The organism is Leptothoe spongobia TAU-MAC 1115 (genome assembly GCF_018739885.1).
Classification (GTDB): domain Bacteria; phylum Cyanobacteriota; class Cyanobacteriia; order Phormidesmidales; family Phormidesmidaceae; genus Leptothoe; species Leptothoe spongobia.
Map to the genome: position 1 here is coordinate 57,672 of NZ_JADOES010000002.1, position 57,671 is coordinate 115,342.

36 protein-coding genes (1 of these 36 only partly in view) are annotated in these 57,671 nt (G+C 47.4%); 22 read left to right on the forward strand and 14 right to left on the reverse strand.

Annotated features, from left to right (window positions below; all coding sequences use genetic code 11):
- The first annotated feature begins 304 nt into the window (after nt 1–304).
- Nucleotides 305–1,528: a sugar ABC transporter substrate-binding protein gene (locus IXB50_RS01110; protein ID WP_215607096.1), complete on the forward strand. Its 1,224-nt coding sequence runs from the start codon at nt 305–307 to the stop codon at nt 1,526–1,528.
- Nucleotides 1,529–1,538: 10 nt separating this feature from the next.
- The gene (locus IXB50_RS01115; RefSeq protein ID WP_215607097.1) at nt 1,539–2,885 is read left to right on the forward strand and encodes a mechanosensitive ion channel family protein; all 1,347 of its coding nucleotides are present in this window, start codon (nt 1,539–1,541) and stop codon (nt 2,883–2,885) included.
- A 134-nt stretch (nt 2,886–3,019) separates the two neighbouring features.
- Here IXB50_RS01115 and urtA read toward each other — a convergent pair whose 3' ends face one another.
- On the reverse strand, nt 3,020–5,746 hold the full coding sequence (gene urtA / locus IXB50_RS21945; RefSeq protein ID WP_246564027.1) for an urea ABC transporter substrate-binding protein: 2,727 nt from the start codon (nt 5,744–5,746) through the stop codon (nt 3,020–3,022).
- Nucleotides 5,747–6,105: 359 nt separating this feature from the next.
- A complete protein-coding gene (locus IXB50_RS01130) occupies nt 6,106–6,657 on the reverse strand; it encodes a DKNYY domain-containing protein (RefSeq protein WP_215607098.1) in 552 nt (183 codons plus the stop codon).
- A 285-nt stretch (nt 6,658–6,942) separates the two neighbouring features.
- Here IXB50_RS01130 and IXB50_RS01135 point away from each other — a divergent pair, with 285 nt between their 5' ends.
- The 4 genes from IXB50_RS01135 to IXB50_RS01150 all read left to right on the forward strand — a co-directional run bounded on the left by IXB50_RS01135 (nt 6,943) and on the right by IXB50_RS01150 (nt 11,478).
- On the forward strand, nt 6,943–8,472 hold the full coding sequence (locus tag IXB50_RS01135; protein WP_246564028.1) for a hypothetical protein: 1,530 nt from the start codon (nt 6,943–6,945) through the stop codon (nt 8,470–8,472).
- Nucleotides 8,473–9,552: 1,080 nt separating this feature from the next.
- Nucleotides 9,553–10,146, forward strand: a complete 594-nt coding sequence (locus IXB50_RS01140; protein WP_215607099.1) for an aspartyl/asparaginyl beta-hydroxylase domain-containing protein — start codon at nt 9,553–9,555, stop codon at nt 10,144–10,146.
- Nucleotides 10,147–10,341: 195 nt separating this feature from the next.
- On the forward strand, nt 10,342–10,758 hold the full coding sequence (locus IXB50_RS01145; RefSeq protein ID WP_215607100.1) for an L-dopachrome tautomerase-related protein: 417 nt from the start codon (nt 10,342–10,344) through the stop codon (nt 10,756–10,758).
- A gap of 75 nt (nt 10,759–10,833) precedes the next feature.
- Entirely contained in the window at nt 10,834–11,478 is a 645-nt protein-coding gene (locus IXB50_RS01150; RefSeq protein WP_215607101.1) for a Uma2 family endonuclease, read from the forward strand.
- A gap of 123 nt (nt 11,479–11,601) precedes the next feature.
- On the opposite strand, the gene IXB50_RS01155 is transcribed toward IXB50_RS01150, so the two are convergent.
- The gene (locus tag IXB50_RS01155; RefSeq protein WP_246564029.1) at nt 11,602–12,210 is read right to left on the reverse strand and encodes a pentapeptide repeat-containing protein; all 609 of its coding nucleotides are present in this window, start codon (nt 12,208–12,210) and stop codon (nt 11,602–11,604) included.
- Between the two features lie 144 nt (nt 12,211–12,354).
- Nucleotides 12,355–13,002, reverse strand: coding sequence for a YHS domain-containing (seleno)protein (locus IXB50_RS01160; RefSeq protein ID WP_326520696.1), 648 nt, complete (start codon nt 13,000–13,002; stop codon nt 12,355–12,357).
- A gap of 210 nt (nt 13,003–13,212) precedes the next feature.
- On the opposite strand from IXB50_RS01160, the gene IXB50_RS01165 reads away from it, so the two are divergent.
- The 4 genes from IXB50_RS01165 to IXB50_RS01180 all read left to right on the forward strand — a co-directional run bounded on the left by IXB50_RS01165 (nt 13,213) and on the right by IXB50_RS01180 (nt 19,417).
- A complete protein-coding gene (locus IXB50_RS01165) occupies nt 13,213–15,942 on the forward strand; it encodes a WD40 repeat domain-containing protein (RefSeq protein ID WP_215607103.1) in 2,730 nt (909 codons plus the stop codon).
- A 444-nt stretch (nt 15,943–16,386) separates the two neighbouring features.
- Complete coding sequence (locus IXB50_RS01170) at nt 16,387–17,427, forward strand: CPBP family intramembrane glutamic endopeptidase (RefSeq protein WP_215607104.1); 1,041 nt, start codon at nt 16,387–16,389, stop codon at nt 17,425–17,427.
- A gap of 36 nt (nt 17,428–17,463) precedes the next feature.
- Nucleotides 17,464–17,694: a hypothetical protein gene (locus tag IXB50_RS01175; protein ID WP_215607105.1), complete on the forward strand. Its 231-nt coding sequence runs from the start codon at nt 17,464–17,466 to the stop codon at nt 17,692–17,694.
- Nucleotides 17,695–18,484: 790 nt separating this feature from the next.
- Nucleotides 18,485–19,417, forward strand: a complete 933-nt coding sequence (locus tag IXB50_RS01180) for a lipase family protein (protein WP_215607106.1) — start codon at nt 18,485–18,487, stop codon at nt 19,415–19,417.
- A gap of 40 nt (nt 19,418–19,457) precedes the next feature.
- Here IXB50_RS01180 and IXB50_RS01185 read toward each other — a convergent pair whose 3' ends face one another.
- The gene (locus IXB50_RS01185) at nt 19,458–19,982 is read right to left on the reverse strand and encodes a TerD family protein (RefSeq protein ID WP_246564030.1); all 525 of its coding nucleotides are present in this window, start codon (nt 19,980–19,982) and stop codon (nt 19,458–19,460) included.
- A 49-nt stretch (nt 19,983–20,031) separates the two neighbouring features.
- Nucleotides 20,032–20,793 (reverse strand): ABC transporter permease, encoded by a 762-nt coding sequence (locus IXB50_RS01190; protein WP_407658779.1) that lies wholly within the window; start codon nt 20,791–20,793, stop codon nt 20,032–20,034.
- Between the two features lie 506 nt (nt 20,794–21,299).
- Here IXB50_RS01190 and IXB50_RS01195 point away from each other — a divergent pair.
- The 3 genes from IXB50_RS01195 (at nt 21,300) to IXB50_RS01205 (ending at nt 27,415) form a co-directional block, all read left to right on the forward strand.
- Nucleotides 21,300–23,267: an FAD-dependent oxidoreductase gene (locus IXB50_RS01195; protein WP_215607169.1), complete on the forward strand. Its 1,968-nt coding sequence runs from the start codon at nt 21,300–21,302 to the stop codon at nt 23,265–23,267.
- A gap of 625 nt (nt 23,268–23,892) precedes the next feature.
- Nucleotides 23,893–25,266: an HlyD family secretion protein gene (locus IXB50_RS01200; protein ID WP_215607108.1), complete on the forward strand. Its 1,374-nt coding sequence runs from the start codon at nt 23,893–23,895 to the stop codon at nt 25,264–25,266.
- Between the two features lie 61 nt (nt 25,267–25,327).
- Nucleotides 25,328–27,415, forward strand: a complete 2,088-nt coding sequence (locus IXB50_RS01205; protein WP_215607109.1) for a glycosyltransferase — start codon at nt 25,328–25,330, stop codon at nt 27,413–27,415.
- On the opposite strand, the gene IXB50_RS01210 is transcribed toward IXB50_RS01205, so the two are convergent.
- Complete coding sequence (locus IXB50_RS01210; protein WP_215607110.1) at nt 27,373–28,254, reverse strand: polysaccharide lyase; 882 nt, start codon at nt 28,252–28,254, stop codon at nt 27,373–27,375. The genes IXB50_RS01205 and IXB50_RS01210 overlap by 43 nt on opposite strands.
- 161 nt (nt 28,255–28,415) lie before the next feature.
- On the opposite strand from IXB50_RS01210, the gene IXB50_RS01215 reads away from it, so the two are divergent.
- From IXB50_RS01215 to IXB50_RS01230, 4 genes are all read left to right on the forward strand, one after another.
- Nucleotides 28,416–28,766: a hypothetical protein gene (locus tag IXB50_RS01215; RefSeq protein WP_215607111.1), complete on the forward strand. Its 351-nt coding sequence runs from the start codon at nt 28,416–28,418 to the stop codon at nt 28,764–28,766.
- Between the two features lie 100 nt (nt 28,767–28,866).
- On the forward strand, nt 28,867–29,946 hold the full coding sequence (locus IXB50_RS01220; RefSeq protein WP_215607112.1) for an aromatic ring-hydroxylating dioxygenase subunit alpha: 1,080 nt from the start codon (nt 28,867–28,869) through the stop codon (nt 29,944–29,946).
- A gap of 135 nt (nt 29,947–30,081) precedes the next feature.
- On the forward strand, nt 30,082–30,849 hold the full coding sequence (locus IXB50_RS01225) for a proteasome-type protease (protein WP_215607170.1): 768 nt from the start codon (nt 30,082–30,084) through the stop codon (nt 30,847–30,849).
- Between the two features lie 412 nt (nt 30,850–31,261).
- The gene (locus IXB50_RS01230; RefSeq protein WP_215607113.1) at nt 31,262–32,029 is read left to right on the forward strand and encodes a DUF928 domain-containing protein; all 768 of its coding nucleotides are present in this window, start codon (nt 31,262–31,264) and stop codon (nt 32,027–32,029) included.
- Nucleotides 32,030–32,162: 133 nt separating this feature from the next.
- Here IXB50_RS01230 and IXB50_RS01235 read toward each other — a convergent pair whose 3' ends face one another.
- Nucleotides 32,163–32,384 (reverse strand): hypothetical protein, encoded by a 222-nt coding sequence (locus IXB50_RS01235; RefSeq protein WP_215607114.1) that lies wholly within the window; start codon nt 32,382–32,384, stop codon nt 32,163–32,165.
- Between the two features lie 176 nt (nt 32,385–32,560).
- On the reverse strand, nt 32,561–33,832 hold the full coding sequence (locus tag IXB50_RS01240) for a response regulator (protein WP_215607115.1): 1,272 nt from the start codon (nt 33,830–33,832) through the stop codon (nt 32,561–32,563).
- A gap of 639 nt (nt 33,833–34,471) precedes the next feature.
- On the opposite strand from IXB50_RS01240, the gene IXB50_RS01245 reads away from it, so the two are divergent.
- Nucleotides 34,472–37,663 (forward strand): ATP-binding protein, encoded by a 3,192-nt coding sequence (locus tag IXB50_RS01245; RefSeq protein WP_215607116.1) that lies wholly within the window; start codon nt 34,472–34,474, stop codon nt 37,661–37,663.
- Nucleotides 37,664–38,372: 709 nt separating this feature from the next.
- On the opposite strand, the gene IXB50_RS01250 is transcribed toward IXB50_RS01245, so the two are convergent.
- On the reverse strand, nt 38,373–44,015 hold the full coding sequence (locus IXB50_RS01250; protein ID WP_215607117.1) for a hybrid sensor histidine kinase/response regulator: 5,643 nt from the start codon (nt 44,013–44,015) through the stop codon (nt 38,373–38,375).
- 559 nt (nt 44,016–44,574) lie between these two features.
- Here IXB50_RS01250 and IXB50_RS01255 point away from each other — a divergent pair.
- The 4 genes from IXB50_RS01255 (at nt 44,575) to IXB50_RS01270 (ending at nt 48,244) form a co-directional block, all read left to right on the forward strand.
- The gene (locus IXB50_RS01255; protein WP_215607118.1) at nt 44,575–45,354 is read left to right on the forward strand and encodes a calcium-binding protein; all 780 of its coding nucleotides are present in this window, start codon (nt 44,575–44,577) and stop codon (nt 45,352–45,354) included.
- Nucleotides 45,355–45,521: 167 nt separating this feature from the next.
- Complete coding sequence (locus IXB50_RS01260; protein ID WP_215607119.1) at nt 45,522–45,842, forward strand: calcium-binding protein; 321 nt, start codon at nt 45,522–45,524, stop codon at nt 45,840–45,842.
- Between the two features lie 269 nt (nt 45,843–46,111).
- Nucleotides 46,112–46,948: a Coq4 family protein gene (locus IXB50_RS01265; RefSeq protein ID WP_215607120.1), complete on the forward strand. Its 837-nt coding sequence runs from the start codon at nt 46,112–46,114 to the stop codon at nt 46,946–46,948.
- A gap of 75 nt (nt 46,949–47,023) precedes the next feature.
- Nucleotides 47,024–48,244: a sulfotransferase family protein gene (locus IXB50_RS01270; RefSeq protein ID WP_215607121.1), complete on the forward strand. Its 1,221-nt coding sequence runs from the start codon at nt 47,024–47,026 to the stop codon at nt 48,242–48,244.
- A gap of 148 nt (nt 48,245–48,392) precedes the next feature.
- Here IXB50_RS01270 and IXB50_RS01275 read toward each other — a convergent pair whose 3' ends face one another.
- The 4 genes from IXB50_RS01275 to IXB50_RS01290 all read right to left on the reverse strand — a co-directional run.
- Nucleotides 48,393–50,366 (reverse strand): hypothetical protein, encoded by a 1,974-nt coding sequence (locus tag IXB50_RS01275; RefSeq protein ID WP_215607122.1) that lies wholly within the window; start codon nt 50,364–50,366, stop codon nt 48,393–48,395.
- A 49-nt stretch (nt 50,367–50,415) separates the two neighbouring features.
- Nucleotides 50,416–54,684, reverse strand: coding sequence for a DUF6603 domain-containing protein (locus IXB50_RS01280; protein ID WP_215607123.1), 4,269 nt, complete (start codon nt 54,682–54,684; stop codon nt 50,416–50,418).
- A gap of 14 nt (nt 54,685–54,698) precedes the next feature.
- Nucleotides 54,699–56,087: a hypothetical protein gene (locus tag IXB50_RS01285; RefSeq protein ID WP_215607124.1), complete on the reverse strand. Its 1,389-nt coding sequence runs from the start codon at nt 56,085–56,087 to the stop codon at nt 54,699–54,701.
- 353 nt (nt 56,088–56,440) lie between these two features.
- Nucleotides 56,441–57,671, reverse strand: the 3' end of a protein-coding gene (locus IXB50_RS01290) for a hypothetical protein (protein ID WP_215607125.1). The gene runs 1,304 nt beyond the window's last position; only the last 1,231 of its 2,535 coding nucleotides appear in the window; its start codon lies off the right edge, out of view; the stop codon is at nt 56,441–56,443.

Consider the following 57,671-nt stretch of genomic DNA (forward strand, 5'->3'; position numbering starts at 1 on the left):
CACAGGGTATTATCCAGAAACTTTACCTAAATGGGCAATTCCATTGGGTGACGGGTGCTTATTTAGGTGCATTCGCCTTGGCTTAATTTTTGATAATTACCCAATTGAGCCCAAGCCTTAGCAACTAGAAGATTTACGATGACTCTTACGAAGAGCATTGGGTAGGTATTCTGACAACCTTCTTGCTATCTTTAGGCACCATGAATGGTAAGGTATCATGTCTCGACTACCTGATCGCGCTTTGCATCTTCCATCATTTAAAAAAATAATATCCCTGTCAATCGTTCGGATAGCCTGCATTGTCATGTTGTCGGTTAGTCTGTTGTTTATCACCGCCTGTTCATCTCTGCTTCGAATTCAACCCGAGACCAACCAAACTGAATCCCTTCAAGGCCAAATTTTGCTGTGGGTCGAACTGCCATCGACGGGAACAGAAAGTCAGGTTGGGAGTATTCAACAGGTGGTTCAATCCAACCTCGAAGACTTTAACAAGCTATATCCCCATGTTAAGGTCTTTGTCGAAAAGTTTCCATTTAGACAGATCCAAGCTCCCCTGAAAGACCAAATTCAGCGAGGTGCTGGCCCTGACCTCTTAAGTGTGCGCGCCAATCCTGAATTGATTGATGTCATTAAATCCGGGCTACTCAGAACGGTGGATGAAACGGACTTTGAAGCGTCTCAGTTTCGCACCGAAGCTCTGAAAAATATTCGTTATCAAGGCAAAACCTATGGTTTACCACTGTTCCTAACAACCCAAGTCCTTTGCTACAACAAAACTAAAGTTGAGACTCTCCCCAATACCCTAGCAGAGATAATTCAACAGGCCCGACAAGGCTACTCAGTTGGTCTTATGTCTGGCTTCCTCGAAACCTACTGGGGCGTCGGCAGTTTTGGCGGGACATCGGTTGAGAACCAAAATAAAGTTAACGTCCAGCAATGGCGAGCATGGTCCCGATGGTTACAGTGGCTTAAAGAAGCCCAAAATGAACCCAATTTCATCCTGAGTGACGATAATGCAGCGCTACGGCAGGCCTTTCTAAATGGTCAATTGGCCTATCTCGGATGCCGTTCAGATTGGCTCCCAGACTTTAGTCGGATCCTTGATAAAGAGACCTTGGGCGTGACTCTGCTGCCAGGGCAGCCTAATCAACCTGCCAGTCCCATCATAGAGACAGGAATTATTGCATTCAGTCAAGCCTCCAGTGCCAAACAACATCAGTTGGCCCTTAGACTGGCTCAGTTTCTCACCAATATCGAACAGCAAAAGAGAATCGAAGCCGCTATTCCGTTTATCCCTAGCAATAAACTGGTCACGATTAACCCGCAATTATTTCCGATTCGAGCGACATTGCAGGAGCAATCTAAAAATGCCTTAGCGATTTCATTGGATGAAATGGAACAGACTGAGGCGGTGGTGGAGCGTGGCAATAGCCTATATCAAAAAGTTTTGGCTGGAGAGCTCAGCCCAAATATGGCGGAAACCGAAATCAAAGCGACTGTTCGACAAGCATTTGGTTTGGAGGAGTAACTAGGAAACAATGGCCGATTCAACCAACCTACCCATCAGTTATCTTTGGGATGAGCTGCTCAAAGTCAGCATTTTTTTCCAGCGTCCCGTCATCCAACGCCAATTTGTCACAGTTGTGATCACGACATTGCTGGCCTGGGCCATATCTCGATGGATTTGGTTTCAGCTTAGGCAACGCTATCCCCAGCTCAACATAGACGAAAACTGTAATCAACGACTGGAGTGGAAACAATATAGTCTTGCTCTGATTCATTATCTATCCACCCCGACAGTGATTTTAGGTGCCGTTAGCATCGTCACCCTGCTGTTTGAGCAAGGGGGCTGGTTTGCAGGGTATTTAACCGATAGTCTAAACATTATCGGGAGCTTTTGGTTCTATCGCCTCTTTGTCGGCTCGCTCTTTACCTTTTTACCCATTCCCTTTGTCAAACGTGTCCGCCTTCTGTTTTTGGGGCCACTCTTTTGCATTTATGCGATTTGTCGTATCCTCAGTTGGTTCTTTAATCTACGGGAGCTTGCTCAGGTTAATGTGCTGAACCTTTTCGGGGAACCCATTCTATTAAAGTCCTTATTTATCAGTATTTTAGGACTATATTTCTGGAATATCGGGGTCTTTTTATTTGAAAATCTGCTGTTAACGATTTTTCAAAATCAGGGGTTTCAAAATTCTAGAATTAGACAGGTGGTGTCATTACTCCTGCGATATTTTCTGATTGGATTGGGGACGGTCATAATTTTTGGCTATGTGGGTGTCAGTCCCACGGCAGTAGCTGCAATTTCCGGGGGACTCTCAGTGGGTTTAGGCTTTGGCCTGAAAGAGGTGATTAGTAATTTTGTCAGTGGCATCTGGTTATTGTTTGAGGGAGCCTTAAAGCCAGGGGACATCATCAAAATCAATGGCGATATTAGCAAGGTAATGCGATTAGGTGTCCGGGCGACAACGGTGCAAGTGGTTAAAGACAACTCCGAGGAAATTATCCCCAATCAGATCTTTTTTACTCAAAATGTTTCCACCTTAACCGGCAGCAATAATCTGGTGTTTCTTTCGTTGGTGGTGGGGGCTGATTACGATTGCAGTCCACCTAAAGTAATTGAGGTGCTTTTATCAGTTGCCCATGATCACCCTCAAGTCTTAGAGACTCCACCTCCGTCAGCGTTTGCCCTTAATTTTGGTGACTCTAGTATTGATTATGAGTTGAAATTTTGTATCGCCGATCCGTTAATGTTCAAGGTGGTGACCAGTGAATTGATTTGTGCAGTGTGGCAAGCGTTTACGGATCATGGCATTGAAATTCCCTACCCACAGCGAGATTTGCGCATCCGCAGCGACAGCTTGAAACTGTCTAGCACACCATAAAGCCTACTTCCCCAAACCCTACGCCCAGGCTATGTAAGGATATACCTGCCCTGGTGGGAACAACAATACTGGCATCGGAATATCTCCAAACTTAAGATGATGAATTAACAACATTCAATCTTGATTCCTTACTGTTAAGCGATGTCAGTCGTGACTTGTTGCTGTATAGGTAGGGTGATCACAAACTCGGTGCCTTTGCCGACGGTGGAAAAGCACTGTAGATGCCCACGGTGCTTCTCAGTCACAATTTGATGGCTGATGGACAGCCCTAATCCAGTGCCGTGGCCCGGAGCTTTAGTTGTATAGAACGGATCAAAGATGAGATCGCGCACAGTGTCTGACATCCCGGTGCCGTTGTCAGCAATGTGTATGGCAACAAAGTTGGCTTTGGGGACAGTGGTCTGAATGCGAATGTAGGGCTGAGTCATGTTTTCCGGTCGTGATGCGACGAGTTGATCTTCTTGGGCATCAATGGCATTGCTGAGCAGGTTCATAAATACCTGATTGAGCTGGCTCGCGAAACATTCAACTAAGGGTAGATTGCCATAGTCTCGTTCAATCAAAATTTCAACCCGATCGGGTTGGCTCTTAAGACGACTCTGCAAAATAGTTAGGGTACTTTCCAACCCTTCATGGATATCCACTGCTTTGATAGCAGCCTCGTCCAATCGTGAGAACGTACGCAAGGATTTAACAATTTCAAGGATCCGGTTAGTCCCTAAGTTCATGGAGCTGATCACCTTGGGTAAATCATCCATTAAAAAGTCGAGGTCAATGTCCTCAGCCTTAGATTGAATAGCAGGATCGAGCGCTGGATAGCGTTTCTGGTAGAGATCGATCAGTGCCATCAGGTCGGTGACATAGGTCTCAGCGTGGGACAGGTTGCCGTGGATAAAGCTAACCGGATTGTTGATTTCATGGGCGACACCCGCCACCAACTGCCCGATGCTGGAGAGTTTTTCACTTTGAATTAGTTGGGTCTGGGTGCGGCGCAGGTCACTCAACGTGCGTTCCAGAGTAGCGGCCTGTTCAATGGCCCGTTGCGCAGTACTGCGGCTCTGAGTGTATAGGGTGGCCTGCTCAATTGCGATCGCTAATTGACTGGCAATCTCTTCCAGCAGTTCGACTTCATGACGCTTCCAGGCATGGAACTGCTGGTAGTGGGTACAGACCAGATAGCCGTGGGGACCAGAGCGGGGCTGTACTTTAGTGGCTAACAGTGATTTCATCCCCTGCTCGACTAACTGGTGGCGATCGGGCTGGGGCAATACGGATGTGTTAGCTACCTGGTTGACCACTAACAACGGCTGTGGGGCTAGTGCCTGGTTCAGCCAGGTCAGATCTCTTTGTGCAGGGTGTCGTTTTAATTCCGGCTGCCAAGCATGATGGGCTGCGTAGAAAGCTTTCACCTGATGGGAGGGCGCAGTGCAGTCATGCCAGAAAAACTCGCACTGATCTAGCTGCAACAACTCCTGGACTTCTTTCACCGCTGTTTGCAAAATGGTATCCAGATTGAGGGAGGCTCGAATCTGACTGGACAGTGTACGCCTTAGAATTTTTTGACGTTGGGTCAATTGCCGAAATTGTCGTTCAGAGATCCGCAACTGCTCCTGTGTCTTTTGCAACTGCTGGTTGGCGGCCTTCAGGGCGCGGGATTTTTCCTCTGCCACACAACCATACTGAATGACTTGAGGCACTTCTCCCAGTAAATCTAAAATTAAGGGGGATAGATCTGTTTCTAACTGTTCAACGCCAAGCCAGGGCAGCGGTTGGATCGGATCCCCCGTGTCATAGACGGTTTTCAACTGACCGTTGGGCTGAATCTGACCAATGCGACAGGGTTTTCCGAGGTGCTGATTTGGCTCTATGCAGACGATGCCACCAGGGGCATCAAAGATCTGCCCGATCGCCGCCTGCCGCACGGCATCCACATCAAAACTCTGGGCCGCTTCCACGGATTGCTTCCAGAGATAGACCTGCAGGTAGGCAGCCTCAATGGGATCGCTAGTGACGCGGGTGGCTCCATATTGGGCTTGAAAGTTTTGGACAAAGGCTCGGTTGCTAGGTAAATCAAGGCTTTGGAAATAGGTCCAACTGACGTAATGTCCCGCCGCGATCTCCCCAATGGTTTGCAGTTCTACTTCCGCGATGCTCACTGCCATAATTGGCATCTGTTCCGGCGTGAGGCCCGCTCGATGGTACTGCTGATAGAAGGCCAGATTGCTATCGCCATTTAAGGTGCTGAAGATAACGTCAGGCTGCAGGGCTTGAATTTTGGTAATAACATCGTCAAACTCGGTGTGCCCTAAAGGAACGTAGGTTTCCTGGAGTAACTCACCGTTGAGACGATGGAGATCCGCTTTGATGATTTTATTGACCGTGCGGGGAAACACATAGTCTGACCCCAGCAGGAAGAATCGCTTGCCCTTGTGAGTCAGTAACCACTGCACCGCTGGTTGCACCTGCTGATTGGGGCAGGTACCGGTATAGAACACATTAGGCGAGGCTTCTAGCCCTTCATACTGCAAGGGATACCACAACAGCGCATTATGGTCTTCCAACACTGGCAGCACCGCTTTTCGACTGGAGGACGTCCAGCAGCCAAACACCGTGGCCACCTGATCTTGCTGAATCAACTTTTGAGCTTTTTGGGCAAAGATTTCAGCCTGGGACGCCCCATCTTCGACAATGGGCAGAATTTGACGACCGAGCACACCACCCGCCTGGTTGATTTCTGCGATCGCCATTTTTTCCGCATCGATCAACGACATTTCACTAATCGCCATCGTGCCGCTGCAAGAATGCAAAATGCCGACTGGGATAGGAGATCCGTCGCAAGCACTCAAGGGGTTAACGGGCATAGCTCCATAAACCTCAAAAAATTAATACGACAACATTAATGAGTAGAGTGTGCCCGATGCCCTGATTCTTATTAAGAGGCTATAGACCAATCTATACTGATCTATAGCCTCTGCCCGAATTCTATATAGCACAGCGAATCCAAAACCGTATCGCACATGACCGTTTGCATGAATTATTGTCATCATCCCGTAGAACAACCATTATCCCAGGGATCCGCATATTCATATTAAATGTGCTCCAAATAAAAATTGTTTACTTCATCTCAGGCGACGGGAAACGCAGGAGAACAATAAGCTTTATATAGCCCTACAGGCTTAGGTTAGAACGACCCAGTCACAACCCTAAGTCGAGTGAAACATTAGTTGATCCGGCGACCCATATTGTAAGAGTGATTCTTGTCCTTAGCATGACTGGTCCCTTCGCCAGTCACAACAAATGATGCTGGATCTGCGCCTTCGACAACAGTTTTGCCATAGTAAATATGGGTGCGATCCTTAGAATAGCCTTGAGATAAGACTTCCCAATGTTCAACATCATCGGTGATTGGGATTGACTTCCAATAAATCTGGTCGGCATCGCGACTGTATTCCTGACGCCAATCCAAGACAAAAAAACTGCCAGGATCGGCATTCATCAGCTGTACGTCACCGAAAAATACACCCTGGTTGTCTGTGCCGTACTGATTACCACTCCTTGGAATGGTGCGAATAGTGGTTGGGTTGGCACCTTGAACCTCTTTTGATTGGAATTGCCAATGCAAGTTATCGAAGGTTCGAAAATACACTTTGCCGTTACGCACCCTATAGCCACTATTACTTTTGAACCAAATTATCCCTAACGCAATTGATAACGCTATGGCCAACAGCCCATAGAGATAAAATTGACCAATCTTAGTCAGAATTTTTCCCATATTTTGGTTTGTCTCAGCAACGTCTCATAGCTTGGCTAACCGACTCTACTGTGATCACTGAGAGGAGTCGATTTAATATGGAATCAACGCTATGCTAGCAACGAATTTGCAGATGACGAAGATAGGAACTCGATCCGGATCTGATGTCTAATAGGTGACTGAAACTGAATAAATGTTGCCTATTACTACATTTGAGCAAACTGAGCAAAAAAAATTGATTAAACTTGAGCATGCATGGGCATCTTAGAGACCTAAGTGCCCTTGATGATGTGTGAGGTATCGACCATGGGACAGCAACCCGATCAGCAACCGCCAGACCGGTCCGACCCTTCAGAGGCAGTGGATGGCTCTATGCCTGGCGCTGCCTCTTCTGCCTCGGTTCCCCGATCCTCTTTTGAGGAAATTGTGGTGCATGCGTCTCCTAGTGAAGCTCAACGCATGTTCCAAAACCGCAATCGCATAAGTCGACCGACCACATCATCGGGTAAATCGCGAAAAACTGGTCATGTGCGGTCAACCGTTGAAGAATTAACGGCTCAGCAATCGTCTCAGCCTTTGGCTAAGCAAGCGTCTCAGAATTCGGCTAAGCAAGCGTCTCAGCCAAAGGCTAAGCAAGCGTCTCAGCCAAAGGCTAAGCAAGCGTCTGAGGTGAACGCTCAGCGATCTCACTCTGCACCTCCAGACGAACCTACATCCAATACGGCCCTAACATCCTCAGCCTTAACCACTCAACCGCCTGCCCCTGAAAAGGAAAAGACGCCCTATACGGCCAAGACCCAGCGCATTGTCGCATGGAGTAATTTATTGCGATCGCTACAGCCGTTCATCTGGGGAGCGATTATTTTGGTCGTGGTGATCCCATTGATTGGCAAGGCACTCCTATTTTATTCCTCAACTACCCCAGTGCAAAAGACCAGGCCGCCATTAACGGAGGTCATGGTACCAGCAATTCCCAGACGGGCGAATTTGGATAAAGCTCTGGTAGACGCAGTGCAAACGGCCCATCAAAGCGCCCAGGAATTTGCCCAGGCTGAGCTAGACGATTGGGAAATCCAGTTAGAAGGTCGAGTGGACCATTTCCTGGATTGGTACTTTGGCTATTTAAACCAGAAAAAGATGGAATTTATGACGCCTCTGGTATGGGTGTCATCCGCCGCCATCCATACGGTGAATCCGCATCAGATGAAGGCTAGTGAAGCTGTGATTACCCGCTTTACTGGAGAGTTTCAGAAGCAATTTGCCAAGCAGGTATTGGTCCCTCAAACGGCTCAGATCCAACTAGAAAATCTCACCACAGCAACCATCAATCATTATTTGCTCGCATTGCGCCAGAACATGGACCAGGTGCAGGTGAAATACCGGATTCCGCAAGGGCAGTGGGATCGATATCTGGCTGATATTTCTACCACCATTCAAGACACGGAAGGAAATCTTTCCAACCTTTCGCTCAAGATGTTGGTCGGGGGCAGTAGTTACATGCTGACTAAACCCCTGGTGTTAGCCACTGCAGGAAAAATCGGCAGTAAGGCCAGTTCCAAGTTAGCGGGAACTGCAGCATCGAAGTTAGCGGCGAAAACAGGGGGCACGGTGGCGGCTGAATTGGGTACTAGTTTAGTGGATCCGATTGTGGGTGTCGGGATTTTTATTTGGGATATTTGGGATTATCAGCATACGGTAGAGCTGGAGCGTCCCTTGCTAAAGACCAATTTGGTGGACTATTTACAAGGGGTGGAACAGTCACTGCTGAATGATCCAGAGACGGGTGTTTTGTCGGCAGTTGTCCAACTGGAGCAAGGTATTTTTCAGTCGCTTTGATTAGATGGGTTGACCCAGCTGAGACGTTAAGTAGGTAGGCAAAATCAATTACACAAGAGCTTCTCTGCCATGACCCTTTCGAAAAGGCCCCCTAGCCCCCCAATCCTGCAGGGTTGTTCCGTGTTCACCAGAGAAAATCTGTAAGGCTTATTACTTCGTTCATACTTAATCGAGATATGATCGGAGGGAACCAAAACCGGTTGCTTGGGGTCCCTCCGAGTTCCCCAAACCCCCATGGCTAGGGCCGGGAGGCCGCCCTAGAACCCAGCCTACTGAGTTATCCTTAATTGCATAAATAGGGGTTACGGCGGGGTCGATTAATCAGGTTATCGCATTGTTGTTTGGCCCACCTCCAGGTAGAGCATGCCTTTCCTCAAATGAGCTTTCAATGCCTTCAGATTTTCTGTCCAGACAATGGAACAGCCCTGCCTACCCCCCCAATTTCAGGGGCTTCAGAGTTCAAAGTCCCCCAGAATATAGCCCAAGGGGCATTCAAGAAAGGGGGATTTAGGGGGCATCCAGGATTTTGAAATTAATTGTGATCACCTACTTATCCGTGACCTAACCGCTTGAGCGGTTTTGATCCAGTTAGCCTTGCGACTTTGAGTCCAAGGTGGGTTAACGCTGCCTTGCCAGATGCAAAATGTGAGAGATCCTCATTTCGTAAGGTTGCTGTGTATATATGGGCAACAGCTCAAGATCTCGATCCCTCATCCCCCAACCCCTTCTCCCCCAGGGAGAAGGGGGGCTAGACTCAAAGTCCTTCTCCCCTAGGGAGAAGGATTTAGGATGTAGAGCTTTGCTCTTCTCGCAGAGTGGGCTAATGCGGTGAATAGAGCTGATTTCCAGTAGCTCGCCTACTTGTGTATACACCGTGTATTACACGATTGTCGTTGCAGCTATGTTCCAGAGCGCTCTTCTAGATATAAACCAATCTTGTTGCGTCAACTTAAGCGAGATATCAGCCCTGGATGGCAAATACTGGATAGTAAGTTCTGTAAATAGGAACGTTAGCCCTCAAAAATGCTAGATAAAATGCCGGAAATAATAGATTTTATCTAACAGCTCTGGCGTGTAATTATGACAAATTTAGTAAGCTCTGCTATTTCCCTGGATGATCGTATTCGGCTACCCCTATCTTTCGATGTAGCCAGAATGCAGGCAGATATTCAAGCGCTGAACCTGAGTGATTATATATATTACAGTGTGTTACCGCTCAGATCTCCGGCTCACCTGGTTGATCCAACGTTGCCATCGCCACCACTGGCAGAGGACTATGCTGATGGTTCCTGGACGGAATGGCTGGACACAAAGATGCTCAAAACATCTCCTTATTTGTTGAGTGTAGTGGATACTTTCCGGGCCCATAGCACTGTCACGCTGGTAAGATTGCTGCGGCTAGCTCCCGGTGGCATGGTTAAAGAACATACTGATCCTACCCTGGGTCTACATATACCCAAGTCTGTCATTCGTCTGACGATTCCCATTCAGACAAACGATAATGTAGAGTTCTTTCTAAATGGGAAACCGGTACCGATGCAGCTGGGAGAATGCTGGTATTTGCGTTTAACGGACCCGCATCAAGTGATCAATGAAGGCACTAATGATCGTATCAACATGACGATTGATATCGTTCCAAATGATTGGTTGAGAGCGCTCATAGAAAGCCATTAAGATCGCTAAACTAAATTGGACAGACAGGTATGGGTATGAACAAACCATTTTTTAGGGGTGTTGCGATTGCAACCAGCGCCCTGCTCTCTCTAGCCACATTAGCCAGTAGTACCCTTGCCGAGCCCCCACCCAACATCGACGTTGTTGCAGAATTTGGTCTCAATAATCCCCCCGGCAATATAGCCGTAACCCCCAGTGGCCGAATTTTCATATGGACCGTTGTCGGGGACAAAGCTTTATCGGGTGCGTACCCGCGATTTGCTGAATACAGCCCTGACCGATGAAGCCCTGGGTGCTCGGGTGGAGTTATTTGCCGATAAGCCGGTCAGCGATGGTCTGACGGCTGATAGCGCTGGCAATATTTATGTGACGGATCTGAATGCCAGTGGGATTGGTGTGATCGATGCCGAGGGGGAGTATCGGTTGTTGCATCAGGATGATCGGTACCTGAGCTGGCCAGATGGGTTTGCCTTTGGACCGGATAACAAGATCTATGTGACGGTCAATCAGTTGCATCGGTCGCCACCATTGCAAAGAGATGGTCCGGCGGCAGAACCTCCTTTTTATCTCTTGCGGTTTGATTCTGTTGCTCCTGGTCCCATCGGTCGATAATCCTTTTTTGATCGTTGTTAAGGTCTAATTTCGTATTTGCTAGACTGAAGTCATTGATTGGGGCTGAGGTAACCTATGACCCTTGCAACTGAGCCGATCCATCAACCGCAGCTTTTGAGTGTTGATCAGTTTCTCGCCCGTTATGGCGGTGATAATCGCTATGAGCTAATTGATGGAGAGGTATTTGACTTGGAACCGACAGGTCAACATGAGGAAGTTGCTGCCTTGATCACCACCAAGGCTTGTGTCCAAATTGATCAGGCCGGTTTACCCTGGTTTGTGCTACAGCGAGGGTTGTTTCGACCAGGTAATACGAGGATGACGGCGTTTCGGCCTGATGTTGCGGTGATTGATCGTACAGAGCTGGTGAATGAGCCGCTCTGGCCAGAACAGTCGATTTTGACCAGGGGCAGTTCGATTAAGTTTGTGGCTGAGGTTGTCAGTGGTAATTGGCAAAATGCTTATGCCCGTAAGGTTGAGGATTATGCGGCTTTGGGGATTGGGGAATATTGGATTGCGGACTATGCGGGGTTAGGGGGAGTGCGTCATATTGGTAAGCCTAAACAGCCGACGCTTTCTGTTTGTACCTTGGTAGATGGAGAGTATGATATTCAGCTGCTCCGAGGTGATCAGACTATTGTCTCGGTTACTTTTCCTGACCTGACTCTGACAGCTGAACAGCTCTTGATACCTGGGTTACTGATACGAAATTCTGACTGATAGCTCCTGGTATCGAGGGCACCCACAAGGGGATGCCCCTACACCATTGTCCATTGTGAATCGGGGTTAAGGAATTCGCATAGGGTATCAGGTGTTTTTGTACCTGCTGCGCTACGGTACCAATTACTTGTGATCAGATGAAGTTGTTTCAGAATTTTGTGCCAATTGCAATTCTTGAGAAAAGGCCTCATCGTATCTGGCTTCGTTCCAATTGCGAGCAAGTTTAGCTTGGCGTAAAACAAGTCCTTTAACCTCACGGAGGTCGGATTCACTGAGGTCAGCTCCACAGAGGTCGGACTCACGGAGGTCGACTCCACGGAGGTCGGCTCCATAGAGATCGGATTCACGGAGGTCAGCTCCACGGAGGTCGGACTCACGGAGATTTACCGCTTGGAAAAAAGAAGATTTGGCTAGAATCTTGTTCGGGAAAGATCCTTCGGGTCGTCCCCCGGCAGCATTGATCCGGGCGCAGAAATTTGCGAAGTATGCCCCATCTTCTCCACTGGTCACATCGACACTAGGACGACCGGTCAAAATCACCCGCATGGCTGGTTTGCCTCGCCGTTGATCGATAAATTGAGATCGAATTTCATTCAGCACTTGATCAATGGCATCCTTAAATCCCTGGGTTGACCCCGTACTGATTTCATCCCAACCATCAAAAATCAACACATAGGGTGAAAAAGGTAGATTTCCCAGCTCCGGCCACACCTTGCACAATAATCGGCTCATTAAAATTCTGATCGCCGATATATGCCAACACCTGCTCCAGATCCAGCCATACGGTGCGTTACGGCTTCGCCTAACAGCACCCTACAGGGGGAATTATTTTGGGTAACCTATTTAAGAGTTTTTCTAGTCACAGACCCACGCTAATTAGGACTCTTCTAAAATCCCAGGCCAATTCGCATTGGCTTGACTAATATTGCCAGGAATGTCTCGTTCCCACTGCCTCTGTACTCCTTTGTTATAGTTCAGATAAAGCTTGCCATCTACAATCCTCCAGGCATTTGGATCAATCGAAGCGGTATAGCCTTGGCTGACGGCCCAGGCACAAAAGCCACCATACTGGGGGGCATATTGTTCTGGATTTGCTACAAACAGATCACGATTTTCAGCGGTAGCAAACTGCCATGTGGCATTGTTCCAGGTGTGGGTAAACTCGGTACTGCCAGCAACCGGTCCACCTTGAGTAAAGTAAGCAACCGGGTCAGTGCCACGAATTGCCAGACCGCTATTATCCACAAAGTAACGAATAGTCTGGGCTACAACGGTCCCTGTCTCAACGGTCCCTGTCTCAATGGTCCCTGCCTCAACGGTCCCTGTTTCAACGGTCCCTGTTTCAACTAGCGTAGGCGTAGCTGACCCGGCACAGGGATCAGGCGTGGCTGTGACATCTGTGGAAATCTCCTGGCTACTGCTGTCGCTGGAATTCACTGGACTATCAGACGGATTAGAGGCACAGCTGACTGATAGCACCAAACTTGTCAGCAGTGCGGCTGCGATTTTGCTGGAGTATTGCATCTGCATTTCTCAATAGTTCTAGCTCTGATTCTAGCTAACCACAGCAAACTTAATTTGTGATTAGGCAGGGCTAGAAATAAGGCTCAGGCTGAAGCAACGTATCTAATATCTGGCTGAGATCGCACCCCCATGTAAGGAATCATGCATAAAGCCACTGTAGTCAGCTGTAGTGGCTATTTTTGCCCATCAGCACCCTAAAATCGTTGCCGCATGCTTGCCTTAATATCGTCTTCCACGTTTGCACCAGACGTTCTCTACGATGACCCGATCCACATTGACCTCACCCCAGAAGATAGAAATAATCTGCCCCACCAGTTTTTAGACATCGTCAAACAGCTTAATCAGAACTACCTCCATTGGCAGCACCTTCGAGCCACCCAGCAAGCCACCCACGCCACCTTTTATCTCTACACCCAACATGGCATCAAGCAGGCGGTCGATAAAGCCGCTGAGGCGGGTAATCCCATGGATCAGCAAAGGCTGCTGATCTTAGAAACCAACCTGGCATTGGCGACCATCAACTCACTGCTCCTCGCAGGGGAAGACTATCTCAACCTGGACCAGCTGCAAAACTGTAAAGACAGCATTGATACGGCTCTTTCCACCCTGTATGAGTTTGTCAAAACTCGGGAAAAGCTCAGCCAATCGCGGGACATTGCCCTTGAGAGTATTCGTCAGGACATTGTCAATGACAACGAGAGCAATCAGTATGCCACCTACGGAGTGAAGAAACTCTCATCGCTACGGCGGGATGCCAAAATTGATCCTCCCAATTTATACGTTGTCAGACAGCAACTCACGGCGTTGCAGGATGCCTTTATGGACATCTGTCCAGAGGATATAGGTACCCAGTCTGCGGATACGATGGTCGGTGGTCGGTTGGACTCATTGTTATCCAATATCTTTATCGAGTTGGTGAAGCCCGACGGCAAAATCACCACTAATCGGGCTAGCGCTGACGATGATTTGTCGGTCCTGGCTGACGGATCTGAACCGGTTGGCTTTTTCTCTCCCAATGGAGCCTATTATCTGCAACAGATCTTTGAACCAGAAACGCCATCGGTCACAACAGCAAAAATCATTGAGGTGCAAACTGGCGAGGAACTACATACGATTAACTACACCGGGCGGTTTACGGCCATGGCATTTGCCAATGATGGTCACTATCTGGCCGTTGTTGTCGATAGCAGTGTCAAGGTTATCGATGTCTCCACGGGTCAAGATGTGGCGACGGTACAGCATCAAGGTCCCCTCCGATCTACCTGCTTTTCACCCGATGGTACCCACCTGGCGATGGTCTCTGTTGCCAAGGCTGTCAAAATTGTCGAAGTAGCCACGGGTAAAACCATTCGCACCCTGCCCGGAGGTGCCACCAATCTGGCAAAATCCCCACACTTTTCGCCTAGGGGGACGTATCTAGCCGTGCCCAGTGAACAAACAGTCAAGATACTGGCGGTAGCCACCGGGCATGAGGTCACCGCATTTCCCCATGATGGTTCGGTGGATGTGCTGGGGTTTTCGGCGGATGAGGCCTACATTGCCACGACAACTGGGGCGAATACCCAAATCACCAAAGTATCTACCGGCAAGAAAATCACGTCCATCCTCCATCAAGGAAAGCTATGGGCCATTTGCTCTTCTCCCTTTGGCACCTATCTGGCCATTGGCTTGTGGGACCACACGATTAAGCTGATCAAGGTGGTCACCGAGACCGGTGGTAGAAGTGTGTACATCATTCACCATGAGGGGCCTGTTAATGGAGTGGCGTTCTCGGAGGATGGTGGTTATCTGGCAACAGTATCGGCAGATGGTACGGCTAATATTATCAAAGTGGCCACCGGCAGACGGGTGACGACGATTCGCCATGATGCGGATGCAGTGGCCCTGGCCTTTGCGGCCAATCGGTCCTATGTGGCGACGGCGGCTTTGGATGGCACGGTAAAGCTGTTGGAGTTGCCTCAGCTGGCGGATGAGAAAGGTGAAAATGGTGCATCCTCGGCAAATCCTCAGATAGAAGAGTCTGCCCTGGTACAAATGAATAAGGCGGAGGTATTTTTTAAGGCCTGGCGGATAGAACAGGCCAATGCCACTAGTTTTTATGAGTTTATGCTGGCTCAGGCGGAACAGGGGGGACTGTCGGCAAAATACAATGGACCCATTTTAGAGGCAAATCTGTTGTTGGAGGCGTTATTTTTCTTAGTGGCCAGTGCTGAGAAGAATTATCAAACCATCAGTCCCTACCTGGCTGATTTGGAAAATGGTGAGCTGTATCTGCCTGCATTACAGGATCTCAGAGACAATGTATCGGCGGCGTTGTCGTCGCTTTATGAGTTTATCCATAGTCGGATGCGGTTGGATGATGATAGCTATCCCCAGGCATTAGAACGGTTTCAGCGGGATATTGAGGTGGATGTCTATACGAGCCAGCTGATACTGACGATTTATGAGAAAATGCTGGCGTTTTTACGGTATGACGCCATTAAGCGGCGGAGTGAGTTTCGGACAATAAAGGGGATGCTGGATGAGATGTTTGGCATCATTGATTCGTTGTTGCCGGATGAGGTGCGGCGGCAGCGAAATGGAGTAGCCAATGGGATGGCGAATAATATTTCGATTGCGGAGGCGCTGAGGGTGATTGAGGCGTTTGATTTGCAAGAAGTCGAACTGGTGCCCCTGTTGTCGAAGCTGAAGCATAGTGGTGTGATGAATGCTGCCATTGCGATGGCGGCAATGTCGAAGGTGACCTCGGCGACGGTGGTGGAGCTGTGTCGGGGGTTACCGGATGAGGCGATTAGTCAGCGGGTGGCGTTGTTGGCGCTGAAAAAGCGGCGGCGGACTCATTATATTGGGACGGTGATGCCATGGGTGAAGATTGCGCAGAGGGATGTTTTGTTGAGTAAGTTGGAGATGGCCCCAGTTAAGACTTGGTGGCGGCGATGATGATGATGATGATGGCTCGGTTATTGGTCAATTGTACGCCAGAGCCGGGGTGTCATGCTTGGGGCAAGGTCTTCGAGGTTGATGTAAGATATCTAGACTGACTGCGAACTGACAAGTCAGCGCTTGCGCTATCGCAACACCATTTAAGGAATCCTGCGTAAATCCACTGTAGTCAGTCGTAGCGGCTATTTTTAGCCTATGAGCCCCCTTATATTATTGTATTGCAATATGCTTGCCTCACTATCGTCTAAACAGGAGAAATACATCCAGCAGATTTTGATGGGAATGACATTTACGTTGCTCCCAATTATAATTTTTGGCCTTCTCCCTTCCCCTGCAGCAGGCGGGGAGACAGGGGGGACATACGTTACTGTTTATTCCATATTCGCCGTTGTTGTCCTGGGTTCTTTGATAGGAGGATTTATTCCTTTTATTAGAGGATGTATGGGATATGCCAAAGCCAAGGGATATGCAGCTGCTTGGGGTTGGTTTGGCCTATTCAACTGGTTGGGGCTATCCTTGCTGATTGTTATGCCTGATCGTAGAGGTGGTCTGGCAGCAGATGGGTTGGCAGAAGACGATGCACCGGAAAAGGTGTTTTCTAAAATCAATCTTGTAGGAATACTGCTCAAATATTTTGCCTTAGGCACGTTATATGCCATCCCAGTATTGATCGGGGCTCAGTTGAGTGGGCAAAATCTGGCTGAGATTAAGGTCAGTAACCAGATTGGAAACATCATTGGCATCGTTCTTGGCTCCCATTTTATAGTTATATTATTCAAAATGGCTCAGGCCATCAACCTGGATCTATCGGCCATTTTCGGATTAAAGCAGAAGACCAGCAGTCGCATGATAGGGTTCACGATCTTGTCAGCGGCAGCTCTTTTTACCTTTTCCTTCAGCTTTAATCGGGTTACATTATACGGTCTCTCCCATGTGTCCCCAGGCTACGTGGAGAATTATTTTGAAAGTACCCAAACCTTTACGAATATTCCAGAGCTAATCCTGTTCTTCTGCACCACCATCATCCTGGCCCCTTTGCTAGAAGAGTTTATCTTTCGGGGTGTTATTTTTCAGAAATGGGGACTGCGATGGGGCGTGACCAGAGGCCTTGTCGCCTCATCGTTGCTATTTTCGGTTATTCATATTCGGTTTGACATTATTCCCATATTTTTGGGTGGACTGTTCTTAGCCTTGTTGTATATGAGGACCTCAAGCTTGGTGGCACCGATGCTATGCCACGCGCTCTATAATGCTACCGCTGTTGGTTGGAAAGCTATCAAGTTTTTTGGCCAACCAGCCGCTGAGCGGGAGACGGTTATGTCAGTGAGTGATTTTCAGAGTACGGTATCGCCATGGTTGGATCGATACGTGGTGGTAGCTGTAATGTCTTTGTTTCTTTTGTTGTATCTGTTTTATAAACTGCTGCCTCGTCAGCATGAGTCTATGCCCTATCTGAGAAATCAGGCGTTGGTGGCGAAATAAGGTGTAGGCTTTCCTTCAGAAGAATTCCTCGTAGCATTGGAAACCTTTAAGGATAAAGATAAGCCCCTAATTTATACCTATTTCAAAGATGCTGCCATTAATATGAGCAGCATTACCCCAGAAATTATGACCCTGCTGAACTTCAAACAGACGCTTTCGGATATGGGGCATTTTTATCAAAACTATGCTGACAGCAACGATCTCAAACATCAATTTGGTGAGCAGCTGCTCAAAATATTGCCAAAACTAACCGACAAAGACTCGTAGGGTGCTGTTGCGGCCAAGCAAACGCACCGTTCCAAGGTTTAACGCTCGTTAGCGGTGCGTTAAGAACGGCACCCTACGCTGGTGTCAAAAAGAGTTCATCAATCAAGAATATTTGTATATTACTCACATCTTGCACCAATGTCGGTGGTGAGCCTCCAACCCACGCACGGTTCAAAACCGAACGCTAATTGAGTGCTGTCGCTCAAGCGACAAAGTCGGCTAAAAGCCTGCTATATCTAGCAAAGACTCGTAGGTGCTGTTGCTGCTAAGCAAACGCACCGTTCCAAGGTTTAACACTCGTTAGCGGTGCGTTAAGAACGGCACCTATAGGCACAAGACTTCTCACAGAGTAGGGGTTGAGAGATGGTTAAAAGCTCTATATAGCGGTTCTCATTCGCACTGAATACACTCGATTTTGAGGTTTCAGTGGTTGGCACTATCAAGGTGTATTCAAAACAAGCCGGAACCGCTATATACAGAGCCTCACAGCCAAGTTGTCGCTTTAGCAGACAGCCCCCGATTAGCGCTGGGTTTTGAACCTGGCGTGGGATACAGCTTCACCACCAACCTAGCTCGTTAGCGGTGCGTTAAGAACAGCACCCTACGCTATACCCGTGCAAATTTCCTAACGTATGACGACTCAAAAAAAGTACCCCCAAGGGTACTGCCGGAGATCCGACAGATCCTATATTCTCTAATCACGATTTAGATCAATAAGACAGTAAATTGGGGACCTGATTCAAAAAGAATCTGAAGTTTGATTGTTTAGAGACCTTGGAGAAATTAAAGAGTGGCTAGTAGAAATGTTCTAGATCCGACAAAATCTAGCTTTGATATTGACCGAGCCAGACAGCTCTTGTATCTGGGAAAATTAGCACGAAAACGCTTCAAGGCAGGGCCGGATCAGCTATTAAATAGTTTGCCTGGTGAATCTGGCTCTGATTATACAGTTTTGCAAGATCTGCTGTTCTCACAAATATTTTTCTTGCGGAAGAAGTCAGTTGTTTTTGGCTTTGTCGCTCAGCGAGATAATGAGTTTTTCATTGTTTTTAGAGGGTCTCAAACCATCGGAGACTGGGTCTCGAACACACGATTTTATCAGTCTTGGAAACCTTTAGAAGTAGAAGTTCCAGGGAAATCAGACCCGGTTGCGGTCCCAGGCTATGTCCATAAGGGATTTAGAGCACAATATACACGTCCAGATCCAAAACGACCGGCAGGTTTACAGTCAATTTCAGAGTCAATTCGTACCACCTTTGCAAAACACTTTGATGAAAGTAAGCCGATTGATCAGCGGCGGATTTACATTGCCGGTCACAGTTTGGGCGGAGCATTAGCCACATTAGCCGCCGCTGAGCTTAGGACTATTTACAAAGACGCGGAGATTTATTTATATACCAGTGCCAGTCCCCGTGTAGGGAATAGTGATTTTGAGGATTTCTTTGATGCGGAAGGGAAATCAGAAGGGATCAAGAAAACCAAGGCATTTCGGATTTTTAATACCGTAGATGCCGTACCTAACTTACCCCCACGTTTTGAGTCTCCCATGGAGGGGCCTAAATATGTACATGTGGGTGAGCCGTTTGCTTTTACTAACAATAGTCGTGGACGGCTGCCTCAAAGGTTGCAATACCAACATACGTTACCTATCTATGCCTGTGCATTAGGATTAGATCCTGAAGACTACAGGTATGATGACAAGCCATTGCCGTTTAACTGCTAGTCATTTATCTCTCCCTAGCTATACTGATACAGCAACTCATTTAGGTTTTCAACGAGCTGGGTTCGAGGTGGGAAGCCAACTGCCATTGGGTATCGGTGCGTTCCAAGGTAGCGACCAAAAGGGTGGTCACCCCTTGCCATTGTGGATTGGACAGAGCACGATTTAGCAACACTTGTTTATTAGCGCTATTGAGGAGACGCCAAAAGGCATTTTGGGTTTGGCTAAAGTCTTGTTGTTGCTCTTCGCCGCAGTCAATATTGACAACAAAAATAAGCTTGGTGATATTGACAGGCAGTTTTAGCAAATTGATCAAGAGCTGTTCGTCATCGCCCTCGCCTTCACCAGTAATGCTGTCATTGAGCAACTGGATCGCACCCGATTGATGGCGAGGATGCCCTGCATAAATCAGCCCCTCTTTCCCGGCTACTAGTTTGCCGCTAGTGTCCAGCGCTAATACAGCCATGTCTAAATCCAGCTCTGTCTCAGATTGGGCATCCCATCCGAGACCACACTGTAGCAGAGAGACATGTTTGGGGAGAGATTGGGTGACAGGGTCTGAAGTCATTGGTCTTAACTATGCTCAACTGATGGTGATCTATTTTTGCTCGTTTTGGTTAGAGCTGTCGCTCCAAATGCAGCATACGACGGTATGACAACCAACCGGTCACGACCATGAGTAGCGCAAACATGCTTAGAAAACGGATATGTCCACCGGCGGGTTCGCCTGCCATGGTGAGCGTGAGCGCCTCGGTCATGTGAAAAATTGGATTAAACCGGGCTAGCTGCAACAGGGAGTCTGGAAAGATAGCGGTGGGCATAAAGGCACCGCCAAGGATCAATAATGGCACCCCAAAGGCGGCCACTAGAGCATTGACATCTTCGGTCCGACGGGCAAACTGGGTACCGAGAATAAAGCCGACACCGACATAGGCCAGGATGCTGAGTAGAATAATCAGCATCGCTAGGGGCCAGGGGCCGGGAAAAATGGCTCCAAGGCTAAGCGCGATCGCAAACACAAGCAACGCCTGCCCCACCCCAATGGCACTATGGGCCACCACGATCCCTAAAAAATAGGACACCCCCCGCAGTGGTGACAGGAATAACCGCTTGAGCGTATTTTGCTCCCGCTCAGCCACCACGGTAGCCACGCTCCCCCCTAAACAGCTAAAAAACAGCGCTGCCCCCACCAACGTCGGCGGAGCCACCACCTCCAGGGCATCGGCAAACTCTAATGAAGCCCGTTCTGCCGTGATCGCCCCATTCAGAAATAGGAGCAATGTGGGAAAAATAGCCCAAAAAATCAGGCTTCGTCGCCGTCTCACCAACTCAAGTAAAATTCGCTGGGCCACAGCTCCAATTTCTCGCCAATACCGGATAATTTGAGCTGTCAAATAGGCCATAAACATTGCGCCGCTGCAGGACTTTATAGTTTAAGATTTGTACCAAACTTGATTTATATCAAACTTTGGCTAGTCATCCTCTAAATGCACTTTAAGGAATCAAACTTCGGGTCTCAACTCAAAGCGGGAAATTTTCCTCAGGATAGAATCCAGAATTCAGGAGTCAGAATCCAGTCCCTCACTGATTTCTGACTCCTGGCTCCTGACTCCCCACCTGGTCAGGGTTTCCCGGCTTAAATGGGTACCCCAAACTTCAATCGGTTTCAATTTTTGGATATCCAGACGTTCCGTCCATACCGCATCATTTTTGAATCTCATTGACTTTTCGCTGCTCAGCATAGTCGTTAACAGGCTGGTCCACTTTGATTACGTTTGAACAAATTAAATACAGCCATCGACAATCCATGCAGCCTGAGGTCTCCGTATAGGTTGTGGCTAAACTCAGCCTCGACCGTCGCTCACCGATTACGTCTATTTCCTTAATGAATCCATTCTCTGAATCCTGGCACACTCCTGATATTTCACGCCGGAGTGCCCTTAAATTATTAGGCGTTGGAGCCGTTGGTGGCACCCTGAGCTATACCCGCTTTGCTAAACCTAAACCGACGCTCCATCAAGTGGATCGACTTGATTTACCGCAGACGGTAGGCCGCCCCACCACCGCCGTCATCATTGGTGGGGGCCTGGCTGGATTGGCCACCGCCTATGAACTCAGTAAGCGAGGGGTTGCCGTCACACTGCTGGAGCGTTCCCCTCAACTGGGCGGAAAAATTGCCAGCTGGCCGATCCAGGTCGGTGAGCATGAATTGCGCATGGAGCACGGCTTCCATGGCTTCTTTCCCCAGTATTACAACCTATTTAGCCTGGTGGATGAGCTCAAGGCCCAGGACAATTTTCAGTCGCTCAACTTCTACTCCGTTCTTTATAAAAATGGCTATAAGCCCGAGGCCTTTTACCCGAGTAATGCCGCCTTTCCCTGGAACATTGTGGACCTGGCGGTATCCTCAGAAAATCGTCTGAGCTGGGGGATTAACCTCACCAAGCTCAAGCATTTGGAAGTATTTCGAGAGATCACTAGCTTCCGTATGCCCCAAACCTATGAGCGGCTGGACCATCTCTCGGTGGATGAATGGGGGCAGGGGCAATTTCCCAAGGGGCTATACGATCTGTACTTTTTGCCCTTTGCCAAGTCGAGCTTAAATGCACCCGATGTGCTCAGTGCCGGGGAGCTGATGCAGTTTTTCCACTTTTACTTTTTTGGCAATCCTGAGGGGCTGGCCTTTAACGGGACTTGTGAAGATATGGGTCGCTGTTTGGTGGATCCCTTAAGTGAGGCGATTGAGGCCAATGGTGGACGGATTCTCACCGGGGTGACGGTCAGCCAGGTAAATTGGGGCGATCGCAAAATTGCCAGCGTTGACTACCAGAAAGGCAATATCGCCGTGAATCCGGTGCCGTTTTGGTGCGATCGCAACTCCCTCCTCAGCACCGACACCACCGACTACTATGGCGCTGGCGACCGTCTATTTGTCGTCGATGCCAGTCATGGCCAGAATGATCGGGCGATCTCTCTCACCTGCACCCACCAGGGCTGCAGTGTCAATAAAACAGTCGCCGACCAGGGGGATGGCTTTATCTGTCCCTGTCACGGTGCTGTTTACAATGCCCAGGGTAACGTCATTAGCGGTCCCGCCCAGGAGAATCTGGCCCAGTTTAAGGTGCTAAAACGAGAACGGGATCGGATCCAGCTGATCGCGGCTAATCCCGTCAAACCTGCTGACGGTCTAGCCGCCAGTCTGGAGGCCGACTACTATATCTTTGCCGCCGATATTCCCGGCATCAAAAATCTCTTTGCCTTATCCCAGGGAGAACCCAATCCCACCCTCATGACCCAGGTGGATGAACTCCAGGTAGCCGATCCGTTTGCCGTAGGGCGCTTTTGGTTAGACCGTGATTTTGAGTGGGAGCAAAGCTGGTTTACCTCTCTCTCTGGCTACGCCCTCACCGATAGTATTACCCTCTACCACAAGGTCCAGGGAGACTATATAAAATGGGCTGAAGACACTGGTGGCAGTGTGGTCGAACTCCATGCCTACTGTTATAAGGAAAAACAGTTTCCCACCCAGCAGGCCCTCTTAGATACCTTCAAACAAGAACTGTGGGAAATTGTTCCTGAGCTAAAAGGGGCTAACATTTTACATCAGGAACTGGTCAACCAAAAGAACTTTGCCGGGTTCCCCCCCGGTAGTTATCCCAACCGTCCTGAAAGTGCCACCGTCGTATCCAATCTCATGTTTGCCGGAGATTGGGTAAAAATGCCCTTCCCCTGCGGTCTCATGGAGCGAGCCATCAGCAGCGGATTATTAGCCGCCAATGAGGTATTACAGAGAGAGGGCACAGCTCGTCGTCCACTCATGTCGGTTAATCCCGAGGGGGTGTTTAAGGTCTAAAACTTCCTATACCAGATTCAGCTGATGTTGTTGCCTGCTTTAAGGAAGTCACTGGTTTAATGCATTCCCAAAGATGCATTGCAAAATTTGTTGTGACAATCTAGAATCTGGTCTACCTTCCCCAGGCTTCTATAAAAATTGAGATAAAGCAGACTCCGTATTACTACGGCCAAATCATCTATTAGCCTGTAATTTACAACCAAAAGCCTTCTACGTATATATACGCAGAAGGCTTCCTAAATAAAGATTGCGTAAATCTCGGGAATTTTTTTGAAAAAAATGTCTGATTTTAATCAGACGTAATTATTTATACTTTGATTATTCCTATTTTTTGTGAATTTAAAAAAGACAAAAGTAATTATCCCTCTCATATAGGGAGAAGTAGACACCTTGGTGGACCTCTTATACTTTCTTTTGTTTTTTAAAAAATCTTCTATATCTATGTAAAAATACTTATGCCGCTAATGGCTATGGCCATAACTTGTTATGTGAAGTCCTCAATGTGAAGTGAGTAGAAACCAACTTCATATGTAATATTTTTGATGAGCATGCGTATAAAACTACTCATCTCAATCTATTCACATCACTGATGACAGTCGGGTTGTTGGGGTTCATGGTTAACTCTATGTCTGGGGCTTCTGAGTCCAATGTTTTTTCTACTACTTCATCTCAGTACAAACTACCTCTTGACCACAAGCCGTTTCCGCTTTGGTGGCGGGGCTTGGTGGGGGTGGCCTATGTTTCTCTAGGGGTTTTAGCAACAAGTATCGGGCTAGCATCAATGTCCTATCGATTGACCCATTTGACGGTTGATGGGGGGGTAGTTAATGGTCGCGCCGTACGAATTCAGGCTCCGATTGATGGCAAAATTCAAAAATTTTATGCCCGACCAGGTGTACGCGTAAAGGCAGGACAGGTATTAGCCCAGCTAACACCCTTGTCACAACAACCACAGGGTGACAATCCAGTTGAGAGAACAACTAACAATGCGAAGCAGCTAGCTAACCAGACCCTGGAAGTTCGTTTGACCTCTGCACAGCAGATACTGGAATTATTGAATCAACAGTTGCAAGATTTGTATCGCCAGGAAGAATTGCTGCTTGCAGTAACAACTGGGGTTGCTTCTGAAACCGTTGATTACTCTGATGCAGCTGTGGCGGCAGCTATTGCACAAGAGGCGGCTGCCCGTAATAAGTATGAGCGGTTTAACACACTATTGGTAAAAGGAGCTGTGTCTCAACAGGAAGTAGACGAACTTGAAGCCAACTGGCGCTCCAGTCAGGCGGCTGTCGAACAGGCTCAATCTGAACAAAGTATTGCTCAGATTCATGCTGATGCGCTGGCCCAACAGGTTCCGATTCAGTCAAATCTCAAGGACTTACAAGCTCAAAGACGACGACTGACAGAAGAAATTCAACGTCAGAACAATCAAGTTGATCTCCTAGCGGTTGAGTTAGAGACCCGGTCTTCCCAGGCAACTCCTGCAGCTCAGGTAAGTACTACTGAGGAAACAACCATTAACGTCAGCACTTCTCCTGATTCTTCTTTGATTCCTCTAGTTGCTCCCTTTGCCGGTGTGGTCTATGCCACTAACCACGATGCGGGAGAGCAGGTCAATCGTCCTGCTGCTTTGTTATCGCTTTTAGATTGTAACGAGCTTTGGGTGGAAACCTTAGTCAGTGCTGACCAGGCAAGACGCATTGATGCTAGCCAACCTGTGCGGATCCAGCATGGTAACGCTGAAACCATTGTTGGCAAGATTGATTTTGTCACCGCGATTAGCGCAGGTGAAATTACTAAAGCTCGGGCTGAGGCCCTGGTACCCGCTGTCCCAGTTAATTTGGCTGGACAGTCATTGGCCCGTGTCCGGGTCAGCATGCCACCCACCCAGTCCCAAGAGCAAGCCTATCGATTCTGCGGTGTGGGTGAACCTGCCACCCTCACCTTTGGCACCCAAGCAAATCTGGTGAAATTTCTAAGTAAATTGTCTCCATTTTGAGGCTGTCTATACATCCGTAACATCTATTTTTCTTATTTATATTTCGCTTTTTAAGAGGATCATGGCTACATCTTCAACCCAGCGGCACTTCATGGGCGCTTATATCAGCACGGCTACTTTTTTGGTCTTGTTCAGTGTTGGATTGGGCGGTCTCTATTTACTGCAAAGTCCTGAACACTTTGCCATCTGGAATATTTTTGGCTTAGTTAGTCTTGGCGCGGTGGGGATCTGGCGTTGGTCCTGGTTTTTGTTGCGAATGTTAAGGGCTCGCTACTATTTGCATGGCGTTTTCCCTCGCTGGCGACGTCGAGCTGATGCAGTTCCTGTGGAGGACCTGCCCCACATGTGTTTTTTGGTGCCTACCTACAAAGAACAACCCTGGATTACGGAGCGAGTTTTTAAGGCCATTGTCAATGAGGCGAAAACCCTGGCCCAGCCAACCACCGTGCTGGTTAATAGCAGTGGCGACGATGAGAACGCGGCGATTCGTAAGCTTATTAAGCAGGAAGATCCGGATCTGAGGTGGATTCGACTGATCCAGATGACCCAGAAAGATGGTAAGCGTAAGGCCATGGCCGATAGCCTGCGCCACCTGTCTCAGCTGGATTTGCCTGCCGACACAGTGATTGCCCTGATGGATGGGGACTCAGAACTGTTGCCAGGCACCCTACGTCGCTGTCTCCCATTTTTCCGGTTGTTGCCCAAAATGGGTGCGCTGACGACCGATGAAATGCCAGTGGTGAAAGGATCTTATTTCTTTTCCGAGTGGTTCCATTTGCGGTTTGCGCAGCGGCATATGCAAATGTGTTCCGACTCGCTTTCCCACAAGGTGATGTGTCTGACCGGACGCTTTTCGTTATTTCGATCTAAAGCGGCGCTGCAGCCATCCTTTGTGGCTCAGTTGGAACAGGATTATCTCAACGATTGGCTATGGGGACGGTTTAAGTTTTTATCTGGGGATGATAAGAGCACGTGGTACTGGTTGCTGCGTCATAAATACGACATGTTCTATGTCCCAGATGCCGTTGTTAATTCTATTGAGACGCTTTCGGGTTCAGTGGTTGATCGTGCTTACAACAATATGCGCCGCTGGTATGGCAACATGTTGCGCAATAATGGTCGAGCCATTAACTTAGGCCCTATGACTACAGGCTGGTTTACTTGGTGGAGTCTGTGCGACCAGCGCATTAGTTTTTGGACCTGTTTGATTACGCCTGGATTTTTGTTGGTTTCCTTGCTACAGGGGGCTTGGAACGCAGCAGCTGTCGTTGTCTGCTGGGTCATTGCTAGCCGTTCGCTAATGCTGATGCTGACATTTTGGGGCCGCATCTCCACCCTCAAACTGATTCATTTTCCATTGTTATTGTTGTCTCAATGGGGCGGGTCTCTCGTAAAAATTTGGACCCAAATGAACCTGGCCCAACAGAAATGGACCAACCGTGGTTCTCAGAGTATTTCGGCCCATGGTCGGGGTCTGGAGCGGGTAATGAAGCTGGGGACTTCACGAGGGTTGCTGTACGTGCAGTTATTTGTATTTGGCATATTTCTATGCTGGCTGACGGGAAATCTCAATCCTGCTTGGGATATTACTGGGTTGCACCTTAGCCATCGGGCCACCCAGTCGAATACTGTTCAGGTGGTGGATGTGATGGAGCATGGCATCTGGCCCAATGATGGTGAGGACGATGGCCAGGCGCTGCAAACATTGATCGATGGCCTGGATACAATGCCTGTGGAGCTACGTCTCCCGATCGGTGAACTGGATTTACTTCAACCTGTAACGATTACTCGGGGGCAGCTTACCCTCAAAGGTCAAGGCCCTGGGCGTACAGTGTTGGCCGCTCGCTTTGATCGGTCTAAGGGCGATAGTGTGATACAGGTGAAGCCAAAACGCTCAGATGTTTTGAATGGTATTCACTTGCATGGGTTTACGCTGGAGGCTGTGGATACGGCGGCCATTACCCGGTTGGATGGGATTAGGATGCACCAAGTGGTGGATAGTTCTGTGAGCAATCTTACGATCGCAACCAATCTCCGCGATCCGCTGATGTTTGTCCAAACTGAAAATATCAAAGTTGAGCAGGTGGTCGTACAGGGACATCCAATTCAATCCCCCGTCGACACTGAAAAATTAGCAAAATCAATGTAGGTATCCTGAGGGGTGGCCCAGGACGGATCGCCCCCGCCAAAAAAGGTGGAGAAAAAGATCCCGTCGATTTGTAATGATTCTGCTGTGCGAAAGACTAGCGCTGCCTGCTCCAGTACTAGAGTGTCATTCACCCAAATACGCAATTCACCATCCGCCTGATTGGGGGTATTGAGCTTAAGTTCTTGATCGAGCTTGTACCAGATGCCTGGCTGAAACTGCCAGGCTCCACGGCCAATGGAGGTACCATAGCTCTCGCTAGTGGGTAGGTAAGCATAGACTTCTCCCTGGCCATCTTTTCGCCACATGAACCGGGCCGAAAAACCATCAGTCCCATCAGGAATTTTGCCACCACTGGCCCCACTACCACCAAATAAGCCCGGCAGTTTGCCCCCTTTAACAAAATCAAATCCTTCGGCAAAGCGAACATAATAGCTCAGCCGTAACTGGGTTTGAGCTGGGAGAAAAAGATCTCCATAGAACTGAGCACCACCCAGGGGAGAGCTTGTCTGGCGTGAGACAGAGGGACTGGCAGTCCCGGCAGGATAGTGGACCCTGAGGATATGGTCAAAGGGACTATCGGCATTTGAGAGTAGTTCAAAGTTGTCAAATCCCCAAGATTTGTCATCTCGTGGTTCCCACTCATTCATCCAGGAGAGATGACTCAAGTTGCTTTGCCAAAGAGATGCAGTTACCAGCTCCTCTGCTTCCACATTAGACGTTTGGATAGGTTCTAGAATCGATGTGGACGCAGGCGGTTGACAGCTGATAAGAACCATCGTGCCCAGGGCCAGGGCTGATTTACATATGGATTTAACCCCTGACACTGCAACTATCGTCATTGGCAATTGTAAGTAGATACCCTCCACCTTCTTTATCTTAGCCTTTTTTATTTTATGATTTCTCTTCTGATATTGGTGTGCCAGGCAAGCATATAGTAGTTGATTGCTCTGTTTTGAATCCTGAAGATAAAGGGTTACCAAACCTAGGCATTTAGCTGTTATTGGCGGTAGCTATTACAATGAGCAATTTAAAGAACCTATTTAATACCCCTGAAGGCAGCGTTAGTATTGCAAAAGTTGCTACGTTTTCGATATTGCTCAGTGTAGCCATATTACTTTTCCTGGGTAATAAATTGAGTTGGTTTGCAGATAATAAAACAGACCAAACAATCGTTAAAGCTGTTCAAAAATATGAATCGGTTAAGCAGAGCAACAACAGCAAAATTAGTATTTGTGTCCAGGCAGATGTGGTTGCATCGGCCTATTTAAAGGTCAATGATTTGGCTAAGCAGGCAGAGTGGGAAGCCATAAAGGAAAAAGACTGTGAAGCAGCCGGGGTCCCTTCTTACTAAATGCCTGGCAATGATTTAGCTTGCTTAACACCTGTAGGGGTGCGTTAGGGTGTAATCTAATTGCCGCTTTACCCTAGTGCCTTCTACAGCAGAGACTCCAATGGTTCAGCCTATTTCCATAGCAGCCTCCATCCCAAAACCCGCACCATCGGTTGAGGCTGTCCGTCGTACCGCCATTAATTCGAATCATTGGTACGTGGTAGCCCAAAGTCGTGAGCTAACTGATCAGCCCTTGGCGATAGTGCTGTGGCATCAGCAAATAGTGCTGTATCGAGACAGTCACGGCAGCGTTCATGCCCTTGAAGATCGCTGTCCCCATCGTCAGGTGCGTCTCAGCCATGGCCAGGTACAGGGCAATCAATTGGAATGTATCTACCACGGCTGGCAATTTAATGGGACCGGGGCCTGTGTCGATGTACCCTACCTCACCGAAAAACAAAGACTTCCCAACTGTCGGTTGCGCACCTATCCAGTCCGGGAACAGGATGGCTTTATCTGGTTATTTCCGGGGGATGCAGCTCAAGCAGACAGCATTCCCTTGCTGGGACTGCCAGAGTGGGACCACATCAACTACATCGCTTCTTACACAACCATTGACACCCAGGCCCATTTCTCATTTTTGATTGAGAACCTGATGGACATGTACCATGGGCGACTACACGATGACCTGCAGGCTTGGGCCAACCCTGTCCTGCGTGACATTGAAAGCAGTCCTATTCGAGTCGATGCCCACTACGATGCCGAGAGCTACTACAAAATCGACAAGATTTATTCCGTTGGGCAGTTGTTTATACCCGCCATGCGTAAGCTAAGGCCTACCAATTTAGACGTCAGCTATGTCTATCCCCACTGGCGATCTGTACTGGGCAGTGATTTTAAGATTTACTGCCTATTTTGCCCAGTTAACGCCACCCACACTAAGGCATACCTCGTACACTTTGTTTCCCTTGGTGCGTTCCACCGATTACACAAACTACCGGTTCGATTCCGTCGCTTTGTTAAAAACCGTTTATTTAATGCGGCCCGTGGGCTATTAGCGGGCTTAGTAGAGCAGGATGTCTTGATGATGGAAGATGAACAGCGGGCGTTTGAAGCGATGCCCCAACGGAAAGGGCCTGAGTTTAATCCGGCGATTAGCAAGGTGCAGCAGTTGATTCACCACCAGGCTACGCAGCCCTAAAGACGATTAAATTCAGATACCCCCTACTATGAACATGGATACCAAAAACCGTATCAATAACTACAAAATTCATTGGGGTTTCCTGAAGTTGTGTCTCACAAACATTTCGGTCAATTACAAGAGGAGTCTGAATTAGTGACCTATTGTTTAGGAATATCGGTGAAAGAAGGACTGGTCTTAGCCGCTGATTCTCGCACTAATGCTGGCGTGGATTATATTTCGTCCTATCAGAAGCTGTTTGACTTCTCGGTTCCTGGAGAGCGGGTGATCGTGGCCTGTGTGTCGGGCAATCTGTCAGTGACTCAGGCCGTCGTGCACCAGCTGGGGCAGGATATTAAAAATGGTGCCAAGGATTCGTTGCATACCATCCCAACCATATATGAAGTGGCCCGCTACATTGGGCATGAAATTCGCAAGATTCAAGACGAGGATCGGACCTGGTTGGACCAAGATGGGATTAAGTTTCAGTGCAATTTTTTGGTCGGGGGTCAGCTACCCGGAGAAGCGTCAGAGGTCTATCTGATTTACAGTCAGGGGAACTGCATCAAAGCAACACCGGAAACACCGTTTTTGCAGATTGGTGAGACCAAGTATGGGAAGCCGATTTTGGATCGGACCCTGACCCATGAGTCGTCGTTGGATGCGATCGCAAAATGCGCCCTGCTCTCCATCGACTCCACCATGCGCTCCAATATTTCCGTGGGTCCCCCCATCAACATGGTGCTCTACGAAGCCGACAGTTTTGAAATCCGCCACCGAGTCCAGCTCCAGTCCAGCGACCCCTACCTGGCAAAAATTCGTAAATATTGGGAATGGGCCCTGCGGGAAGCCACCCACAATATGCCAGACCCAGAATGGAACCGGGTGTCCATTGATGCCGAACCAGACTTTGCCCTTGAATAACGTCATCAACGCACTCAAATTGACTCTGTTATCGCAATCTGTTAGCTCTCACTAATTGTCACGCCAACAGCCATGGCTGTTGATGCCATCTTAGCTGCAACCAAAATTTACATCGCCTGAACTCATCTTCAGGTTTAGAATTGGTCTCTCCACCGTCACCTCTGGGAGATCTTAATCTCCGGTATGTACCATCGATCTATAGAAAGTAGTGGGTAGGAAATAAACCGTGAAATCCGATTGGACAATCGTCATGCCAAAAAGATTGCTCATCCCAGGTTTATCAAGCTGCTCGCTATTAAAAGAAACCATGCCCTTTCCCTTATCTTCCATTAGAGTCGGATTATGATAATGGGTAAAGAGGATAGTGAGACTCACGGTTGGCAGGACTTTTTAGGACTTTTTAGTAAAGACTATGAAATACATTAAAAACTTCGAGCATATCTCCAGAAGACGGTCATCCAAGCGATCTCTCATCTTCAAACGTTGTTATCAACTCGTACTCGGAACTGTACTGTTAACGCTACCGTTGAACCCTGTCCAGGCTCAGCAATATATTCCGCCAACGGGGGATCCCCCTCAAACAGCTACCGGGTCCAATGGCTCCCGTGGTAACTGCCAAGGAGACCATGGGGTACCATTGACGGGATTGGCCCCGGCCTTAACAAATCATGTGGGGCAAACGGCGACAACGACTCCCACCTTCGCCTGGTTTGTGCCAACAACTCAGCCCTATCGGATTCAGCTCTCTCTCTATACTATCGATCAAGCAGATCTCTTGTATGAAGTTGTCTATGTAGGCAGTACGTCAGAGATGATTAGCAGCCTGACCATCCCAGAAGAAGTGATCCTGGAGTCTGATCAGCGCTACCTCTGGGAGATCAATCTATCTTGTGATCTAGATAGTCCTACCTATCCAGAGTTCTTTATCACTGAGGTTGACATCGTCTCCCCTTCAGCAGACCTGAAGAACGCCCTGGCCCTGGCTCAAACCCCTTTGGAACAGGTCGCCCTCTACGCAGAAGCTGGCTATTGGTATGATGCCCTAAATGCAGCCTTAGGGGATCCAGAGGGTTCTAGTTTTGTTCAATCACTACTGTCTGATCTGGCAGCTGATGAAACAGGTCTGCAACGTCAATACTTATCTAAGATTGCTGAAATCATGGGCCAGGGAGATCGTTAGCTATCTGTTCTCAGCTCTCAGAGAAATGCCCCACAGTAAACGCCTAAAATGCCCAGGCTGAGTTAGTCTCTAGGGACTTGACCAACGGGTACATTATTTTCCCGCGCATCCCCTATGGGCTGAAGCATATCTCCTACGCCTTTTCCCAAAGAGGCTCTAGCTGTCTTAATAGGTGCAACCATTGAGATTCGTTATCTTTGAGTAAATCGTAGAATTCTGTCAGGGTCTCTATGGTATCAAAGTAGTTAGCAGCAGCTGGTTCAGCAGGATTCCAGGGGTAGGGGGCGTCATCGGTCAGAATGGTATGGAGCATTTCTAACTCGAAGTATTTCAGATCAGTTTGGGAAAACATCATAGGGCAAGGTCGTTGTAGGAGGCGGTCTTGTTGCTGTTGTACGGGGAATTCAACAAGTCCACTATGACAACTATGTTGGGTAGAAACAATCCTTAAAAGTTCAGAATTGTTTAGGTATCGGTTCAGGATTATTCAGGTCTTAGTGAAAAAGATAGCTATGGGTGCTGATTGACCGGTTACAACGATGTCATGCTCAGACTATTGCCACCCTTACTTTTGGCCTGTTGCAGGTTGCGATCGCAGCCTTCCAAAAACTCTTCTAGGCCCACATCCGGTGTCGGTTGTGCGGTGATCAGGCCAATACTCAGGGTTTGCTCAGTCGCACTAACTGCTTTTAACAAACGTTGCGCCGTCTGCTCAGCTGTGGTGGTGTTTGGCAAAACAATCGCAAAGGTTAAAGTGCCATAGCGCCCCACTAAATCATCGGCACCTTGTACCGTTTGTTTAAGGACCTGTGCAACTTGAGACAGACATTGATCACCTGAATCAGAGTCTCCCCCCTCTCCATAAAAATTGAAATTATCCACCTGGGTCAGGATAAGTGTTAAGGATATCTGGGACTGCAATGCCCGTTGCCAACAATCCAGTAGGTAAGCATCAAACCGCCGCCGACTCGCAACCTGGGTTAATTCATCTAGCGCTGCCAGTCGCTGTAGTTCCTGAATCGCCTGCTGCAGCTGGGCATTTTGGGCCTTTAGCTGGCGCTGCAATTGTTGCACCTTTAGCTGGTTTTCCACCCGTGCCAACACTTCCACCACCTTGAACGGTTTAGAAATATAGTCACTGCCGCCCGCCGAAAACGCTTTGACCTTATCCCAAGCTTCATCCAACGCACTGACAAAAATAACAGGAATATCCTGGGTCGTCGCATTAGCCTTCAACTGTTGACAGACCGTATAGCCATCCATATCAGGCATGTGAATATCCAGCAGGATCAAATCTGGCGGCTCTAAGGCGACTGCTTGCAACGCGACTGTGCCATTAATGGCCTGCTGCACTTCATAGCCCTGCTCTTCGAGCAAATCTGATAGCAATCGCAAATTTTTGGGCTGATCGTCTACCAGTAGAATATTAGACCCTGTCAGGGGTTGGATCGTTAGCGAGCCAGTCGGGACAGAGCCGATGGGTGCCGTTGCCATCGGGGCAGCAACGGGGGCAGCAACGGGCGGTGCCGCATTGCGCATCTCCTGATCAAGCAGTCCGCGCACATTCGCTTTAGTAACCTTTTGGTCCAGCGCCTGGGAAATTAGCTGCCAGAGTTTCGGTGCAACGTCTTGCTTGACATATTTGGCCGAATAGCCACATTCTTCAGCAATTTGGTCATAGGTTTTGCGCTCTCCCTGGAGGGCGGCCACCAAAATTTGGCGCTGCAACTCACTGCAAAAGGTATCGGTCTTTTTGTGAATCAGAGTTTCAGCAAATTCTAAAATACCGTCAGTGTTGCTCATGAATAACGCTTGTTTTCTCTTTGGCTAAGAATTTCGCTTCCCCAGCTCCATTGAGGTTACTAAAGGAGGTTACTAAAGTCTTAAATACTAGTCTGCATGGCAGGGTTTCAAAAATCGATACTTTGTATGGATTTTTTACGGAGACAATCAGCAGAGATCATTAAGATGCTTACAACTTGACCTGACCTATCCTTGAAATTTGAGTGTATCCGTGATGGATAGGGGATGCTCAACGTCAATAACGGCATTAATGTCAGAGGATACTGCCTCAACGTGGTTCTTTCCCAGGGAATCAGCAGACAACATCCAGACATCCAGACTTATCCAAGGGTTTATTCAGAGGCATTCAGATATTAATATCCTATGGATAGTCAAAACTATATAAAGCGATCGCAAAACCTGAATTTAAACCTGAATAAACCTGAACTTTTAGGGATTTTCTTTGATCAATGTTTCCACCATAGTTAATGACATCCCCAAAGTGTCCTTGAACTCGCCTAGTCACATCAAGAACTAGTCATTTAAAATTAAAATCCCATGGACTAGATACCGCACTGAACCTTTAAATTCATGCGTCATTCTAAAAACACTAAGCTAAGTCTCCGTCAGACTCTTGTAGTCTCATTTGTTGTACAAATCATGGCAGCAGTTGGATTGACCGGCTGGCTCTCATTCCGGAATGCTCAAAAGTCGGTAGATGACCTGGTGAATCAGATCAGCGATGAGGTAACGACAGGTGTGGAAACCCATATTAAAACCTTTGCTGATACTCCTTACCAGTTTTTACAAGTTAATGTGGCAGCGATTCAAGCTGGCTATTTTGATTTGACCAACTATGATGCCATGGCCCGCTACTTTTGGGAACAGATCCAAATTTCTGAAGCGGTACCCTATATTTATTTTGGTAACCCTGACGGAGATTTTGTGGGCGTTTGGCGTGAAACGGATGATCTCACCACACTGCGAATTAAAGATCAGCGTCAGGCCCCTAGTCGAGACATTTATCAATTGGATCAGCAGGGTAATCGCAAGACATTGCTCAATCAAGATCGGTTTGATCCGAGAACACGGCCCTGGTACCAGGCTGCTGTAAAGGCTGAACAGTCCACCTGGTCACCGATTTACGTATTTGCGAATCCGCCTCGCCTGGGCATTACCCATGCCGTGCCAGTGGGTGCAGATAATCTTTTGGGCGTACTGGCAGTAGATTTGACCCTGTCCAATATCAGTGATTTTTTACGCCAGTTGGATGTCAGTGCCAATGGTCAGGTCTTTATTATTGAGCGTTCAGGTAATATTGTTGCTAGTTCAGTCACAGAGCCGCCATTTCTAAAGGTGGATAAAAAAGAGGAACGGCTGGCAGCTGCCCAAAGTAGTCATCCCTTAATCCAGGCGGCTACCCAAGATTTACTGCGGCAATTTGACAATTTTGATCAGATTAGGACAAGTCAGCGGCTGACGTTCAAGTTGGATGGGCAGCCACAATTTCTCCAAGTCACCCCGATTCGGGACGGTCGTGGGTTGGATTGGCTCATGGTGGTGGTGATTCCCAAGGCCGACTTCACTGCCCAGATCGATACAAATACTCGGAATACGCTGCTTTTGTGTGCGATTGCCCTTGCGATCGCTACCCTATCCGGCATTGTTACCGCCCGCTGGATTACTGCCCCAGTGATGGACATTGCCCAAGCCTCTGAGAAATTAGCCAAAGGCGACTTAGAGCAGCAAATAACCCCCAGCCTGATTACGGATATTGATACCCTAGCTGGGGCATTTAATGAAATGGCCAGCCAGCTCAAAACCTCTTTCGAGGCCTTGCAACAGAGTGAAACCACCAACCGAGCCATTGTTGAGACCATTCCAGACTTACTCATTCAGGCTAGAGGAGATGGTACCTATATAGATATTGGCCATGAGCGCTTACAGGGGATATATGGCGTCAAAAAATTTTTACCAGGTAAAACGGTGGCAGACTCATTACCCCCTGAGTTAGCCAAGAAACGCCAACACCATATTCAGCAGGCATTACAAACCGGGCAACTACAAATCTATGAGCATCAAATCATAGTCGATGGTCACCCCCAAGATGAAGAGGTGCGCATTATCGTGCTTGGGGAAGACCAAGTGTTGATCATGGTGCGAGATATCAGCGCTCGCAAACAAGCCGAAAACGCCTTAGCCCAGGCTAATCAAGTACTAGAACAAAAAGTGGCCGAGCGCACCACATCCCTGACGAAAAGTCAGAAGACCTTAGAAAAAAGCAACCGAGAACTGAGAGCAACCCTACAAACCTTAAAGGCAACTCAAGTAGAACTCCAGCAAGCTAAGGAAAAGGCAGAAAGTGCCAACCGAGCAAAATCAGAGTTTTTAGCGAATATGAGCCATGAACTCCGGACACCGCTCAACAGTATTATTGGTTTTACTCAAATTCTAGGTAAAGATACCTCCTTTAAGCCAGAGCAGCAGCAGCGTCTGACCATTATCAACCGCAGTGGTGAGCATTTACTGTCGCTGATCAACAATATTTTGGAAATGTCCAAAATCGAAGCAGGTCAGATTGTGCTCAATGCTAAATATTTTGATCTGCATGCAATTTTGCAAGATATTCAAGGAATGTTTTGTCTTAAGGTCCAAAATAAGGGGCTGCAGTTTCGGATCGAACCTGACGCTCATTTACCCCGGCAAATCTACGCCGATGAAGGGAAGTTGCGCCAGATACTGATTAACCTGGTGGGTAATGCGGTGAAATTTACCGAAAAAGGATCAGTCGTTATAAAAGCCAGGGTGGAGACTCCTAATGCTAGTCAACCGATGCTTTACTTAGAAATAGAAGACTCGGGTCTCGGCATTCCCAGGGAGGATTTGGAGCAATTATTTATTCCCTTTGAACAAACGACAGCGGGGCACAAGATTAAGCAGGGTACTGGGTTAGGGCTCTCCATTACAGATAAGTTTGTCAACCTGATGGGGGGAGAGATTAGTGCTAACAGTCAGGTCGGTGTAGGCACTTGTTTTCGTGTTTCTCTGCCGGTTGAGATTGCTGATAGTGACGAATTTCCGGTGCAACGTTTCAACGCCAAGGTGGTGGGGGTCGCTCCAGGCCAACCCGACTACCGCATACTGATTGTGGATGATGAGCCGGATAATTGTCTGGTGATGTTAGATTTACTAACGCCAGTGGGATTTTCGGTGCGTCAGGCAAGTAATGGACAAGAGGCGATAGACATCTGGCAAGCATGGCAGCCCCATTTGATCTGGATGGATTTGAGAATGCCTGAGATGGATGGGTATGAGGCGACGCAATGGATTCGAGCAGCGGTGGAGAGGTTAGGGGGGGCAGGGGAAGGAGAAGGAGAAGGAGAAAAGTCAAACGTCAAAAGTCAAAAGTCAAAACTTCCCATTATTATTGCTTTGACGGCTAGTGTGTTTGAGGGTAAGCAAGATTTAATGCTACAGGCTGGGTTTGATGACTTTGTGCTCAAGCCGTTTCAGGAAGAGCGTATTTGGGAGAAAATTGGTGAGCATTTGGGGACTGAGTTCATTTATGACTCGGTTAGTGAGTCATCTAATCCGATCAGTGCTACAACGGCTGCGCCGGTAACCACGGATGAGTTAGCGGCTGCGCTAAATGTTATGTCTGCTGAGTGGGTGCAGGAGCTCAAACAAGCGGCTAGCTATCTTAAGGGGAAACGGGTAAAGCAGTTGCTGAGTCAGATCTCAGTGGCATCCAATAGTGCTTTGAAGGAAAGGGGAGGTGCCATTGTTGCTCGCCTCAATGCCCTGGTTGAGAATTATCAGTTTGATGAGATTATTAACTTGTTAGAGGATTAATTTTTCTCTATTACAATAAGTAGGTGATCATACACAACTTGGAAGGTTATGAATAGAGAAAAATTAAAGCCGTTATTTTCAAGGCTGTGATTAAAGTGTTGGTTAGAGTCAAAACCGGCTGCTTGGGGTCCCTTCGAGTTCCCCAAACCCCCTGACTAGGGCGGAAACCGCCGCCCTAGAACCCACGGTACTGGAGGATTACGATTGATTGCGACATGGTTGAGAGGTGGTCGGTAGAGCGGTTTAGAATTTTACGCTCGGTCGCGCAAAATTCTAAAAAGGGTTATTCCATCGATGTTTTTCTAATCGATGCTCAAAGAGTTTTTTTACAGAGTTTTGATTCTCTGTCCCAAGAAAGCCTAACAAGAAAATTAGACACCTTATCTTTTACGATGTGGAGCGAATGCGGAGCAGCGTAACTCACCTAACCGACCACCCATATCAATGATTGTAGCCGTTAACCCATACTCTCTTGTGCGAGGGGTCTGGGGAAGTTGAGTTCCCCAGATCAGGAGGGGTTCGGGGAGGAAAGCCCTGAGCGACCCTTTTCTCTATGTGCCGATGCTTAACCTTCCAAGTCGTGTGATCATAATTATTTGTAGGATTTGTAGGATGTGTTAGCGGTAGCGTAACGCATCAATTCCTTGCCATACTACAGGAGCTAACTCCTTACCTGTTCAGAATTTCCCGGCTTAAATTGATACCCCAACTAAGCTAGATCAGCTGACAAAAGGGCAGTGAGTTGAGCGTAGTCATAATTTTCGGCGAGTTCCTTCAAATGATTAGCCACGGCTACGTCAGACTCTGGCAGTTGATCCAACAGTTTCATCACCTGGCGACCATTAAGTCGCTGTGAGGCTTGTTTGATATCGGTTAACCAGCCTGCAGGCATAGTGGACAGGGCTTGGATAATGGCACTAGATGGGACCAGGTCGTTGGTACCCTGGGCCAGGTCCCCTAAAGCTTGCACGGTGGGTGCGGCTGCACGATTGATGGCTGGGACAGCAGGGTCTAATATGACTTCTGGTATTATTTCTGGGGGCAATGATTCCAGTTCCTCAGCGGTACTTTGGCTCTGAACTGTGAAAGCAAATACCGTTCCTTGTCCGAGTTGGCTGGTAACCCGAAACTCTCCTCCCATTAGTTTGACAAACTGTTCACTAATAGATAAACCTAACCCAGTGCCTGTTTTGGATTTAGTTCCACTGTCGGTTTGTTCAAAGGGTACAAATAATTTGGGTAGTTCATCGGCGGCAATGCCTTCGCCGGTATCTTCCACACTAAATTCTAAGCATGGCTGATTAACCTCAAGGCAAGGACGCACTCGCACACCGATGTGGCCTTGATTCGTGAATTTGAGTGCATTACTCAGGAGATTTAACAAGACCTGACGGATCTTTTTCTCATCACCGATAAACTGGTGCGGGACATCTGGGGCAGTCTCTATAAAAAATTGTAATCCTTTCTGTTCCACCCGTAGCTGAAAGAGCGCCTGAATGGTTTCTGTTAATTGACCAATCTCAAATAGACTCTCGTTTAAGGGTTGTTTACCCGCTTCTAGTTTAGAAAGTTCCAAGATGTCATTGATCAAGTTCAGCAGGTGCTCCCCACTATGGCGAATCAGATTCAAGCGTTTCTGGTGAGTTTCTGTCAGGTCTGCATCCCTAGCCATAATCTGACTAAAGCCAATAATCGAGTTGAGGGGTGTGCGTAACTCGTGGCTCATGTTGGCCAGAAACTTGCCTTTAGCCTGGCTGGCCATCTCGGCCTCATCCCTGGCAAACTTAAGTTCAACAGTGCGTTCAGCTACTTTTTGCTCCAGGGTGGTATAAAGCTGTGAGTTTTCCAATGAGATGGCAATTTGGGTGGAGAGTAGACTCAAAACCTGCAAACGATCATGGGTAAAAGCGCTTTCCACTAGATTGTTTTCTAAGTACAACACCCCGATCAGTTTCCCCTGATGCACTAGAGGTGTACAGAGAACAGATTTGAGCTGGTGCTGCTGAATGTAAGGATCTTGGGCAAAGTCGGCAAATTGCTCAGCGGCATCGGGTGCGATCGCATTGGCTAATACCACACTATTCTGGGTGCGCACCACATAGTTAAACAGTCCCATGGGAATCCGTCCTGCCAAAGGGACTCCCATCAGTACTCGAATGGGGGTATTAATCTCTCCAGTGGCTTCGATCGTAAACTGTCCTTGGGTTTCAAGGATCAGATGGGCGGTCTGCGCTCCAGCATTTTCCATCACCACCGTCATCAGCTGAGACAATAGTTTTTCCAGTACAATTTCTTGACCAATGGATTGAGTCGCTTTCAGCAGGGACTGGAAGTCTAAGGTTTCTGTACCCGATGAGAGGCTAAATTCTACCGCCGTAGACTGGGCATTAAAAATGGATGATCGAGTTGTTTGGGTAGGCGTTGCTAACAGGTTAGGATATCGCTGCTGTAGCTGTTTTACCTTGGCCTGGGCACCCCAGAGTTGATAGGCATACTGAGCTTTGCGCAGATAGCTCTGGGCAAATTCTCGTTTGCCCTGGGCCAGCCAAAATCGAGCCGCTAGTTCATTCGTCAGTCCTTCTTCTTGAACAAATCCCTGAGCAGCGGCAGCCGATATGGCCCGATCGTAATGTTCATAAGCATGCCAGGGACGATTATGCAGACGAGCCAGTTCTGCTTCCACTAGCCATACCTTATGGAGAAAGTTGTCTGGACAGCTGTCCGCCCAGCCTTGAAGTTCTTGTTGCAGGGTCGTAATTTCTGCAAGGTAGTCAGTTTGTTGCTGGGGCGCAGCATCTGGATATAGCTGCATCAGGATCAGGGTAGTATAAAGCGTTAATTCTGCATTGGATACCACTCCGAGAATATAGCTCTGATGCTCCTTAGCTTGTCGAGCATAATTCAGCGCCTGGTCAAATTGTCCGGCCAAATACCCCACAATGGCCTGAAGGATATAATAACGGCAGAGACCACTAAAGCTTTTGTTGGCTTGACACGTTTGCCCATAGGTTTCTCCGTCTGGATGGGTTGTTAACAAGGGGTGCCCTTCTCCAGCGGTTGTTAGTAGTTGTTCTAGGGCTAATTCATAGCCCCGTAATGCATCGATGGCCCACTGATTTTTATGCTGGCGACAGAATTGTAACGACTTCTGTAACTCTGTTGCTAACTCCTCTAGATTTTTACCTTGGAAGAATAGATTAGAAACTCGATAGCTGATGGTATAGCCCACATATTGTAATTCTCCAGATTCCAATCCGGCCTGGGCTCCGGTCTGGTTAATGGCGTCCGCCTGGTTTACATGCTTCACCCAGGAATGGACAAAGTTGCTCAAAATAAAGCAGGCCCGTGATTGTTGCGTCAGATCATCGTAGCGTTCACTCAAGGCGAGCGCCACTTCACAAGCGTCATAGCTGTCACCATAGTTTTTCAGCACCGAACCCAGCAGGGTGCCATAGTTGGAATATCCATAGCAGGACTCGGCTACATTGCCGTATTTCAGGAATAGGTTAATGGAAAGTACCACCACAATTTGCCAGATGGTTTGGTTATAGCGATAGGCCGCCGACCCCAGGTTCGAGAGGATTTTAACGGCCAGTTTTTGTTCCGGTTCAACAATCTCAGGTAAATCGATCAAGGCGCGAATGGAGCGGCTGCCTAACTGGGTTTGAATCTGTCGGTATCCCTGGTTAAAGGCGGCTGTAAAGTTATCCTCTGGAAAGTCAATGTCAAAAAGTTTTAGCGCCTGCCGACCATACTCCAGAGCCATGGCATACTCAGTTTGAACAGTAGACTGCACTACCAGTAAGTTGTAGGCCTCGGCTCGTTCGATAACAGTTTTTCCTTGCTCTAAAACAGTCTCTAAAATTTGACGAGAGACATCGAAATTTCCCAACAGGTACTCTACCTCAGCCTGGGCTTGATGCAGGGCTAGCGTGAGTGGGTAATGATCTTGCCAACTAGCGACCGGCAAACACTCTAGGCCAATGCAGAGATAGGTGTGAGCAGGTTCGTAAGCAATGGCCCCCTTGGCCTTTTGAGCTGCCTTTAAGTTGAGCTGAGCCAGGTCCAGAGGAAAATCAGCCTGGGTGTTTTGGGTCCGTCCCAGGTTCAGGTGCCGCACAATATCCGGCAGCTTTTCGTTCCATTCAGCCTCAGGGGTCGTTTGTTTGAGCAGTTGTCCAATGGAAAGATGGCGCTGCTGCTTTTGGGTATCGTCCATGGCATCATAGGCGGCCTGATGCACTCGATCGTGTAAGAAGCGATAGTCTTGTATGAGCAAACCCACATCGGGATCTGAGGTGGTTAAAATCAACCCGGCCCGAACGGCTATCATCAGGGATTGAGCCAGCTCTGAGGCCGTTTTCCCAGACACAATGGTGAGGGTGTGGAGCTCAAAGGTGGTGCCGATACAGGCGGCATCCCAGAGTACCTGCTGAGTTGGGTGGGGTAGCTTTTGCAGCTTAGCCATCATTAACTCCACCACATTGTCAGTGATGTTTTGGGCTTGAATGGTGGGAATATCCCATTGCCACTGACCCTGGCGAGGACTGAAATAAAGCAGATTGTCAGTGGCTAGGGTCTTGAGAAATTCATTAATAAAGAAGGGATTGCCATTGGTTTTAACGGTAATCAACTGGGCCAGGGGGAGCACCGTTGCCGGATGATCACAGCGAAAGGTCTCGGTCAGCAGTGTCTGGATGTGAGTCACCGACAGGGGCGATAATGTCAGCTCATGGACTTGCAGTCCCTCATCCTGCAGCGCCTGTAGGGTGTGCATTAAGGGATGGGTGGAACTAACCTCGTTATCGCGATAAGCCCCGATTAATAGATGAGATTTCAGCTCAGGATTGGTCAAAATGAGCTGGATGAGCTGGAGACTGGCGGTATCGGCCCACTGTAAATCATCGAGAAAAATAACCAGGGGATGGGTGCGATCGCTAAATACCTGGATAAAACGTTGAAACACCAGGTTAAAGCGGTTGCGAGTTTCCGTTGGACCCAACTGGGCAACGGCAGGTTGGGGACCGAGGATCAACGCCAGATCGGGAATGACCTCCACAATCACCTGACCATTTTTACCCAGGGCCTGGGTGAGTTTGGCTTTCCAGTCCTGGAGACGGGCCTCGTCTTCAGTCAATAACAGCCTGATTAAATTTTTAAAGGCATCTGTTACCGCAGAATAAGGGGTATCGCGCTGAAGCTGGTTAAATTTACCCGTGATAAAGTAGCCTTTTCTTTCAGTAATGGGCTTATGGATTTCCTGTACCAGTGCTGACTTACCAATGCCAGACTTACCCGTTACCAACAGCAGTGCAGTCTTTTCTGTCTGGGTGACCTGATCAAAAATCTGTAGCAATTGGTCCACTTCAGCACTACGACCATAGAGCTTCTGGGGAATTCTCAGTTGGTGAGAGCGATCCTGACTCGCTAGCGTAAACGACTGCACAGTGCCTGTCGTCTCTAGCTGATCTAAGCAGCGTTCTAAATCTGCCTGGAGTCCCTGGGCACTTTGGTATCGATCTTCTGCTGTTTTTTGTAGTAACTTTGAGACAATGTTGGCAACAACCGTTGGGATCTCGGGGCAATGTTCCTGCAGAGAAGGAGGGGCCTGGGCTAAATGCTGGTGCAGGAGTTCCAGACGATCGTTAGCCCAAAACGGGAGTCGTTGGGTCAACAGCTCATAAAATGTCACCCCTAGGGAATAAAAATCCGTACGGTAGTCTAGAAATCGATTCATGCGACCCGTTTGTTCAGGCGAAATATAGGCCAGGGTCCCTTCCACCACGTCTGAACGTTCTAGACGAATGCTGGTCTGAGGCAGTTGGGTGGCAATGCCAAAGTCAATGATTTTGACCTGTCCCGATGCCGCATTAAAAACAATATTGGCAGGGTTGATATCTTTGTGAATAACATTGGCATTGTGGATATATCCCAGGGCCTGGGCGATTTTAATGGCCAGGGGCAAAAACACCTGTAAAGGCATGGGTCCTGCCTTGAGATGGCTGCGCAGGGACTCTCCACCGAAGTCCTCTAATATGATGGCCTGGGTCTTTCCATAGGGTTCTAGTCCGTAGGCTTGAATAATAAACTGAGCGGCATCAGGGGAAGACGTTGCATGATCGTGATCAGACTGGTTGCGGACACTGTCCGTCAGGTAGTGAATGATGTCATATTCTTGACGAAAACGCGCTAGCACCTTTGGCGGTGGATACTCTTGCCTGAGTTGTTTAATAATGACAGACGTTTTATCCTTCAGCCCCTGGGTGTCAGCCTGCATCGTTGCCCGATAAACCAGAGCATGGGCGCTTTCGTGGAGTTTAGCGTGGATGTGATAGGGAGATGATTGAAGCAAAGCACCATACTCCGTAACAGGTTGCTGTCATAGACCGGGGATAGCTTAAATCATACTGAACTTTCATATTCTTAAACCTGAAGTAATACGAAATCCTGACTGATAGCACCCGATATCGAAGGGCACCCACAAAGGGATGTCCCTACAGCATTGGCGTAAGCGTTCAGTAAAACGTGGCTTTGGTATCCATCAGAAGATTGCTTAATAGGCCTAATCTCATTGAAAATGTTATCTTGACTCCGATTCGAATACCCCGATTGGCGTTAATCAATCGGGGTTCAATTATTTAAAGACACAACAGCTTACCCCGTATCTGTTGAATCTACCTTCTCTTTCTAAAAGTGTGATCTACTCCATCCCCCTGCTATGTAATAGATCACCAGTTACTCCAAACTCTGCATAAACCTGACTATTTCCCTGAATAAACCTGAACATTCCAGTATTTTTTCTACCAGCCATTTCCATCATCATTAACCCATACCGAATAAGTGAAGGCCACCCCTAAATCATTCGGTTTGTCACAGCATTTTCAAGACAAAAACTTTAAGGAGTCACACAAATGTCTTTTGTAATAGGCGACGCTCTTCTAGAAAGCACTGTTGAATATCCCATTGTCACGGGCACCGATTTGGATGAAACAATTATCGGAGTCGATATTAATGATGTACTTCGAGGTGGCGGTGGTAATGATTATATTTTAGGTGGTGCAGGTAATGACACCATTGAAGGCGAGGGCGACCATGACACTCTTTTTGGCGAAGAGGGAAGCGATAATATCTATGGTGGTGAAGGCAATGATAGGATCTTTGGTGGCTTAGGGAATGATGGCCTTTTTGGCAATGAAGGCAATGACACCATCAAGGGCGGTGAAGGCAATGATTTTCTGTCTGGCGATCAGGGCGCGGATGAGCTCAGAGGAGAGATGGGAGACGATATTCTCTCGGGTGGCAGTGAGAATGATCTTCTCCGAGGCGGCAAAGGAGATGATCGGCTGCTTGGTGGTAGTGAAAACGATATCTTGATTGGTGGCAGTGGTACAGACACCTTAACCGGAGGCAGTGGCCAGGATACATTTGTATTCAAGGGGAAAGATTTGTACTATGACAGCGTTTTGAGATCCAGCACAACAGACGTGATTACTGACTTCAGTGTGACTGAAGGAGATATGCTCCAGATCGATCAAGATGCATATCAGATTCGCTCAATGGACGACTTCTTTACAGTTAGCTTAGGCGGTGGTGATGTTCTCTTGGGATATCGAGGCATTGAAATAGCAGTCTTCGAAGGGGGCATAGAGGGCAGTTATGCAGGTATCAGCGAGCTAGTCACCTTGGTGTAATGATTCTGTCCTTATCATCCACACCGCATAACAACTGAGCGCTTAGTTGTTATGCGCTCAGCAACTGGTAAATATCAAAGTAGAAAGATGTTGACTTTATCACAACCAGTCAAAGTATCTAGAAAGAGCGCAAAAGTTAATGCCCCAACTGTTGGAATTGATACTCTATGCAATACCAATCGCTTTGTGGTAGCGATAACTATTTCAGAACTTCGAAGGGAGATGATTATCTCTTTGGTGGCAATGGCGATGACTTTCTCTTTGGGGCTCGGGACAATGATATTTTACTAGGTGGTAATGGCGATGATATCGTGAATGGCCGCAAAGAGGATGATATTCTCATTGGCGGTCATGGTGCAGACATGTTTGTCTTTAATAAAGCTGTGGATGCTGGGATTGACGCATTCTTGACTTTGACTATGGTGAAGGCGATCGCATCCAGATTGACCAGGACAGGTTTGGTATCGGCAGTAAGACCACCGACGTGACCTTTAATGCTGCGACGGGTGAGTTGTTTGTGGCTGGAGTGGGGAATGCGATCTCAATCCTGGAAAATCAATCTGGTTTTGCAGTGGATACCAGTGTTGTACTGGTTTAGTGTGATCCACCTCAATCCTCTGCCATAACAAAGATCACCCATTTCCCAAACACCTGAATAAACCTGATCTTTTTTCTGAATATATCCGAACTTTTCAGGATTTTTTCCACCAAAGTCTTTTGCCACAGTAGGAGTGGCGAAAGATGGAGACCCAAAAGTATGACTTCCTTCAGCTCTTCTATTTCTGATATCTATGACATTAAATCTCTAAATAATTACGACATCCAAAGAGCAAATGATAATCCTCCTGAAGCCAGCTTGGCTAGCCGAGGTGCCTACGAATATTCAAATCAAGTTGTTAATCCTTTCCGTTTTGCTCGCTCTTGCTGGCGCGTAATTCAAGATTTATCACGCACTGAGGACTTTATTATTCTTCAAGCTACATTTGCCCAGTCAAGATGGTTATCATGGCTTGCTAAATGGGACCAGGTTACCCAACAACTATCCAGCGATGTTCGGATTAAACATGCGCTAGAGACACGTCCGCGTCTAGGCTGGATTGACTTGACTAGATTGGCAGAACTGCCGCCAGGCAGCTTGGGCAAAACGTTGGCAGAACACATGACTCAAAAAGAACTAAATCCTAATATCGTTGCACCACTACCTGCTGTGGATGCGGCTAGTTTTGTCATGGCACATTTTGTAGAAACCCATGACATCTGGCATGTGGTGACAGGATATGGCAGCGATAAGCTAGGTGAAATCTCTTTATTTGCTTTCTATGCGGCTCAGTTTCAGACAGCACCACACATTATTTTGGGGCTGGGTGTAATGTTACTAAACACCATCTTTTTCCAACCATCTAATTTTCGACAACGATTAGATGCGTTCCAATTAGGTTGGCGGACAGGGATGTCGGCGAACTCCCTTTTTGGTTACGATTGGGCCCAGCAATGGAGTAGGCCGTTACCAGAAATCCGTAAAAATCTATGCCTGCCAGAGCATCCCACTGTCGTTGGGGAAGGTATTCAAACTGCGGCAAGAGCGACTCTGTAATAAATCTTTCAATGTCCTCTGGCAAAAGTACGATATTTCTTGATCTAGGATTTATCCCGTGACCTGTCCTAAATTATGACCCAACAAACGCTACGCTCTACCCTGGAAAATAATCAATCCCCTTGGTGGGTGCAATGGATCAATTGGGGCGGTCATAACCTGGAAAAATTAGGCATTCAACCTGTTCAGTTCTCCGAGGCCGTCTTACTCGCCACAGCCCAGAAGCATACTCAACTATCAGACTGGGGTGATGAAGCCTTTAGGGAAGGGCTGCAAACCTTAATCAAGGCGCTTAATCAAGAAGCTAACCTCAGCTTGATAGGACGATTATTAATCCGCAAACAGCTGGTCCGCTTACTGAAAAATCGTCTAACAATTCAGGCAACGCTTAAGCAACATCCAGATATTCTAGAGTTATCTATTCAAAGACCCTTAATCATTACTGGGTTACCTAGAACGGGTACTACCTTTCTGCAACGATTGTTGGCCCAGGATCCAAAATTTCGCTGGCTCCGTTTTTGGGAACTCATAGCCCCCTGTCCTCCACCCATACAGGCGAATGTCAACACGGATCCACGGATTCAATCAGGCCAGCGTTTGATACAGCAATATCAAACACTGGCCCCTGCCATTTCTACGGCCCATCGCATAGATGCTGAAATCCCAGAAGAAGAAAACCATCTATTTGAACACGCCTTTGCCAGCGTTTTGTTTGAGTTGCGATCGCATATTCCCACCTATGATCAGTGGCTGCAGCAAAAAGATATGGTGTCTGAGTATGGGTATTTTCGGCAACAACTCCAGTTACTCAGTTGGCAGTGGTCAGGGCAATGGCTACTTAAAGCCCCTGCTCACTTAGGAAGTTTGGATGCATTGTTTACCGTTTTTCCCGATGCCTGTGTCGTGCAAACACATCGAGATCCCTGCACAGTCATGCCATCAATTTGCAGTTTGGCAGCCATTATTCACAGTGTCTATTCGGATAGAATAGACACTGCCCAAATCGGTCAAGATTGGCTGAAGATTTTGACCCACCATTACCATCAAGGACATCGTTTTCGGCAACAACATCCGGATGTCCGCATTTGCGATGTGGATTACAATAGATTGGTCCACAATCCACTAGCAACCGTCCGGCAAATCTATGAATTCTTTGGCGATCAGTTGAGTGATACGGCGGCTCACGCCATGGAGCAATCGCTGACGCGTAATTCTAAGCTAAATAAAGCTTCCCATCGTTATTCGTTAGAACAATTTGGGTTGACTGCGGCCCAAGTTAATGAAAGCTTTTCATAAGCACTAACCCTGACAGGGTATCAACGTAAAGCAAGACATTTTCCTAAGGACAGAATACTCTCCGAGAAGAGGAAAGTTCTACAGGAGTCAGGATTTCCTGGCTTAAATTGATACCCTTCTATTCCAAATCCTTATTTCGCAAAAGACTTCAAGTACTGATAGATAATCTCACTTTCTCTGCACCTTGAATCATCTGCAAGGCAAATTGAGCCGCAGTAAAAGCATTCGATTCTTCTATCTCATTTTGAGTTTTCAACTCATTTTTAATTGCATCGACTAGATTATTAATGTTAACGACCTGTTTAGTCTCATCTTTCCACGGAATAGGTTGAACTTTCCAATCACCCATTTCTTGTCCATCTAGCTTTCTTAACTCTCGCCATAGCTCATCAGCATCGTCATTATTAAAACCAAAATGCAATCCCTCTGGTTTGAGTGATATATCAACTGTCCGAACTGCTCCGTCGAATAGGCAAACTAATACATCTTCTGAAAGGCGATCTTGACGTAAAATCTTTAACTTCTCATTCTGCTTCATTGGCCGCTCATCCAGTATAGAAGATTCGGAACCATCTATTTGTAAATCAGGCCAACCTGAAACGACGTCTGAGCGCATTAAAAACCCAGTGATCTTTTTAACTTTACTGGTTAGAGGATTATTCTTGCTATCTTCTTGTGCATCAGAGGCTTGTACTCTACCAATACTAAATGCACCATCCAGCAGTGATTCCACCCAAAACCAATCTAACCAGAAGAAACGGATTGATTCTGAGGGTAGCATCTGCTCATCGGGGACTAAGTAATTAAAGGGAACGCCAGATAACAGTCCTAGTTGCTCAAACCAGGTCTTAATATCGTTAGGAAACTCATTGTCAGCAGAGTTGCTACTAGCAGACTTACCATTATTATCAGTAAAGAGATGAGGGAAAAGTGCCTGCTGATTATTTTGGGCTAGTTTTTGGGCGTTGCTACGTTTCCAGTTAAAGAGGCTGATGGCAAATTGTTTATCTTGGAGAGCCAATAGTTGACCCAGTTGCCAGGCGGCTGCATAGGAGATATCAAATAATCCATTATTCGGATTGTAGGCAATGAGTTGGTCCGCACTGCGAACAGAGAGTTTAGAAAGACCTAAACTTGTCGAATTTTCCCCTGGAGCTAGAGGGCTATGGTACCAAGAAAGGGTTTTCCCGCCTTGTCGAAGATAGTGAGGTAATGGCACATATCCTTTGGTCAGATATTTATTGGCTTCAGCCTGATCGGATTCGGGTAGTCTGAGAGTATTTTTATCGAGATTTGTGAGTAGGGCTTGAAAATTTTGTTTGGGGTCAGAACAAGCAAAGCTCCAACTTTTGAGGACGACTAGACGAATAGAATCTTCATCTGTGGCATTTTGATGATCAAACTCGCCATTCTCTTTATAGCGACTTTCCAGGGAGACTAAATAGGCTGTGCTGCTCTGGTCTTTTTGGGGAAGCCGATTACTAATCACCACTGCTAAGGGGGCGTTGTTTTCCGTCTCTCCAGAGATTTTACGAACGTGAGCGAGATAGGATAGGTCTTGTGTGGTGGGCAATATCTCTAACAACAAAGTCTTGGGCACATCAATCACAGATACTTTATCGTCTGGCTCTTGCCCAGCTTCCAAGGTTATACCAGGCCATTTAATGGTATTAGTAGAAGGTTTCTGTAATTCTTTAAGGGTAACAATTTTAGTATTGCCAGGTTGAATTAAACTTTCTCCAGTTTGACCGTCTCGTCCTACCAGTTCACCCTCGTGAATCAGAATCAGGGCTAACCAAGGAATATCTTGAGAGCTGCCTGCATGAACTAATCTTTCCCAAGGCAGGGTGCTCCACTCTAGGGCAATGTGTGGGAGGATATGGGAATGATCGCCTAAGCTTCCGACTGGGGGAAAAACAGCGTGAATGTCTTGAGGGGCTAAAGTAAAGCGATCGCCTTGAACAACGAACGTGAGATTAGCGCTAAACTTATCGAGGGCATCATCAATTTTGACAGTTTGTTCGATCTCAATTTGATATTCTCCCGCATCTAAAGCGGTCTGATGATTTTGAATAAACTGTAGTTGACTCTTAGCTGTATTATCAGTAACTTTGGTACTCATGGTTAAAATTAGTCTTTCGAATTAGCAGTTCAAGTTAAGTATGAAAGGATTAAGTCATGGTTACTTCTAGTTGAGGCGCGATAACAAATGCTTGCTCCCTTCCTTTTTCGGTTTTGAAGTCTTCTAAATTAATATCGATGTCTGATAGTCCCAAGCTTTGTAGTAAACGATTCCTGGTATTTTCGACAGCTTCAGAGATGATGCTATGGCCAATCGTTTCTTGTCGGGTATCTTCGTCTGTTTCTTTGCTTTCTTTGCTGATTAAAAATGAACCCCACTGGTAGGCGTTATCTATTTTCTCAACATCATAAGCGAGGTTTTTACGCTCAATTGCCTGGGTCTTACCAGGTTTTGGAGGATTTGCAGGCCTGATGGTATATCCAGACAATACATTGTTGATAAATCTTTCTCGATTAGTGTCGTTGCTATTGGATTCTCCCCATAATGCGGTCGGAACATTTTTGACAATGGACTTGCATTTAAAGTGTTCTCCTACTTCTTGGTTATTCTTCTTGATGGAAATATGATAGCTAGACTGATTAAAGCCATCGCGTTTAACCTCCATGGGGGCAATTCCAAAAGCTTTTGTCGGAGGACTTTCGTCACTTTCTGCTAGAATTTCGCCAACGTCACCTGTTTTTATCGGAATGACGGAGCTAGTATTCAGAACGAATTCTTTGGGATTCACAATCCAGATTTCAGAGTCCCGTTCCCCCAGCTTACGGAGGAGCCCACTCTCAACAGCAATGGTGCAAACGTCTTGATCGGTAGGTAGGAAAGAATCCTTAAACTTCGTCCAACCGATAGGTGCTGGCTTCTTCTGAGAATAATTACCGAAGCGAACGGTAAAGGAAACAATATCCAGATCAATTTCTGCGATGCCTGAGAACTCTGGCCCCCAGATATGCAGGTCGGCTCCAACATCTACTGTGATCGTTTCACTAGCACCGAAAACCTTAAAGGTATAGGATCCACCAACATTTAAGGACATCCGAGCGTCGTAGAAGTAGGGCTGCCAAGAGACAATAAAATGGGCTTTGGCAATAAACCAGGCTTTGAGATTGCCTGACTTATAAACTGCTTCTAAGCTTCCGCCTGCCATAATGGCTGAGGCGGTGAGGGCGAAGTATATACTGCCTTTGACCGTCAACTCGTTACTAATGCGCCAGTTGAGGGCGAGGGGGTCAACCTTGGGATAGTGGGCAGGCACCTGGAAACGAGGATGGTAGCCACCCACTGTCAGGACAAAGTCTCCTGCGTGTTCGCCTTTAAACCAACAATAAAATGCAAATCCACCGCTGAGTCGGCAGGCTTGCTCAAAGAGGTAGGAACCGGGCAAGATTTTTCCTGCGACTGTGAGCGTGCCTTCGTCGGGGACAAAACGAGCGAGGATTCCTATACGGACTTTGGCAAGTGGTGGCGGTAGCGCATTTGGATCGATCCCTGGTGGAACGGGTGGGGAGATTAAGGTGGAGATACCCAGTAGATCGAGGGCAAATTGGTCGCCAATGGTGACAACTAACAGAACAAAGGATTCAATCAGCTTAAAAGAGGTAAACTTGATGCCGACTGCAAGAACAAGCTGTCCTACTTTTGGCGGGATATAGGGTTGCAGGTCTTGCTGAATTTGCATCAATTCCCCGACATTGGCATTGCCGCCGCTGAGGACGGCTCGCACGAGGGGAAATTCGCCAACCTCGTCGAGGGTGGGCATGATTAGACGACGGTTGTAGGCGAAACCGAGGGCTAGTCCGGTGACGAAGAAGAAGGCAGGTCCGCCGAGGGGTTTGTCGAGTACGCCATAGATGAAGAGGGAGGGATGGCCTTCAGCGGTGGTGGTGTAGGAACCGAGGGCAGATAGGGTAAAGGCTTCGGTTTTGATGATGACAATGCCGGAGTAGTCGTCTCTGCCATTGATGGTGGATCGGAGGAAGGCACCGCCAATGGAGACGGCTCCTTTACTTTCATAGCTGATGCCGATGCCTTGGAGATTAAATTGGGGTTTGAATTCTTTGAGAGAGGAACCGATGGATAAGCCATCGAGGGCTAGGGTGAGTCCGGCAGCGGAGAGGGAGGCGTCGAGGAGGAACCAGAGAACTGTATCTTTGTATTGGATGCCGACTCGGCCAAAGTATAGGGGACCAAAGGCTTTTTTGATAGGAAACCATTTGGTGTTGTCGGCTACGGGTACTGGCGTAGTTGAGGCTGCGGGAGCAGGCTCAATTGTTGATTGGTCGTCAGATGAGATAGGTAGGGCAAGCGCTTCGGTTGTGGAGCCCAATTGAAGGTTTGCCGATATGCTTAAACCCTTTCGAATCGCTGAGGCGTTGCTTACTTGTGCCTCGCTGGAGTGGGAGGGAAGTTTAGCACTACCGTCGGGGATGAGGGGATTGAGGGTATCGACTTGCTCTACCGTGAGTGCCTGAGACAGGATAAGGAACTTTAAACCATTGATGCTGACGGTTTGTTCTGGAGGGAATTTTGAACCCACGAGGGGGAGGTTAGAGAGATTAATTGCCGAAGGGGCCAGGGGCCGACTTGCAGCGAGGCCGAAGTAAAACTGCCACTTCGCCGTGGTGGTATTTTTGAAAGTCACAAAGACGGCATGGCCAAAATTAGCGGAGACGGCTTCGATAACCAAGGTTTTGCTGGCAAAGTCATAGGTGAATGAAGCCGCCTCTAAGGCAAGACTTATTTCGTCGGGGGTCTCCGGCACTTCTAAGTCAAAGGCAGAAGCAATATCTTCAAGTTCTAGGTAGTCGCCCTGAGTTTGCCAAGTCGCTCTGAGTTGAGCACCGACTGTTCCCAGGTCAAGCGTAAGGCTAAAGGCTTGGTCACCAATCGCAAGCGCGCCACTGAGGAAGATCTCATGGCTTGTGGGTGTCTTGGTAACGGATAGATAGAGCTGGGCCACTAGGGCTGTATCTAGGATGGGGAAGGCGGTTTCCACGCTGCCGTAGAAGCTATAGCTAAACGGTGAGCCTATGGCACTACGGGTAGCGCTGACACCAAAATCTGAAAATGCAATAGCGCGCAGCGATGCGGGGACGGATTCCTGGTTGCCCAGTAGCTCGCCAACAATTTTTCCTAGGCTAACTGCTCCGTAGTAGGAACCACTGACCGTACTCACTTGCCATGAGGTCTGTCTTTCTAGTCTTACAACAAAATCGAATTCGCCATCAAAAATGTTGGGAAGAAATTCGGCTTGGGCATCGATGTAGACCCGTGTCCAGTTTGAGCCCGTTGGGTCAATGGTCTCGATTCGTAAGGTTAATCCCTCTAGGACGAGAACATCAGATATGACGGACCAAGGCTGGAGGGTACTGATCGACAAACTTAAATAGCTGACCCTGGGATCAGGTTGGACAACCATGGCAAAGTTGTCCAGTCCGACATTGGCAAAAATGCTGGATAGTTCGCTAGGAATAAAACTTGTAAAACCACTGCCGCCTGGCAGGCTTTCAATCAGGCTATTGATGGAGCTTTGGTTGGGCAGCGGTTTTGTGCTGATACCCAAGGTTCTTCCTGACATGGGGATACCTATGGCGCAGGTCAGGGTGTTGTTGTATTCGGCTTCGACTAACAGATCAATATTTTGTAGAGGATTGTTTATATTGGCAGTGTCGATACGGACGGCGACGGCAGGATTTGCCAGGGTTAAGGCATTGGGTGCGACGCCGATACTGAAAGTGCCCGTTCCCAGCGGAGCTTTGATTGTTCCAACGGGCAGGTATTGACCATCTGTTGGGGTAAAGGGTCCGTAGAACTTGAAGGAATTGGGGCCGATCAGCGTGCCCAAGAGGTCACTAACGATCGAGAAGTTGTCGAGTGTAATATCAGCAAGAAAATTAAGACCTGGTTCAAGAGGGATGGTTTGGGAGGGATCGCCTGGCCATGGATAGGCTGTTTGTTCTGTGGTTATGAACACAAACTGTGCAGCAGAAAGGTTGAGATTTGAAAATGGGAAAATATCCAACCCATTAAAGCTATCGCTAAATTTCCATGCATCACTCATCGTGACGATAATAAGTGCCTGAAGTGAACCTGCAGACTCTGTAAAGGCGAGACCGATGTCCACGTTATCTTGATTGAGGACCGACGCTGTTCCCGCAGAAATTGTTAAAATGCCGTTTGAGGGAGCGGAAATATCGGTCGCGTTAACGCCTGTGAGAGTCAAATTGACGTCGGCTTCTAGTCCAAAGGCAGCACGAATATTGGCCAACACATCAGTCGAGAACACGGTGCTATCGAGAGCGATGGTTGAGTTTGTCGCAGCCTGTGCCTTTAGGTTACTTGCAAGTGTATTTAGGTTAGCCATGCTTCGATCCATTCCTATGGCATATCGCGTCTATCAACACTGATTCCAGAGATTTTGAAAACCCGGTCTATAACTCTGTCCTCTATGAGAACTTTCTCTTCTATTGCACCAGACGTAATTTGTTCTACTGCTTGACTATTCGCAAGATGTCGTATATTAAAATCGCCTTTCATTTTATCTGGTAAAACATGATTAACGATGAAATCTGAAAGTTTTTGCTCACCATTGCCTTGTTGTGGGTCAACCATAACTGGTGGTGGAAGGCCATTCTCGGAAACCCCAGAGTTTTCAGCATCAGAGAACCAGGCTGTATAACCCTGTCTCATGCTATTAACCTTATTAATCTCTTGATCGTAGATGCTGACGCGTTCCTTAACAACGCTAATGCCTTTGTAAAACAAGTACGAAATTTTCTGCCTCTTAAAGTAATTCACAAAGCTAACATCCTCGGCTGACGAAATGTATACAGGGCTGAAATTGATTGCTTTGTCCGTTAAGTATTTTATATTCCATAACGCAGCTTGTTGTATAAGACCTTCCGAGTTAGCAGCATTGGGGACGGTGTCAGATTGTTGTCCTCTCCCGTTGGCTGACTCGGTCTGTGCCCATGCAGAAATCCTCCAGTGTTCTTCTGCCTTTGTACCTCCTGAAAAACCAACACTTACACAGTTTTCAACTTCCTTTATTTTGTCTTCTATAGCCCCATAACCGGGAAACTTTCCGAGTGCCACAACATTGTCGTCGAAGAGCCAAGCATAATCCCAGGGAGCGTCTCCTTTTGGCGGAGTCGCTGCAGTTCTTAATTCTTTACAGAACTGGATTGCGGCAAAACGACTCGCTCCAAAGCCGACAAAGTGACTACGATTTGGAGGTGGATGGGGCGTCGACCTTTTAAATACCCATCCAATCACCGTAATACCCGTGCCTGCAAGGTTGTTTTTATAAGTCTCGTACTCAGAAATATTGACAACAATGTATATATTACGATTGTTGTTAGTGCCTGGAGCAATCCTTGTTCGGCAGTAGATAGGTGGCGAAACCTCTTCACTCATCAGCGCGCGCAAATCGCTGGCACTTCTAAAACTTCTCTCATCGAGAACAAGTAGTTTCTGGTTGGCTGCTTCAATCCCCTGCTTAATCCATTTTGAGCGGTTACTAGATATAACTACCAGGGGTGGTCGCTTACCTGCTTCAGATCTGATAATCGTACGCCAGTTCGATGTAGCCAGCAACAAGGGTTTCGGCAATATATCCGCGTCCATAAGCTGATTCCATCGGTTATCGAGTAAAGCACCATAGTATTTCTTGTTTTTCCTGTCATAAACAATGTTGTCTAAGGGTCTGTACTTTTGGTTGACAAGGTCACCACCATAATTTATGTTTTTGTCAGCTGAGATGGCCATAGTGTGCTTTTACCGTTTTCGGAAAATAAGCTTTTGAGACGGAGTCGGGAGTAATTACTTCCAATTTTGAACTACTCTTTATCCTTTAGTTACATGAATAGGCGATCGCCTCCAATTTCCACAGCTCATTCCCTCCGATAACTGAAATTGGATAGAGTCCGATCGCCTTTTAATTTTCATAACTCATTCTCTCTGAATCATTGGAGTGGGAGAAGTGTGATCGCGTTTGAGACTCATCATTTATTGGCTCTGATAATTGGAATGGGATAGGGTACGATCGCTTGCTAATTTCCATCGATAATGACCTCTTTAAAGGAGAAAAGTAGTTGAAGTATAGATGCAAAATATCTGTACTAACCAATAATCTTTAGTTTTAAACTAGTGCCGGGAGCTTTATCACTACGAAATTCAATCGAGCGGGCGCTGTCTCCACCACCATTCCTATTTGCATAGTTGTCAATGTAATAACCTTGTGGAGACTGAATACGGACTTTTAGTTCAGAATCGACAAACTTCTTTAAAGTCTTCAAATCGTTTTCAGTAATAACAGTATTACCTATTTTTAGAGTGCCATCAACTATAAGATTGGGTGTCCCAATCAGATGAAGACTACTATCATCATTGAATCTTGCCCAGACTTTACCATCCTCTTCTGGTTCTCGAATTTCTAGATGTTCACCATTTAGAGCGATCTCCCAATCATTAGTTGTTGAAGGTCGAAATACATTCGAGCGGATTATGCCGTCAACTTTAAGTTCACCAGCGATCTCAGTATCTCCTTGTACTTTTAATTTATTCGTACCTGGATCATTAGTACCGATACCAACATTGCCATTATCGTCATTGATGATCATTCGAGTAGATCCATCAACAAGATCGTTAGCATTAAATCTCAAATTACCGTCAGAATCAACCTGCAGGTTCCACTGCTCGCCCTTATTGTCGATACCAAAACTACCAGTATCAACAGAGAGATTTCCTGTAATCGCTGTATCACCTTTTACTTTCAATTGTTCAGTACCTGACGCAATCCCAATCCCAACTTTTCCACTAGTGACAGAGAGATTACCTGAGATCGCGGTATCTCCTGCTTGAGTTACGGTTATCTTACTGTTACCTGCCGTAATATCTGTACCGGATCCATAAGCTATCTTAAATTGTTCATCATCATCCATACCCACCATCCAGGCATTTTTGCCCGTGGTTGTATTTTGTAGTCTCAGATAAGCTTCATCAGAACTACCACTTTCAATAAGAATATACGCATCACCAGAAGCTGAAGAAAATTTAGCTATATCCTTACCAGATGAGGACTTAACATGAAGCTTGGCCTGCGGTTCATCTGTCCCAATGCCAACACAACCAATCTTGTTACTATCAACAGTTTTTTCTCGATAAACTAAAGGCCCTTTATGAATGGGAACGGTAATATATCCATCCCAATATCCTGGAATATTTTCATAATGGACATAGAGATTCGCATAACCAGCCAGGAGTTGGGTTTTAAGATTGTTAATCTTGAGTCTTAAAATCTCTTCGCGTTCATCCTTTTTGAGCGCCCATCCTTGTTTGCAAATGAAGCTC

Coding starts and splice junctions, on each gene's coding strand:
- IXB50_RS01245 (WP_215607116.1), top strand. CDS start 34,472: ATGGCAGCAGTTGGATTGACCGGCTGGCTCTCATTCCGGAATGCTCAA.
- IXB50_RS01265 (WP_215607120.1), top strand. CDS start 46,112: ATGACTTCCTTCAGCTCTTCTATTTCTGATATCTATGACATTAAATCT.
- IXB50_RS01260 (WP_215607119.1), top strand. CDS start 45,522: ATGCAATACCAATCGCTTTGTGGTAGCGATAACTATTTCAGAACTTCG.
- IXB50_RS01205 (WP_215607109.1), top strand. CDS start 25,328: ATGGCTACATCTTCAACCCAGCGGCACTTCATGGGCGCTTATATCAGC.
- IXB50_RS01270 (WP_215607121.1), top strand. CDS start 47,024: ATGACCCAACAAACGCTACGCTCTACCCTGGAAAATAATCAATCCCCT.
- IXB50_RS01160 (WP_326520696.1), bottom strand. CDS start 13,002: ATGCAATACTCCAGCAAAATCGCAGCCGCACTGCTGACAAGTTTGGTG.
- IXB50_RS01255 (WP_215607118.1), top strand. CDS start 44,575: ATGTCTTTTGTAATAGGCGACGCTCTTCTAGAAAGCACTGTTGAATAT.
- IXB50_RS01280 (WP_215607123.1), bottom strand. CDS start 54,684: ATGGCTAACCTAAATACACTTGCAAGTAACCTAAAGGCACAGGCTGCG.
- IXB50_RS01230 (WP_215607113.1), top strand. CDS start 31,262: ATGAAATACATTAAAAACTTCGAGCATATCTCCAGAAGACGGTCATCC.
- IXB50_RS01220 (WP_215607112.1), top strand. CDS start 28,867: ATGGTTCAGCCTATTTCCATAGCAGCCTCCATCCCAAAACCCGCACCA.
- IXB50_RS01140 (WP_215607099.1), top strand. CDS start 9,553: ATGACAAATTTAGTAAGCTCTGCTATTTCCCTGGATGATCGTATTCGG.
- IXB50_RS01165 (WP_215607103.1), top strand. CDS start 13,213: ATGCTTGCCTTAATATCGTCTTCCACGTTTGCACCAGACGTTCTCTAC.
- IXB50_RS01150 (WP_215607101.1), top strand. CDS start 10,834: ATGACCCTTGCAACTGAGCCGATCCATCAACCGCAGCTTTTGAGTGTT.
- IXB50_RS01185 (WP_246564030.1), bottom strand. CDS start 19,982: ATGACTTCAGACCCTGTCACCCAATCTCTCCCCAAACATGTCTCTCTG.
- IXB50_RS01285 (WP_215607124.1), bottom strand. CDS start 56,087: ATGGCCATCTCAGCTGACAAAAACATAAATTATGGTGGTGACCTTGTC.
- IXB50_RS01110 (WP_215607096.1), top strand. CDS start 305: ATGTTGTCGGTTAGTCTGTTGTTTATCACCGCCTGTTCATCTCTGCTT.
- IXB50_RS01235 (WP_215607114.1), bottom strand. CDS start 32,384: ATGATGTTTTCCCAAACTGATCTGAAATACTTCGAGTTAGAAATGCTC.
- IXB50_RS01155 (WP_246564029.1), bottom strand. CDS start 12,210: ATGAGCCGATTATTGTGCAAGGTGTGGCCGGAGCTGGGAAATCTACCT.
- IXB50_RS01130 (WP_215607098.1), bottom strand. CDS start 6,657: ATGGGAAAAATTCTGACTAAGATTGGTCAATTTTATCTCTATGGGCTG.
- IXB50_RS01210 (WP_215607110.1), bottom strand. CDS start 28,254: ATGACGATAGTTGCAGTGTCAGGGGTTAAATCCATATGTAAATCAGCC.
- IXB50_RS01115 (WP_215607097.1), top strand. CDS start 1,539: ATGGCCGATTCAACCAACCTACCCATCAGTTATCTTTGGGATGAGCTG.
- IXB50_RS01195 (WP_215607169.1), top strand. CDS start 21,300: ATGAATCCATTCTCTGAATCCTGGCACACTCCTGATATTTCACGCCGG.
- IXB50_RS01200 (WP_215607108.1), top strand. CDS start 23,893: ATGTCTGGGGCTTCTGAGTCCAATGTTTTTTCTACTACTTCATCTCAG.
- urtA (WP_246564027.1), bottom strand. CDS start 5,746: ATGCCCGTTAACCCCTTGAGTGCTTGCGACGGATCTCCTATCCCAGTC.
- IXB50_RS01240 (WP_215607115.1), bottom strand. CDS start 33,832: ATGAGCAACACTGACGGTATTTTAGAATTTGCTGAAACTCTGATTCAC.
- IXB50_RS01170 (WP_215607104.1), top strand. CDS start 16,387: ATGGGATATGCCAAAGCCAAGGGATATGCAGCTGCTTGGGGTTGGTTT.
- IXB50_RS01135 (WP_246564028.1), top strand. CDS start 6,943: ATGGGACAGCAACCCGATCAGCAACCGCCAGACCGGTCCGACCCTTCA.
- IXB50_RS01275 (WP_215607122.1), bottom strand. CDS start 50,366: ATGAGTACCAAAGTTACTGATAATACAGCTAAGAGTCAACTACAGTTT.